54 protein-coding genes (1 of these 54 running past the window's edge) are annotated in these 56,507 nt (G+C 70.6%); 42 read left to right on the forward strand and 12 right to left on the reverse strand.

The window, feature by feature from the left end:
- Positions 1-48 precede the first annotated feature (48 nt).
- Positions 49-999 carry a helix-turn-helix domain-containing protein gene (locus tag QIT00_RS28490; protein WP_282538296.1) on the reverse strand — a complete coding sequence of 317 codons (951 nt, stop codon included), beginning with the start codon at positions 997-999 and terminating at the stop codon, positions 49-51.
- A gap of 88 nt (positions 1,000-1,087) precedes the next feature.
- On the opposite strand from QIT00_RS28490, the gene QIT00_RS28495 reads away from it, so the two are divergent.
- Positions 1,088-1,660 (forward strand): TIGR03086 family metal-binding protein, encoded by a 573-nt coding sequence (locus tag QIT00_RS28495; RefSeq protein WP_282538297.1) that lies wholly within the window; start codon positions 1,088-1,090, stop codon positions 1,658-1,660.
- A 581-nt stretch (positions 1,661-2,241) separates the two neighbouring features.
- Here the strand turns inward: QIT00_RS28495 and QIT00_RS28500 are convergent.
- Positions 2,242-3,345 (reverse strand): magnesium and cobalt transport protein CorA, encoded by a 1,104-nt coding sequence (locus QIT00_RS28500; RefSeq protein ID WP_282538356.1) that lies wholly within the window; start codon positions 3,343-3,345, stop codon positions 2,242-2,244.
- Positions 3,346-3,821: 476 nt separating this feature from the next.
- On the opposite strand from QIT00_RS28500, the gene QIT00_RS28505 reads away from it, so the two are divergent.
- The 3 genes from QIT00_RS28505 to QIT00_RS28515 all read left to right on the forward strand — a co-directional run bounded on the left by QIT00_RS28505 (position 3,822) and on the right by QIT00_RS28515 (position 5,763).
- Entirely contained in the window at positions 3,822-4,415 is a 594-nt protein-coding gene (locus tag QIT00_RS28505) for a hypothetical protein (RefSeq protein WP_282538298.1), read from the forward strand.
- Between the two features lie 95 nt (positions 4,416-4,510).
- Complete coding sequence (locus tag QIT00_RS28510) at positions 4,511-5,281, forward strand: SDR family NAD(P)-dependent oxidoreductase (protein ID WP_282538357.1); 771 nt, start codon at positions 4,511-4,513, stop codon at positions 5,279-5,281.
- Positions 5,282-5,403: 122 nt separating this feature from the next.
- The gene (locus QIT00_RS28515) at positions 5,404-5,763 is read left to right on the forward strand and encodes a MerR family transcriptional regulator (protein ID WP_282538299.1); all 360 of its coding nucleotides are present in this window, start codon (positions 5,404-5,406) and stop codon (positions 5,761-5,763) included.
- 140 nt (positions 5,764-5,903) lie between these two features.
- Here QIT00_RS28515 and QIT00_RS28520 read toward each other — a convergent pair whose 3' ends face one another.
- Positions 5,904-6,992: a MerR family transcriptional regulator gene (locus tag QIT00_RS28520; RefSeq protein WP_282538300.1), complete on the reverse strand. Its 1,089-nt coding sequence runs from the start codon at positions 6,990-6,992 to the stop codon at positions 5,904-5,906.
- Positions 6,993-7,120: 128 nt separating this feature from the next.
- Positions 7,121-7,753 (reverse strand): hypothetical protein, encoded by a 633-nt coding sequence (locus QIT00_RS28525; protein ID WP_282538301.1) that lies wholly within the window; start codon positions 7,751-7,753, stop codon positions 7,121-7,123.
- Between the two features lie 316 nt (positions 7,754-8,069).
- On the opposite strand from QIT00_RS28525, the gene hemL reads away from it, so the two are divergent.
- From hemL to QIT00_RS28565, 8 genes are all read left to right on the forward strand, one after another.
- Entirely contained in the window at positions 8,070-9,389 is a 1,320-nt protein-coding gene (gene hemL / locus QIT00_RS28530; RefSeq protein WP_282538358.1) for a glutamate-1-semialdehyde 2,1-aminomutase, read from the forward strand.
- Positions 9,386-10,078: a histidine phosphatase family protein gene (locus tag QIT00_RS28535; protein ID WP_282538302.1), complete on the forward strand. Its 693-nt coding sequence runs from the start codon at positions 9,386-9,388 to the stop codon at positions 10,076-10,078. Before hemL ends, QIT00_RS28535 begins: the two co-directional genes overlap by 4 nt.
- 235 nt (positions 10,079-10,313) lie before the next feature.
- On the forward strand, positions 10,314-11,534 hold the full coding sequence (locus QIT00_RS28540; RefSeq protein WP_282538303.1) for a polysaccharide deacetylase family protein: 1,221 nt from the start codon (positions 10,314-10,316) through the stop codon (positions 11,532-11,534).
- A gap of 164 nt (positions 11,535-11,698) precedes the next feature.
- Positions 11,699-12,268, forward strand: coding sequence for a TlpA family protein disulfide reductase (locus QIT00_RS28545; protein WP_282538304.1), 570 nt, complete (start codon positions 11,699-11,701; stop codon positions 12,266-12,268).
- Positions 12,269-12,278: 10 nt separating this feature from the next.
- Positions 12,279-13,124: a cytochrome c biogenesis CcdA family protein gene (locus QIT00_RS28550; RefSeq protein ID WP_282538305.1), complete on the forward strand. Its 846-nt coding sequence runs from the start codon at positions 12,279-12,281 to the stop codon at positions 13,122-13,124.
- A gap of 2 nt (positions 13,125-13,126) precedes the next feature.
- Positions 13,127-14,932 carry a cytochrome c biogenesis protein ResB gene (gene resB / locus QIT00_RS28555; RefSeq protein WP_282538306.1) on the forward strand — a complete coding sequence of 602 codons (1,806 nt, stop codon included), beginning with the start codon at positions 13,127-13,129 and terminating at the stop codon, positions 14,930-14,932.
- Positions 14,929-16,011 (forward strand): c-type cytochrome biogenesis protein CcsB, encoded by a 1,083-nt coding sequence (gene ccsB, locus QIT00_RS28560; RefSeq protein WP_282538307.1) that lies wholly within the window; start codon positions 14,929-14,931, stop codon positions 16,009-16,011. The genes resB and ccsB overlap by 4 nt, the downstream gene beginning before the upstream one ends.
- Before the next feature lie 44 nt (positions 16,012-16,055).
- Entirely contained in the window at positions 16,056-16,559 is a 504-nt protein-coding gene (locus QIT00_RS28565) for an SRPBCC domain-containing protein (RefSeq protein WP_282538308.1), read from the forward strand.
- Between the two features lie 133 nt (positions 16,560-16,692).
- Here the strand turns inward: QIT00_RS28565 and QIT00_RS28570 are convergent, their stop codons facing one another.
- Complete coding sequence (locus tag QIT00_RS28570) at positions 16,693-17,004, reverse strand: PLD nuclease N-terminal domain-containing protein (RefSeq protein WP_282538309.1); 312 nt, start codon at positions 17,002-17,004, stop codon at positions 16,693-16,695.
- Positions 17,005-17,092: 88 nt separating this feature from the next.
- Between QIT00_RS28570 and QIT00_RS28575 the strand changes: the two genes are divergently transcribed.
- Positions 17,093-18,553, forward strand: a complete 1,461-nt coding sequence (locus QIT00_RS28575; RefSeq protein ID WP_282538310.1) for a menaquinone biosynthesis decarboxylase — start codon at positions 17,093-17,095, stop codon at positions 18,551-18,553.
- Positions 18,550-19,452 (forward strand): menaquinone biosynthesis prenyltransferase MqnP, encoded by a 903-nt coding sequence (mqnP, locus tag QIT00_RS28580; protein WP_282538311.1) that lies wholly within the window; start codon positions 18,550-18,552, stop codon positions 19,450-19,452. The genes QIT00_RS28575 and mqnP overlap by 4 nt, the downstream gene beginning before the upstream one ends.
- A 243-nt stretch (positions 19,453-19,695) precedes the next feature.
- Here the strand turns inward: mqnP and QIT00_RS28585 are convergent, their stop codons facing one another.
- Positions 19,696-20,331: a rhomboid family intramembrane serine protease gene (locus QIT00_RS28585; RefSeq protein ID WP_282538312.1), complete on the reverse strand. Its 636-nt coding sequence runs from the start codon at positions 20,329-20,331 to the stop codon at positions 19,696-19,698.
- Between the two features lie 141 nt (positions 20,332-20,472).
- On the opposite strand from QIT00_RS28585, the gene QIT00_RS28590 reads away from it, so the two are divergent.
- From QIT00_RS28590 to QIT00_RS28625, 8 genes are all read left to right on the forward strand, one after another.
- Positions 20,473-21,159, forward strand: coding sequence for a UbiX family flavin prenyltransferase (locus tag QIT00_RS28590; RefSeq protein ID WP_282538313.1), 687 nt, complete (start codon positions 20,473-20,475; stop codon positions 21,157-21,159).
- Between the two features lie 153 nt (positions 21,160-21,312).
- Positions 21,313-21,768, forward strand: coding sequence for an Lrp/AsnC family transcriptional regulator (locus tag QIT00_RS28595; protein WP_282538359.1), 456 nt, complete (start codon positions 21,313-21,315; stop codon positions 21,766-21,768).
- 41 nt (positions 21,769-21,809) lie between these two features.
- A complete protein-coding gene (mqnE, locus tag QIT00_RS28600; RefSeq protein ID WP_282538314.1) occupies positions 21,810-22,973 on the forward strand; it encodes an aminofutalosine synthase MqnE in 1,164 nt (387 codons plus the stop codon).
- Positions 22,974-22,985: 12 nt separating this feature from the next.
- Positions 22,986-23,519, forward strand: a complete 534-nt coding sequence (locus QIT00_RS28605) for a GNAT family N-acetyltransferase (RefSeq protein ID WP_282538315.1) — start codon at positions 22,986-22,988, stop codon at positions 23,517-23,519.
- Positions 23,520-23,695: 176 nt separating this feature from the next.
- Positions 23,696-23,953, forward strand: a complete 258-nt coding sequence (locus QIT00_RS28610; protein ID WP_408909875.1) for a DUF4229 domain-containing protein — start codon at positions 23,696-23,698, stop codon at positions 23,951-23,953.
- A gap of 179 nt (positions 23,954-24,132) precedes the next feature.
- Positions 24,133-24,258 carry a hypothetical protein gene (locus tag QIT00_RS28615; protein ID WP_282538317.1) on the forward strand — a complete coding sequence of 42 codons (126 nt, stop codon included), beginning with the start codon at positions 24,133-24,135 and terminating at the stop codon, positions 24,256-24,258.
- 115 nt (positions 24,259-24,373) lie between these two features.
- On the forward strand, positions 24,374-25,717 hold the full coding sequence (locus QIT00_RS28620; protein WP_408909873.1) for a dicarboxylate/amino acid:cation symporter: 1,344 nt from the start codon (positions 24,374-24,376) through the stop codon (positions 25,715-25,717).
- Positions 25,718-26,171: 454 nt separating this feature from the next.
- Positions 26,172-26,813, forward strand: a complete 642-nt coding sequence (locus QIT00_RS28625) for a TetR/AcrR family transcriptional regulator (protein WP_282538319.1) — start codon at positions 26,172-26,174, stop codon at positions 26,811-26,813.
- A gap of 14 nt (positions 26,814-26,827) precedes the next feature.
- Here the strand turns inward: QIT00_RS28625 and QIT00_RS28630 are convergent, their stop codons facing one another.
- On the reverse strand, positions 26,828-27,682 hold the full coding sequence (locus QIT00_RS28630) for a MaoC family dehydratase (RefSeq protein ID WP_282538320.1): 855 nt from the start codon (positions 27,680-27,682) through the stop codon (positions 26,828-26,830).
- Positions 27,683-27,684: 2 nt separating this feature from the next.
- Positions 27,685-29,007 (reverse strand): 3-oxoacyl-ACP reductase, encoded by a 1,323-nt coding sequence (locus QIT00_RS28635; protein ID WP_282538321.1) that lies wholly within the window; start codon positions 29,005-29,007, stop codon positions 27,685-27,687.
- Positions 29,008-29,077: 70 nt separating this feature from the next.
- Here QIT00_RS28635 and QIT00_RS28640 point away from each other — a divergent pair, with 70 nt between their 5' ends.
- From QIT00_RS28640 to QIT00_RS28650, 3 genes are all read left to right on the forward strand, one after another.
- Positions 29,078-30,376 carry an acetyl-CoA C-acetyltransferase gene (locus tag QIT00_RS28640; RefSeq protein WP_282538322.1) on the forward strand — a complete coding sequence of 433 codons (1,299 nt, stop codon included), beginning with the start codon at positions 29,078-29,080 and terminating at the stop codon, positions 30,374-30,376.
- Positions 30,377-30,409: 33 nt separating this feature from the next.
- Positions 30,410-32,314 (forward strand): AMP-dependent synthetase/ligase, encoded by a 1,905-nt coding sequence (locus QIT00_RS28645; RefSeq protein ID WP_282538323.1) that lies wholly within the window; start codon positions 30,410-30,412, stop codon positions 32,312-32,314.
- Positions 32,315-32,538: 224 nt separating this feature from the next.
- Positions 32,539-34,065 (forward strand): alpha/beta hydrolase, encoded by a 1,527-nt coding sequence (locus QIT00_RS28650; protein WP_282538324.1) that lies wholly within the window; start codon positions 32,539-32,541, stop codon positions 34,063-34,065.
- 81 nt (positions 34,066-34,146) lie between these two features.
- Here the strand turns inward: QIT00_RS28650 and QIT00_RS28655 are convergent, their stop codons facing one another.
- Both QIT00_RS28655 and QIT00_RS28660 read right to left on the reverse strand, forming a co-directional pair.
- Complete coding sequence (locus QIT00_RS28655) at positions 34,147-34,839, reverse strand: trypsin-like serine peptidase (protein WP_282538325.1); 693 nt, start codon at positions 34,837-34,839, stop codon at positions 34,147-34,149.
- Between the two features lie 349 nt (positions 34,840-35,188).
- Complete coding sequence (locus QIT00_RS28660) at positions 35,189-35,392, reverse strand: cold-shock protein (RefSeq protein WP_016645643.1); 204 nt, start codon at positions 35,390-35,392, stop codon at positions 35,189-35,191.
- Positions 35,393-35,717: 325 nt separating this feature from the next.
- Between QIT00_RS28660 and QIT00_RS28665 the strand changes: the two genes are divergently transcribed.
- From QIT00_RS28665 to QIT00_RS28690, 6 genes are all read left to right on the forward strand, one after another.
- Positions 35,718-36,569, forward strand: a complete 852-nt coding sequence (locus QIT00_RS28665; RefSeq protein WP_282538326.1) for a menaquinone biosynthetic enzyme MqnA/MqnD family protein — start codon at positions 35,718-35,720, stop codon at positions 36,567-36,569.
- A 96-nt stretch (positions 36,570-36,665) separates the two neighbouring features.
- Positions 36,666-38,432, forward strand: a complete 1,767-nt coding sequence (locus QIT00_RS28670; protein WP_282538327.1) for a serine/threonine-protein kinase — start codon at positions 36,666-36,668, stop codon at positions 38,430-38,432.
- Positions 38,433-38,543: 111 nt separating this feature from the next.
- Positions 38,544-39,743, forward strand: a complete 1,200-nt coding sequence (gene mqnC, locus QIT00_RS28675) for a cyclic dehypoxanthinyl futalosine synthase (RefSeq protein WP_282538328.1) — start codon at positions 38,544-38,546, stop codon at positions 39,741-39,743.
- 7 nt (positions 39,744-39,750) lie between these two features.
- Complete coding sequence (locus tag QIT00_RS28680; RefSeq protein WP_282538329.1) at positions 39,751-40,350, forward strand: imidazolonepropionase-like domain-containing protein; 600 nt, start codon at positions 39,751-39,753, stop codon at positions 40,348-40,350.
- Positions 40,351-40,596: 246 nt separating this feature from the next.
- Positions 40,597-41,292 carry a demethylmenaquinone methyltransferase gene (locus QIT00_RS28685; protein WP_282538330.1) on the forward strand — a complete coding sequence of 232 codons (696 nt, stop codon included), beginning with the start codon at positions 40,597-40,599 and terminating at the stop codon, positions 41,290-41,292.
- 32 nt (positions 41,293-41,324) lie between these two features.
- Complete coding sequence (locus QIT00_RS28690; protein WP_282538331.1) at positions 41,325-42,245, forward strand: glutaminase; 921 nt, start codon at positions 41,325-41,327, stop codon at positions 42,243-42,245.
- A gap of 18 nt (positions 42,246-42,263) precedes the next feature.
- Here the strand turns inward: QIT00_RS28690 and QIT00_RS28695 are convergent, their stop codons facing one another.
- Positions 42,264-42,806, reverse strand: a complete 543-nt coding sequence (locus QIT00_RS28695; RefSeq protein ID WP_282538332.1) for a GNAT family N-acetyltransferase — start codon at positions 42,804-42,806, stop codon at positions 42,264-42,266.
- 75 nt (positions 42,807-42,881) lie between these two features.
- On the opposite strand from QIT00_RS28695, the gene QIT00_RS28700 reads away from it, so the two are divergent.
- Positions 42,882-44,228 carry a geranylgeranyl reductase family protein gene (locus tag QIT00_RS28700; RefSeq protein ID WP_282538360.1) on the forward strand — a complete coding sequence of 449 codons (1,347 nt, stop codon included), beginning with the start codon at positions 42,882-42,884 and terminating at the stop codon, positions 44,226-44,228.
- An 82-nt stretch (positions 44,229-44,310) separates the two neighbouring features.
- Here the strand turns inward: QIT00_RS28700 and QIT00_RS28705 are convergent, their stop codons facing one another.
- The gene (locus QIT00_RS28705) at positions 44,311-45,111 is read right to left on the reverse strand and encodes a C40 family peptidase (protein WP_282538333.1); all 801 of its coding nucleotides are present in this window, start codon (positions 45,109-45,111) and stop codon (positions 44,311-44,313) included.
- A 1,011-nt stretch (positions 45,112-46,122) separates the two neighbouring features.
- On the opposite strand from QIT00_RS28705, the gene QIT00_RS28710 reads away from it, so the two are divergent.
- From QIT00_RS28710 to QIT00_RS28755, 10 genes are all read left to right on the forward strand, one after another.
- The gene (locus QIT00_RS28710) at positions 46,123-46,482 is read left to right on the forward strand and encodes an NADH-quinone oxidoreductase subunit A (RefSeq protein WP_003974383.1); all 360 of its coding nucleotides are present in this window, start codon (positions 46,123-46,125) and stop codon (positions 46,480-46,482) included.
- A gap of 11 nt (positions 46,483-46,493) precedes the next feature.
- On the forward strand, positions 46,494-47,048 hold the full coding sequence (locus QIT00_RS28715; RefSeq protein ID WP_006133126.1) for a NuoB/complex I 20 kDa subunit family protein: 555 nt from the start codon (positions 46,494-46,496) through the stop codon (positions 47,046-47,048).
- A gap of 122 nt (positions 47,049-47,170) precedes the next feature.
- Positions 47,171-47,887: an NADH-quinone oxidoreductase subunit C gene (locus QIT00_RS28720; protein ID WP_282538361.1), complete on the forward strand. Its 717-nt coding sequence runs from the start codon at positions 47,171-47,173 to the stop codon at positions 47,885-47,887.
- Positions 47,887-49,221 (forward strand): NADH-quinone oxidoreductase subunit D, encoded by a 1,335-nt coding sequence (locus QIT00_RS28725; protein ID WP_282538334.1) that lies wholly within the window; start codon positions 47,887-47,889, stop codon positions 49,219-49,221. Before QIT00_RS28720 ends, QIT00_RS28725 begins: the two co-directional genes overlap by 1 nt.
- Before the next feature lie 17 nt (positions 49,222-49,238).
- Complete coding sequence (gene nuoE, locus QIT00_RS28730) at positions 49,239-50,060, forward strand: NADH-quinone oxidoreductase subunit NuoE (RefSeq protein WP_282538362.1); 822 nt, start codon at positions 49,239-49,241, stop codon at positions 50,058-50,060.
- Positions 50,060-51,442 (forward strand): NADH-quinone oxidoreductase subunit NuoF, encoded by a 1,383-nt coding sequence (gene nuoF / locus QIT00_RS28735; RefSeq protein ID WP_282538335.1) that lies wholly within the window; start codon positions 50,060-50,062, stop codon positions 51,440-51,442. Before nuoE ends, nuoF begins: the two co-directional genes overlap by 1 nt.
- On the forward strand, positions 51,439-53,967 hold the full coding sequence (locus QIT00_RS28740) for an NADH-quinone oxidoreductase subunit G (RefSeq protein WP_282538336.1): 2,529 nt from the start codon (positions 51,439-51,441) through the stop codon (positions 53,965-53,967). The genes nuoF and QIT00_RS28740 overlap by 4 nt, the downstream gene beginning before the upstream one ends.
- Positions 53,968-53,993: 26 nt before the next feature.
- Positions 53,994-55,352 carry an NADH-quinone oxidoreductase subunit NuoH gene (gene nuoH, locus QIT00_RS28745; protein ID WP_282538363.1) on the forward strand — a complete coding sequence of 453 codons (1,359 nt, stop codon included), beginning with the start codon at positions 53,994-53,996 and terminating at the stop codon, positions 55,350-55,352.
- Positions 55,353-55,452: 100 nt separating this feature from the next.
- On the forward strand, positions 55,453-56,049 hold the full coding sequence (nuoI, locus tag QIT00_RS28750; protein ID WP_408909876.1) for an NADH-quinone oxidoreductase subunit NuoI: 597 nt from the start codon (positions 55,453-55,455) through the stop codon (positions 56,047-56,049).
- A protein-coding gene (locus QIT00_RS28755; protein ID WP_282538337.1) for an NADH-quinone oxidoreductase subunit J crosses the window boundary here: on the forward strand, positions 56,046-56,507 show its 5' portion. The gene runs 393 nt beyond the window's last position; only the first 462 of its 855 coding nucleotides appear in the window; the start codon lies at positions 56,046-56,048; its stop codon lies off the right edge, out of view. Before nuoI ends, QIT00_RS28755 begins: the two co-directional genes overlap by 4 nt.

Raw genomic sequence — 56,507 nt, forward strand, 5'->3', positions numbered from 1 at the left:
GCGGGCGGAACTCCCTGGCGCTCAGGGGCGTTCTGGTCCCGCGACCCCTCAGGCTCCGGCCGCGTAGGCAGTCGGCGGTACCCCGACTGTCGACGTGAAGTCCCGTACGAGATGGGCCTGGTCGGCATAGCCCAGGTCGGCTGCGACGGCCGCCCAGTCGACAGCCGTGCCGGACTCGGCCACGTCCAGGGCGTCGTGGATGCGGTAGCGGAGGATGACCCACTTGGGGCCGACGCCGACGTACGCGGAGAAGAGCCGCTGCAGGCTGCGCGTCGACAGGCCTTCCGTGCGGGCGAGTTGATCGACGCGGCGCATGGAGCGGTCGGTGCGGACGCGGTCGACGAGGGCCATGGCGAGGTCGGCCTGTGGGTCGGGCTGTGGTCCGAGGGACAGCAGGAAGGCGTCGAGTGCCGCCACGCGGGCGTCCTCGTCGTCCGGGGCGAGTACGGCCTGTGCCGCACCGTCGACGGCACCGGCGGGGAACACCTCGTCCAGCGGCAGCTGCCGCCCCGTCCAGTCGCTCACGGGGCGTGCGGGGGCGAACGGGCGGAAGCCGCCGGGGCGGAACTGCACTCCGCAGGCCCGGCCCACGCCTTCGAGCTTCTTGGTGAACAGCTCGAGGCCGATGCCCGCGACCTCGCCGAAGCCATCGGCGGGGGACGTTCCTGGGGCATCTGAGGCACCTGGGGCACCTGGGGCACCTGGGGCACCTGCGTCGTCGTGGCCGTCAGGACCGTCGGGGCAGTCGGAGCCGTCGGGCCCATCGAGGTCGCCGGAGCCGGCGGGGGCTTCGGAGCGCTGGAACTGGAAGACGACGTTCACGGAGGGATGGGGGACGACGTGGGAGGCGTACGGCTTGGGCAGGTCCCAGTCGATCAGCCAGTAGTGCTCGAGATAGGGGCGCAGCGGTTCGGCCGGCTCGCGACGGCGGAACCGGACGTGGGAGAAGAGCTCGGCGGCATCGACGATGCCCTTCGTGTCACGGCGCGGGGCTGCCATGAACGGAGTCTAGGACGGGGGTGGAACCAGGGGTCGGCTGTCGCGTTTGTTCAAGGCGCACGCACCGGTCGGCGCCTACGTTCGAGGCATGACGAAGAGCATCAGCGAGCTCCTGGACACGGCAGGCGTGCAGGCTGTGGCCGTGGTCCGGGGTATCGAGGACGGGCAGCTCGGACAGCGCACGCCATGTTCCGAGTACGACGTACGTGCCCTGGTGAACCACCTCGCGCAGGTGGTCGTGCAGTTCCAGGCCCTCGCGGCGAAGCGGGACTCGGAGTTCGGGGAGACGCCCGACATGGTCGGCGGGGGCGCCGACTGGCGGGAGCGGTTCGCCGAGGAGACCCGTCGGCTCGTCGAGGCCTGGGGCGAGCCCGGAGCGGACGAGGGTACGACCGGGGCGATGAAGTTCCCGGCCCGCACTGTCGGCCACATGGTGCTCGGCGATCTCGCCGTGCACGCCTGGGACCTGGCCCGCGCGACAGGCCAGGCGTACGCGATCGAGCCGGTGGTCCTCACCGAACTCGCCTCCGCGTACGAGGGCCTCGCCCCGACGGCACGGCAGGCGGGTGTACTCGGCGAGCCCGTGGCCGTACCGCCGGATGCGTCGGAGCAGGACCGCCTCCTCGGCACACTGGGGCGCGACCCGCGATGGCGACCGTGAGGGGGTGAAGGGGCGCCTGTCCGGGCGGGGCGGCCGGATGGGTCACCTAGGTCCGGCGGGTGGACAGTTTGCCGGGTGCTGGGGGAGGGCGGTTGTGCAGCCGTGGGAGGGGCCCTGCGGCGGGCGGCTCGTACCTGCGGCGGGCGGCTCGTGCCTGCTGTGGTCGGTGGCTGCGCCTGTGGTCGGGGCTGCACCTGCGGTCGGTGGATGCAGCCGCGCCGTCGGCTGGACCTGCAGCCGTTGCTCGGCCCCGCAGCGATGGCTGGCCCGCAGTCGGCCGGACCCGTGGCTGGTGGAGGGCTTCAGCAGTAGCCGCAGCCGAGCCGCAGTCGTGGCAGTAGCCGCAGCCGAGCCGCAGCCGTCGCAGTAGCCGCAGCCGAGAGACAGCGGACGGTGGCTCGGGCCGACAGTCCGGATCGGTGGCCCGGATCGGTGGCGCCTGTCGACAGGCCAGGTGGGTGGCCCGAAACGAGAGTCAATCGACAGCCCGGGGCGGCCGCCCCGGGCCGGGAGCAGAGAACCGTAGTGGAGATCGGTAGACGGGCTGGAAGCCCGTAGTGGGCGGGCTCGTTCGCTCGCCGTTACAGCCAGCCTTTGCGGCGGAGCATTCGATGGAGCAGGAAGCAAGCGAGGACGGTGACGATGACGAGAACGGGATAGCCGTAGGGGGAGTCGAGGCCGGGCATGTGCTCGAAGTTCATGCCGTAGACGCCGCAGACCATGGTGGGTACGGCGATGATCGCGGCCCAGGACGTGATCTTGCGCATGTCCTCGTTCTGCTCGACCGTGACCTGCGCCAGGTGGGCCTGGAGGATCGAGTCGAGGAGGGCGTCGAAGGACGCTATGTGCTCGCTCGTGCCGGCCAGGTGGTCGGCGACGTCGCGGAAGTACGGCTGGATGTCGGGATCGATCAGCGTGTTCGTGCGCGTGGCGAGGATGTGGAGGGGGCGGCTGAGTGGGGAGACGGCCCGTTTCAGTTCCAGGAGTTCGCGTTTGAGCTGGTAGATCCGCCCGGCGTCGGCCCGCCCGCCCGAGCGGTCCGGCTGGGCCGCGAAGACCTGGGACTCCACGGCGTCGATGTCTGCCTGCACGGCGTCGGCGACGGTCAGGTACTCGTCCACGACATGGTCGGCGATCGCGTGCAGCACGGCCGACGGGCCCTTGGCCAGCTGCTCCGGGTCGGCCTCCAGGGCTTCGCGGACCGGGCCGAGCGAGCCGTGGCGGCCGTGCCGGACCGTGATGACGAAGTCCCGGCCGGTGAAGACCATGATCTCGCCGGTGTCCACCACCTCGCTGCTGGAGGTCAGCTCGTCGTGGTCCACGTAGCAGACGGACTTGAAGACGGCGAACAGCATGTCGTCGTACGACTCGACCTTGGGGCGCTGGTGGGCGTGGACGGCGTCCTCGATGGCCAGCGGGTGGAGGCCGAACGGCTGGGCGAGCTCGGCGAGTTCGTCGGGGGTGGGCTCGTGCAGCCCGATCCAGACGAAGCCCTCGCCCTCCTTGCGTACGCGGGCCAGCGCCTGGGCGGCCGAGACGTCGGCGCGGCCGTCGGCGCGGCGCTTGCCGTCCTGGTAGACGACGCAATTCACCACGGCACTGCCGAGCGGAGAGCGCGCCGGGTGGCTGAGGTCCACCGTGCGGCGCTTGGCGCGGCCGACCATGCGGCGCAGCTTGCGGATCATGGGCACGTCCGGTCTCCCTCCGGGCTCGACGTGCCAGTGTGCCACTGCGGGTGGTGGGCGTCCCAGGGCCGGACCAGCCGGACCACGCCCCCCGCGAAGCCCGGACCACGCCCCCCCCCACGAAGCCCGCCCCCCGCGAAGCCCGGACCACGCCCCGCGAAGCCCGCCCCCCGCGAAGCCCGGGCCCGCCCCCTCCGCGAAGGCGGGACCGCGCTCCCCGTAGCCCGGACCACGCCCCGCGAAACCCCGACCACGCCCCGCGAAACCCCGACCACGCCTCGCGAAGCCCCGACCACGCCCCGCGAAGCCCGGGCCCGCGCCCCACGAAGGCCGGACCACGCCGCCGCCCCCACCGCCCCCAACCACCCCGACGAACCGTCCCGTCTCGCCCAGAACGGGCAAGGCCTCCGTATCCGCCTTAGAGTCGACTCTCGTAGGGGTCAGCTGCCTCGGGGAGTCGAAGGAGTCATCGCCTCATGAGCAGCAGCGGCATACCGGTCGACGCGGCGTGCGACGCGCGTCTCGGTCCCAAGTACGCCGGTCTCGACGTCAAGGACGCCCGGCGCCGCCGCCTCCGTGCGATCGTCAGGATGCATGCTCGGCGTGTGGAGACGGCTCTCGACAAGCTGCGGTCCAGGGCGGCGCGCGCCCTCACGCCCGACCCGGACGGTGCGCTCGCCCGCCGGGCCGCGGTCCGGGAGGCCGAGCAGGAGGTGCGCGAACTCGACGCCGACGGACGGATCTTCACCAGAAGGGACACCGGGGCGCAGATCAGGACCCGGGACACCCTGGCGGTTGCGGATCCGGTGCTGCTCGCAGGGCGGGCCGACGACCGGTACGAGGTGGAGTGTCTGACGCACCGCGGCGACCCGCTGTTCTTTGACGACGCGAACGCCGCCGCGCGCGCCGCCCGGCGCTCGGACGTGTGGTGCGAGGGCTGTCGGCAGCTCGAACAGGTTCTGCGGCCGGTGCGCGGCCGCCCCCGCATCCGTACGCGTACGGCCACCAAGGCAAGGGCACGCGCCCGCGCCCGCACCCGCGACCGGAATGGGGTCAACAGGCGGGCTTGACCTTGCCGCTGGCGTCAGGGTCGGACGATCACGCCATGACCACCGACCTCGCTACCGGCGTGACCACCGACATTGCTACCGGCGTGACCACCGACATGGCTACCGGCATGACTACCGACGAACGCACCCCCCGAGTCGTCTGTGTGACCGGTGCGGGTACCGGCATCGGCCGGGCCACCGCTCGGGCCTTCGCGGCCGAAGGGGCGCGGGTCCTGGCGGTGGGGCGGAGGCCGGAGCCCTTGCGGGAAGCGGCCTCCAGCCAGCCGGAGCGGATCACTCCGCTCGTCGCGGACGTCGCTGCGGACGGCGGTCCCGAGCGGATCGTCGAGGCGGTGGAGCGTACGTACGGACGCCTGGACGTGCTCGTCAACAACGCCGCGATCGTGCGCGGCGGGGCGCTCGGCGCCGTCACGCGCGGCGGGGTCGACGAGCAGCTGGCCACCAACCTGGTCGCTCCGACCATGCTCGCGCAGGCCGCGCTGCCGCTGCTCACGGAGGCGCGCGGGGTGATCGCCAATGTCAGTACGTCGGTCGGGCAGCGCGCGTTTCCGGGCAGTGCGGTGTACGCGGCCACGAAAGCGGCCCTCGACCTGCTCACTCGCAGCTGGGCCGTGGAGCTGGCGCCGCGCGGGGTGCGGGTGGTCGCGGTCGCGCCCGGGGCGGTGGAGACGCCGATCGGGGACCACCAGGGCCTGTCGCCGGAGCGGATCGCGGAACTCCGTGCCTGGCAGCTGGCGCACACACCGCTCGGCCGGATCGGCAGGCCCGAGGAGGTGGCCTGGGCGATCACCCGGCTCGCGGCGCCCGAGGCGTCGTACGTGACGGGTGTGGTTCTGCCGGTCGACGGGGGAGCGGTGGTGGCCTGACCGCTCCTCCCCACCAGGAGCCCGCGCCCCGCGCCCCCACCCCGCACCATGATGAGATCGGGGACGGGGGATCGAGTAACGGGACACGGGACACGGGCCCCGGGTGAGGGAGGGCGACCCCAGTGCGGATAGGGGAGTTGGCGGCGCGCACCGGTACGACGGCGCGCGCCTTGCGCCACTACGAGCAGTCCGGGCTGATCTCCTCGGAGCGAGCCCCGAACGGCTACCGCGACTACGACGAGGGCGCGCTCGTCCGGGTCCGCAACATCCGGCACCTGCTCGCGGCGGGGCTCACCCTCGACGACGTACGGGTGTTCGCGCCCTGCCTCGACGGGGACGTGACCTCGGCGCCGCCCGCGCCGCAGGGCCTGGCGGTGGCGCGGGAACGCCTCGCCGTGCTCGACCGCCGCATCGCGGCCCAGACGGCCCTGCGGGACCGGCTGGCGGCGGCGCTCGACGAGTCGACGCGTTCGGCCGACTGAGCCGCGGGCTCCTACCGGGGCCTCCAACCGGGGCCTCCTGCCAGAGGCTCCTACCGCGGGCTCCTACGGGGGCACCTACCGCGGGCTCCTACGGGAGCACCTACCGCGGGCTCCTACCGCGGCCTCCTCCCGGAACCTCCTCACCCCACATCCGCGACGACACAGCTCACGTTGTCCGGCCCGCCGAACTCCCGAGCCAGGTCCACGAGTTCACGTACGACGTCCTCCGGATCGGGGGTCCCGGCGAGCATTTCGCCGATGCGCTCATTCGGGACGACCGCGCTCAGGCCGTCGGAGCAGAGCAGGTAGCGGTCCCCGGCGGCGGCGTCGTGCAGCCGGAGGTCCGGGCCGTCGTCGCCGGGCCGGGCGCCCGAAAGGGCCCGCAGCAACAGCGCACGCTGCGGATGCGAGGCGGCCTCGTCGGCGCTGAGGCGGCCCTCGTCGAGCAGGGCCTGGACCTGCGTGTGGTCGTGCGTGATCTGGAACAGCTCGCCGTCACGCAGCAGATACGCGCGCGAGTCGCCGATGTGGACGAGCGCCAGCTGGGAGCCGGTCCAGAGCATCGCGGTGAGCGTCGTACCCACGGTGGCGGGCGCGGGGTCGGCGGTGGCGACATCGCGTACGGCGCTGCCTGCGCGTTCGGCGGCGTCCTCAAGGGAGTTGAGGAGGTCGCCCGCCGGAACCGGTTCGGTCTCCAGGCGCTCGAACACGTCGATTGCCGCCGCGCTGGCCGGGCCGCCGGAACGCCCGAATCCGTCGGCGACGGCCAGGACCCGCGATCCGGCGAAGGCCGCGTCCTGGTTGCTCTCGCGGACCAGGCCCTGATCGGAGAGCGCGGCGTAGCGGATGTTCAGCGGGGCCGACGGTGTGCCGGTCGATGGGGAAGCCATGGCGGGGTCCTTCCGCGTCAGATGGTCCACGAGGAAGGCGGCGAGGTCTCGCCTGGCGGCGGTGTCCGACTCGACCCGGGCCCAGTAGGAACGGACTTCCTGAGCCGCGGCGTCCGGCTCAAGGCCGCACACCGTACGGATCCGGGCCAGTGGCATGCCGATCCGCCGCAGCCACGCCACGAGGCGGGCCTGCTCCAACTGGTCCGGTGCGTAACGGCGGTAGCCGGTCACCGGGTCGACGTGTGCGGGCTTGAGCAGCCCCAACTCGTCGTACAGCCGCAGGGCCTTGGGCGAGAGCCGCGCCGCCCGGGCGAAAGCACCGATACCGAGCAAGCTCATCCCCGTACCTCCCTCGACCGGACGGTTCGGCCGCCCGGCCCTGCCGATGCTGCGGCTTTCCCCAAGGGGAAGGTCAACAGCGCACAGGGGGGAGGGTTGGCGTCAGCGCACAGGGGGGAGGGTTCGCGTCAGGGCCACACCAGGCAGTACGGCTGATGCCCCGCCTCATGCAGCCGATGGCTGAAGTCCTGCCATTCGTGCAGCAGTTGATAGACGTTGAACGCGTCGCGCGGTCCGCCGCGGTCCGGGACCGTGGACCAGATGAACGCGGCCGCGCCGACCGACTCCTCGCCGATGCCGCGGAGCGGGTCGACGACCGTCATCGGGAGTTTCACCACGGCGTAGTCGGGGTGCAGGACGACGAGTTCGAGCGGGGGCACCTTGTGCAGGGGTATGCCCTCGATGCCGGTGAGGACCATCGCGGCCATCGTCTCCGGCTTGATCTTCGTGAACATCCCGCCCATGCCGAGCTCGTCACCGCCGAGCTCTTCCGGCCGCATCGAGATGGGCACCCGGGCAGCGGTCGCACCGTCCGGAGCGCCGAAGTATTTGTAGGTCACCCCCACCCGGCCACTCCTGCTCCCCGTGCTCGAAGGGATCCCCGTCGTGGCGTCGCGCCGGTCGGCCGCGCCCGCTGCCGTGTCCGCGGCCGCCGTGTCCGCCGCCTCCGCGGTCTCAGGTTCCCTACGGTGCCTCCCCCGGCGGGCACGCCGGGGACCGAGGTCGTCGGTCCCCTCGCCCAGTCCGCCACCGCGATGCATATCTCCACCCGACTGCTTTTTAGGTAACACAGCCACGCCGCGCAACCCGATCATCGTGTCAGTTGACCTCCCCCGTGACCGTACGCCGAAACGTGGGTGTGAACAGCCGTGCTGAAACACCTGTCCACAGGATGTCCGAGGGCTCTGACACCATGGCTTGTGTGAGCTTTCCCTATGTCCACCCAGTCTCGCAGACGCGAGGGGGCTGACGCCTGGCCGTTATCACCAGGCATCCCCACCGACTCCCGCCGACCCCCGCCGACCCCCGCCGACCCCCGTCGACTTCCGTCGTCGTCCACTCACCGACGCATCGCAGATCAGGACCAACGTGCCGTATTCATACGAAGCCCCCGTTTCGCAGACGCTTTTCGACCGAGCGGCCGTCGTGACGCCCGGCGGCGTGAACTCTCCCGTGCGCGCGTTCCGCGCCGTCGGGGGCACGCCGCGCTTCATGGTGTCCGGCACCGGCCCCTATCTCACCGACGCCGACGGCCGTGAGTACGTCGACCTGGTGTGCTCCTGGGGACCGATGATCCTCGGCCACTCGCACCCCGAGGTGATCTCCGCCGTGCAGGACGCGGTCGCCCGCGGCACCTCGTTCGGTACGCCGGGGGAGGGCGAGGTCGCGCTCGCCGAGGAGATCGTGGACCGGATCGCCCCCGTCGAGCAGGTCCGCCTGGTGTCGTCGGGCACCGAGGCGACGATGTCCGCGATCCGCCTCGCCCGCGGCTTCACCGGCCGCGCCAAGGTGGTCAAGTTCGCGGGCTGCTACCACGGCCATGTGGACGCGCTGCTCGCCGCGGCCGGCTCCGGCGTGGCCACGTTCGGCCTGCCGGACACGCCGGGCGTCACCGGCGCGCAGGCGGGCGACACGATCGTGCTGCCGTACAACGACCTGGAGGCCGTGCGGGCCGCCTTCGCCGCGCACCCCGGCGAGATCGCCTGCGTGATCACCGAGGCCTCCCCCGGCAACATGGGCGTGGTCCCGCCGCGCGACGGCTTCAACGCCGGCCTGAAGCAGCTCTGCCAGGACAACGGCGCGCTGTACATCTCGGACGAGGTCATGACCGGCTTCCGTACGTCGAAGGCCGGCTGGTTCGGCGTCGACGGCGTCGTGCCGGACCTGCTGACCTTCGGCAAGGTCATGGGCGGCGGCTTCCCGGCGGCGGCGTTCGGCGGCCGCGCGGACGTGATGGCGCACCTCGCCCCGGCGGGCCCGGTCTACCAGGCGGGCACGCTCTCCGGTAACCCGATCGCCACGGCCGCGGGCCTGGCCCAGCTCCGCCTCCTGGACGACGCGGCGTACGACAAGGTCAACGCGGTCTCGAAGGAGCTCCAGGGCCTGGTCACCGAGGAGCTCACCAAGGAGGGCGTGGCGCACCGGCTGCAGACCGCCTCCAACATGTTCTCGGTGTTCTTCACGGCGAACGAGGTGCGGAACTACGAGGACGCGAAGGCGCAGGAGTCCTTCCGCTTCACCGCGTTCTTCCACGCGATGCTGGCCGCCGGTGTGTATCTCCCGCCGTCCGCCTTTGAGTCCTGGTTCGTCTCGACGGCGCACGACGAGCGTGCGGTCCAGCGCATCGCCGACGCCTTGCCGGCCGCCGCCCGGGCCGCGGCGGAGGCCACGGCATGAGCGCGCGGGACGAGCTCACGGTGGTGCACGTGATGCGCCACGGCGAGGTGCACAACCCGGAGGGCATCCTCTACGGCCGCCTGCCCGAGTACCACCTTTCCGAGCTCGGCCGGCAGATGGCCGACCGGGTCGCCGAGCACCTGGCCGGGCGGGACGTCACGCATGTCGTGTCCTCGCCCCTTGAGCGGGCGCAGGAGTCGGGCGGCCCGATCGCCAAGGTGCACGGTCTGGATCTGGCCACGGACGAGCGCCTGATCGAGGCGGCCAACGTCTTCCAGGGCAAGACCTTCGGCGTGGGCGACGGCGCCCTGAAGCGCCCGGAGAACTGGCGGCACCTGGTCAACCCGTTCAAGCCGTCCTGGGGCGAGCCGTACATCGAGCAGGTCGTCCGGATGATGGGCGCGCTCGACGCGGCGAAGGACGCGGCCCGGGGGCACGAGGCGGTGTGTGTGAGCCACCAGCTGCCGATCTGGATCGTGCGCAGCTTCGTGGAGAAGCGCCGCCTGTGGCACGACCCGCGCAAGCGGCAGTGCACGCTCGCCTCGCTGACGTCGTTCACGTACCGCGGCGACAAGATCGTGTCGGTGGGGTACTCCGAGCCGGCCCGTGACCTCGTCCCCGCGCATCTGCTCGCGGGCGCCAAGCCGGGCAAGGGCGTCAAGGGCAAGGACAAGGCGTTCGGGGCGTAGGGGTATATCTCCGCTATCCAGATGTAACGGACAAATGCGTACGAAATAGAGTCAACGCGCAGTAAAGGTCAGGGGCTTGAGGCCGGGTACTCACCGAGTGCCCGGCCTTTGCCTTGCCGTATCAGCAGAAGATTTACGCCACTTGGCGCAACCCCTATGCCTCTGTCGCTATCTACCGGTGTGCCCACATTCGTGGGGGACCAACGGGGATCAGTACGGAGAATCGGGGACGGATATGCGCGACTACAGCCGAAGGGGACTGCTGGGACTGGGAGTTGGCCTCGGGGCGGCCGCCGCGGGGCTCGCCGGATGCGGAACCGGCACGAACGACGCGAAGCCGGCGGGCCGGGCCAGGGGGAAGGACACCCCCCTAGAGGGGCGCGCGATAGGCGACGGTTCCACGTCCTTCACGGGAAAGCAGCCGCACCAGCCGGACAAGCCCGTTCCGCTCGCGCCCGGTGAGACCCCGCCGCAGTTCGTGATCTTCTCCTGGGACGGCGCGGGCGAGGTGGGCAACGGCCTGTTCCCGCGCTTCCTGAAGCTCGCCGAGGAGTACGGCGCGCACATGACGTTCTTCCTCTCGGGCCTCTACCTGCTGCCCGAGGCGAAGAAGCGCCTCTACCGCCCGCCGAACAACACCGTCGGCGCCTCCGACATCGGCTACCTCACCGACGACCACATCAAGCAGACCCTGAAGTACGTGCGCCAGGCCTGGCTCGACGGCCACGAGATAGGCACCCACTTCAACGGCCACTTCTGCGCGGGCACCGGCTCGGTCGCCCACTGGACGCCCCGGCAGTGGCGCGACGAGATCGACCAGGCCAGGTCCTTCGTCAAGGAGTGGCGTACGAACACGGGGTGGACCGACCTGCCCTCGCTGCCCTTCGACTACGACAAGGAACTCGTCGGCGGCCGCACCCCCTGCCTGCTCGGCCAGGAGAACCTGCTGCCCGTCGCCCGCGAACTGGGCTGGCGCTACGACGCCTCCTCGCCCGGCGGCCATCAGCGCTGGCCCGTGAAGAAGCAGGGCATATGGGATCTTCCGCTGCAGGCGATGCCGTTCCCGGGCCACAGCTTCGAAGTCCTGTCGATGGACTACAACATCCTCGCCAACCAGTCCCAGAACTCCACGAAGGCCCCGCCCCGCAACTACCCGGCCTGGCGCAAGCAGGCCACGGAGTCCTACCTCGCCGGTTTCAACCGGGCATACGAGACAAACCGAGCGCCCTTCTTCATCGGCAACCACTTCGAGCAGTGGAACGGCGGCATCTACATGGACGCCGTCGAGGAGACACTGAAGACGGTCGCGGAGAAGAAGGACGTACGCCTGGTCTCCTTCCGGCAGTTCGTCGACTGGCTCGACGTGCAGGACCCGAAGGTCCTGGAGCAGCTGCAGTCCCTGCCGGTCGGCCAGGCCCCGACGGGCGGCTGGAAGGGGCTCGCGAACGCCGCCTGAACTGGCCGTTCGTCTGCGTTCTCGTACGCGCCGGGGGGTGCCCAAGATCCTCGAAACGGTCATGCGAAACTTTTCACATGAGTCCTCGCCGTCCCGCCCTCCGACGTGCCTCCCTCCTTTCCCGCCCGTCGCCCGACCACCGCCCCTCAAGGAATCGCGGGACGATGCACCTTCTTGTTGGGGCCGCGGTCGCCGCCCTCACCCTGAGCGCCTGCGGCGACGGCGGCACCCAGGGCGGCTCCGGGAACACCAACTTCGTCACCGGCAAGAACGGCATCGCCAACGTCGACAAGTCCGAGCGCGTAGCCGCCCCGAAGCTCGAAGGCAAGGGACTCGACGGCAAGCCGCTCAGCCTCGACGACTACAAGGGCAAGATCGTCGTCCTCAACGTCTGGGGCTCCTGGTGCGGACCCTGCCGCGTCGAGACGCCGTACCTCGTGAAGGTCGCCGAGGAGCTCAAGCCGAAGGGCGTCGAGTTCGTCGGCATCAACACCCGTGACTTCAACAAGGGCCCGGCGGTCAAGTTCGAGGAGGAGCACGGCGTCGAGTACCCGAGCTTCTACGACCCCTCCGGGAAGCTCATCCTGCGCTTCCCGAAGGGCAGCCTCGCCCCGCAGCAGATCCCGTCCACGATCGTCATCGACAAGGACGGCAAGATGGCGGCACGTGCTCTGCAGGCCGTCAACGACAAGCAGTTGCACCAGATGATCGACCCGCTGCTCGCGGAGAAGTGAGCGAGACGTGATGCACGCGCACGCCCTCGCCGCGAGCCTCGACGGCGCTCAGGGGTCCGCCCTCGCCGCGAGCCTCGACGGCGCCCACGGGCCCGCCCTCACCGCCCTCGCCGCGGCTCCCAACGAGACCGTCCTGACCGGCGCCCTCGTCCTGGCCCTGCCGATCGCCCTCCTCGCGGGCCTCGTCTCCTTCTTCTCGCCCTGCGTCCTGCCGCTCGTCCCCGGCTACCTCTCGTACGTCACGGGCGTCTCCGGCACCGACCTCGCCGAGGCCAAGCGGGGCCGGATGGCCGCCGGGGCCGGGCTGTTCGTGCTCGGCTTCACCGCGGTCTTCGTCTCCGGGGGCGCGCTCTTCGGCGGCATCGGGTACACGCTCCAGGAGCACCGCGAGGTCATCTCCAAGGTGCTCGGCGCGCTGACCATCGTGCTCGGGCTCTTCTTCATGGGCGCCATGCCGTTCCTGACGCAGCGCGAATTCCGCTTCCACAAGCGGCCGGTGTCCGGCCTGATCGGCGCGCCCATGCTCGGCGTGCTCTTCGGCATCGGCTGGACACCCTGCATCGGCCCGACCCTCACCGCCGTCACCACGCTCTCGTTGCAGGAGGCCAGCGCGGGCCGGGGCGCCATACTGACCCTGGCCTACTGCCTCGGCCTCGGCGTGCCGTTCATCCTGGCGGCGATCGCGTTCCGGCGGGCGCTCGGCGCGTTCGACTGGATCAAGCGGCACTACGTCTGGGTGATGCGGATCGGCGGCGGCATGCTCGTCGCCACCGGCCTGCTGCTCGTCACCGGCGTCTGGGACCACCTGGTGTCCCAGATGCAGTCCTGGACTTCCGGCTTCACCGTGGGGATCTGATCGTGAGCAAGACCGACACCGCAGCCGACGGCACCGAGCCCGCCCCGGCGGCCGAGGCCACCCGCGAGGGCGAGGCCACTCGCGAGGGCGAGGCCACCCGCGCGGGCGAGGCCACTCGCGCGGGCGAGGACTCGGACCTCGGCAGCGCCGGATCGCAGCTCAGCACCGCGCCCCAGGAGGACGCGGGTGGCGACGCCCCGAACCTGCCCGCGCTCGGCGTGATCGGCTGGGCCCGCTGGTTCTGGCGGCAGCTCACCTCGATGCGGGTCGCCCTGATCCTGCTCTTCATGCTGTCGCTCGGCGCGATCCCCGGCTCGCTGATCCCGCAGAACAGCGTCGACGAGCTCAAGGTGCAGGACTTCAAGGAAGCGCACACCACGCTCACGCCGATCTACGAGAAGCTCCAACTCTTCGACGTCTACAGCTCGGTGTGGTTCTCCGCGATCTACATCCTGCTGTTCATCTCCCTGATCGGCTGCATCGTCCCGCGCACCTGGCAGTTCGTCGGCCAGCTCCGCGGCCGCCCCCCGCGCGCCCCGCGCCGCCTCGACCGGCTGCCCGCGTACACGACGTGGCGCACCGGTGCCGAGCCCGAGCAGGTGCGCGAGGAGGCCCTGGCGCTGCTGAAGAAGCGCCGCTTCCGCGCCGACCTCGCCGGGGACGCCGTCGCCGCCGAGAAGGGCTATCTGCGCGAGGCCGGCAACCTGCTCTTCCACATCTCGCTGATCGTGCTGCTGATCGCCTTCGCCGTCGGCACGCTCTTCAAGTCCGAGGGCGGCAAGCTGATCACCGAGGGCGACGGATTCGCCAACACCCTTACGCAGTACGACGACTTCAAGTCCGGCAACCTCTTCGACAACGACAGCCTGGAACCGTTCAGCTTCACGCTCGACAGCTTCGAAGACACGTACGAGAAGAGCGGTCCCGAGAAGGGCACGCCGCGCATCTACAAGGCGCACGTCACCTACTCCGAGGGCGCCGACGGGCCGGAGAAGAAGAAGGCCGTCGAGGTCAACTCGCCGCTGGAGGTGAACGGCGCGAAGGTCCACCTCATCGGCCACGGCTACGCGCCCGTCGTCACCGTCAAGGACGGCCGCGGCGAGACCGTCTACCACGGTGCCGTGCCGATGCTGCCGATCGACTCCAACGTCACGTCGACCGGCGCCATCAAGGTCGCCGACGGCTACCGCGACAAGAACGGCAAGAAGGAGCAGCTCGGCTTCAACGCCTTCTTCGTGCCGACCTTCGCGGGCGCGGGCAAGGGCGAGATGTTCTCCCAGTTCCCGGCGCCCGATTACCCGGTGCTCGCGCTCTCCGCGTACCACGGCAGCCTCGGCGTGGACTCCGGGCTTCCGCAGAACGTGTACCAGCTGGACACCAAGAAGCTGAAGGAGTTCAAGGACGAGGACGGCCGGCTGTTCAAGCAGCGCATCCGGCCGGGCGAGACCATGACGCTCCCGAACGGCGCCGGCTCGATCACCTTCGAGAAGGACCTCAAGGAGTGGGCGTCCTTCCAGATCTCCCAGCAGCCCGGCAACGGCTGGGCGCTGATCGGCGCAGGTGCCGCCCTCGTCGGCCTGATCGGCTCGCTGTTCATCCAGCGCCGCCGCGTCTGGGTCCGTGCGGTGCGGCACGCCGACGGCACCACCGTCGTCGAGATGGCGGGCCTCGGCCGCAGCGAGTCCCCCAAGCTGCCCGAGGAGCTCGGCGACCTGGCCGGGCTGCTCTACGAACAGGCCCCGGGCGTACCCGAACCCGACCCGTCCGACCCCTCTGAAGCTGTTCCTGCCGAAGGGACCGAGAAGTGAATCTCGCCGCCGCCACCAACGAGAACCTGGCGAACATCAGCAACGTCCTGATTTATTCGTCGATGGCCGTCTACACCCTGGCCTTCCTCGCGCACATCGCCGAATGGACCTTCGGCAGCCGCAGCAAGGTCGGGCGCACCGCCGCCGCGCTCACCACGGAGAGCACCAGCGCCGCCGCCGTGCCCGCCGTCACCGTCAAGAAGGCCGGGGGCACGGCCGTACTGGAGCGCCCCAAGGTCGTCACGCGCACCGCGTCCGGCACCCGTGACGTGCCGGACGGCCCCGGCGCGCACGGCGGCACCGAGAAGGGCGACATGTACGGCCGGATCGCCGTGTCGCTCACGGTGCTCGGCTTCCTGGTCGAGGCGGGCGGTGTCGCGACCCGCGCGCTCTCCGTCATGCGCGCCCCCTGGGGCAACATGTACGAGTTCTCGATCACCTTCTCCACGGTGGCCGTCGGCGCGTACCTGCTGCTCCTCGCGCTGAAGAAGAACGTCCGCTGGATCGGCCTGATCCTGGTCACCACGGTCCTGCTCGACCTGGGCATCGCCACCAAGTGGCTCTACACCGACAGCGACCAGCTGGTCCCGGCCCTCGACTCGTACTGGCTGTGGATCCACGTCTCCACCGCCATCTTCTGCGGCGCGGTCTTCTACCTCGGCGCGGTCGGCACGCTGCTCTACCTGTTCCGCGACTCGTACGAGAGCAAGCTCCAGGGCGGCGGCACCCCCGGCACCTTCGCGAGCTCGGTCCTCTCCCGGCTGCCCTCGGCGGCGTCCCTGGACAAGTTCTCGTACCGCGTCAACGCCGCGGTCTTCCCGCTGTGGACGTTCACGATCATCGCGGGCGCGATCTGGGCGGGCGACGCCTGGGGCCGCTACTGGGGCTGGGACCCCAAGGAGGTCTGGTCGTTCGTCACGTGGATCGTGTACGCCTGCTACCTGCACGCCCGCGCGACGGCCGGCTGGAAGGGCCGCAAGGCCGCATACCTGGCCCTCTTCGCCTTCGCGACCTGGCTGTGGAACTACTACGGCGTCAACATCTTCATCACCGGCAAGCACTCCTACGCCGGCGTCTGACCTGCACGGGTGCGGATGTTCCGCAACCGGGCCAGGCTGGTGCCATGACCGCGACGATCGGACAGGGCACCAGCCGGACCGAGAACGGAATCCAGCACCTCCACTTCGAGCTGCACCTTCCGCATCCCGTCGAGCACGTCTGGCTCGCGGTGGCCAGTGCGCCGGGGCTGCGGCAGTGGCTCGCCGCCGCCGATGTCCTCGAACCGAGGCTCGGCGGCGCGGTGTCGCTGCGCTGGCTGAACCAGGAGGGCGCCGGGCACGCGGGCCGGGTCACGGCCTGGGACGTGGAGCGGATCGCGGAGTACACCCTGGACTCGCCGCACGGGCGGATGCGGTTCCATCTGGAGCCGGACGGTACGCGGGGGACGACCGTCCGCTTCACGAACGAGTTCCGCGGGGATGACGCGTCGCGCCTGGACCGCCTGGCGGGGTGGCACGATCACTTCGAGTATCTGGCGGAGGCGTTGGCGGGGCGTCCGGCGGAGTGGTCGCGCTGGACGCCTGACCGGTGGCGCAGGTTCCGGGATCTGTACGCGTCGCGCGGCTAGGGCTTTTTCTCCCCGCCCCGCCCCTTCCCGAAGTCCTGCCGGACGGGCCTCCTCAAACGCCGAGGGGCTGATTTTCAGCCCCTCCGGCGTTTGAGGAGCGGGGGTCCGGGGGCTGGCCCCCGAAGCGCCGTAGCTACTTGGACGGGCCCGACGAGCCGTCGTCCTCCTCCTCGTCCTCGCGCGGAGCGTCCTTCAGCGTCTGCAAGAACTCCGGGTTGTCGTCCGGCGCGATCCAGCCGCCGCGTGCCCGGGACGGGCGGCGCGCCGTGCGGTCGCGGCCGACGATCAGCCAGGAGATCGAGCCGACCAGCGGAAAGAGCAGCACGAGGATCGCCCAGAGCGGCTTGGGGACGTAGCGGACCTCCTGCTCATCGGTGGTGATGCAGTCGATGAACGCGTAGATGCTGAGTGCCAGCGGCACCAGGATCAGCAGCACCCGGAACATGAAGCCGTCCCCCTGCGTGTGGAGTGCCGGGGCCGGGTGACGGCCCCCGTGACAGGTCAAGCGTAGCGAGTAGCCGATACTGGTCCCTATGGCTTACGACGATCTTCGCTCCCTGCTCCGGGCGCTGGAGCGCGAGGGCGACCTGAAGCGCATCAAGGCCGAAGTCGACCCGTATCTGGAGGTCGGTGAGATCGTCGACCGGGTGAACAAGGCCGGCGGTCCCGCCCTGCTCTTCGAGAACGTGAAGGGCGCCTCGATGCCCCTCGCGATGAACGTGTACGGCACCGACCGCCGCCTGTTGAAGGCCCTCGGCCTCAAGTCGTACGCGGACATCAGCGACAAGATCGGCGGCCTGCTCAAGCCCGAGCTGCCGCAGGGGTTCGTCGGCATCCGCGAGGCCTTCGGCAAGCTCGGCGCGATGACCCACGTACCGCCGAAGAAGGTGAAGTCGGAGAACGCCCCCGTGCAGGAGGTCGTGCTCACCGGCGACGACGTGGACCTGGAGCAGCTGCCCGCGCTGTTCACCTGGCCCGAGGACGGCGGCTCGTTCTTCAACCTGGGCCTCACTCACACCAAGCACCCGGAGACGGGCGTGCGCAACCTCGGCCTGTACCGGCTGCAGCGCCACGACAAGCGCACGATCGGCATGCACTGGCAGATCCACAAGGACAGCCGCAACCACTACCAAGTCGCCGCCCAGCGGGGCGAGAAGCTGCCCATCGCGATCGCCTTCGGCTGCCCGCCGGCCGTGACGTACGCGTCCTCGGCGCCGCTCCCCGGTGACATGGACGAGTACATGCTGGCCGGGTTCATCCAGGGCAAGCGCGTCGAGATGGTCGACTGCAAGACGGTGCCGCTGCAGGTGCCGGCCAACGCCGAGGTCGTCATCGAGGGCTGGCTGGAGCCCGGTGAGATGCTGCCGGAGGGGCCGTTCGGCGACCACACCGGGTTCTACACGCCGCAGGAGCCGTTCCCCGCCCTCAAGATCGACTGCGTGACGATGCGGAAGCGCCCGCTCCTCCAGTCGATCGTGGTCGGCCGCCCGCCCACGGAGGACGGCCCGCTCGGCCGCGCCACGGAACGCTTCTTCCTCCCGCTCCTCAAGGTGATCGTCCCGGACATCGTGGACTACCACCTGCCGGAGTCCGGCGGCTTCCACAACTGCGCGATCGTCTCGATCGACAAGAAGTACCCGAAGCACGCGCAGAAGGTCATGCACGCCATCTGGGGCGCGCACATGATGTCCCTGACCAAGCTGATCGTCGTCGTGGACAAGGACTGCGACGTGCACGATCTGCACGAGGTCTCCTGGCGGGCGCTCGGCAACACCGACTACGCCCGCGACCTCACGGTCGTGGAGGGCCCGGTCGACCACCTCGACCACGCTTCGTACCAGCAGTTCTGGGGCGGCAAGGCGGGCATCGACGCCACGAAGAAGCTGCCCGAGGAGGGCTATACGCGCGACGGCGGATGGCCGGACATGGTCGAGTCCGACCCGCGCACGGCGGCCCTCGTGGACCGCCGCTGGAAGGAGTACGGACTCAAGTGAGCAGTGCCGCAGCAGCCGTCCCGCAGCCGGGGCGCACGAGGGCCTTCCTGCGTCTGGTCATGATCGAGCACTCGGTGTTCGCGCTGCCCTTCGCGTACATCGCCTCGCTGACCGCGATGTTCCAGCTCGACCGGAGCATCCACTGGGGCCGGCTGCTCCTGGTGACGATCGCGATGGTCGGCCTGCGTACGTTCGCGATGGCGGCGAACCGGATCATCGACCGCGAGATCGACGCCCGCAATCCGCGCACCGCCCACCGTGAGCTCGTCACCGGCGCGGTCTCGGTGAAGTCGGCGTGGACGGGTGCGCTGATCGCCCTGGTCGTGTTCCTGGGCGCCGCGGCCCTGCTCAACCCTCTGTGCCTGGCCCTGGCCCCCGTCGCGGTGATCCCGATGGTGGTCTATCCGTACGGCAAGAGGTTCACGAACTTCCCGCAGGCGATCCTCGGCCTGGCGCAGGCGATGGGCCCGGTCGGCGCGTGGCTCGCGATCACGGGTTCGTGGTCCTGGGACGCGGTGATCCTAGGCCTCGCCGTCGGCGTCTGGATCGGCGGGTTCGACCTGATCTACGCCTGCCAGGACGTGGAGACGGACCGCGAGGCCGGCGTGCTGTCGGTGCCGGCGCGCTTCGGCATCCCGGCGGCGATCCGGGGGGCGCGCGGGTGTCACCTGGTGACGACGGGCCTGTTCGCCTGGTACGCGCTGTCCACGGGGGCGGGCGTGTTCTTCTGGCTCGGCCTGGTGATCGTCGCGGTGGCGTTCCTGTACGAGCACACGATCGTGCGGCCCCATGATCTGTCCCGCCTGAACCGGGCGTTCTTCCAGGTCAACGGGTTCATCGGGATCGCCCTGTTCGTGTGCGCGCTGATCGATCTGGTGGTGCGGGGGCTGGGGGTCTAGGCCAGCTTTTTTTCTCCCCATCCCGCCCCTTCCTGAAAGCTTGCAGCGGCTTCGGGGCTCCGCCCCGGACCCCGTATCGCGCTGAGGCGCTCGTCCTCAAACGCCGGACGGGCTGGATTCAGCCCCGAAGGGGCGGGTTTTTGAGGGGCGCGGGGAACTGCGCGACCAGCCACGACGGCGCTGCAGCCGAACGACAAGCGCCGCAGGCTTTCGGGAAGGGGCGGGGCGGGGAAAAGCGCCGCCTCAAGGCCCCGTGTACGTCGGGACGGAAGCTGGCGTATCCGGCCGCCTACGGCGGAAAACGATCGCCGCCAGCACCCCACCGACCAGCCCGAACAGATGCCCCTGCCAACTGACCCCCGCAGCCGTCGGCAGGACCCCCCAGAGGATCGAGCCGTACACCGCGAGGACAAGCACGCCGATCAGGACGTCGACCGCGCGGCGGTCCACGAAGCCGCGGACCAGGAGATAGCCGAAGAGGCCGAAGACGACACCGGACGCGCCGGCCGTCAGCGAGTGCGCGGGCGCGAAGAACCAGACGCCGAGGCCGCTGAACACCACGATCAGCGCGACGACGGCGCCGAAGCGGCGAAGACCGGAGAGCGCGGCCAGGAAGCCGAGCACGAGCAGCGGCACGCTGTTCGTCGCGACGTGGTCGAAGCCGAAGTGCAGGAACGCGGCCGGGACCACGTCCCACAGCTCGCCCGGGACGCGCGGCGTGATGCCGTACGCGTCGAGGGCGTGGCCGCTCGCCACGTCGATCACTTCGAGCACCCACAGCAGGGCGACCCAGGCCACCATCACGAAGGCGGCCGTCATGGCCCGCCGCCTGCCGGCCGACGGGCTCGAACGCTGCGGTGCGGGGTGTGCGTACGCCATGGGAATCGCCTCCTGGAACCGCCTGCTGCGAACCGCCTGCTGCGAACTGCCAGCTGTGAACCGCCTGCTGCGAACCGCCTCCTGTCCGCTCAACGCCCGGTGGGGTCTGCCCGGTTCCGGCCCTGCGGATAGGCTCGTGGCGTGCAGCCCGTACCCGAACACACCTCGCAGCGCCGACCCTGGGTGGTCGGTGTCTCCGGCGCGTCCGGCACGCCGTACGCCGCGGCCGTGCTGCGCGCTCTGCTCGCCGCGGGCGAGAGCGTGGACCTGGTCGTCAGCCGTGCCTCTCGGCTGACGCTGCTCGACGAGACGGGCATCTCGTTCCGCGACGCCCACTGGCAGGACGATCTCCGGGAGTGGCTGGCGCGCGGGGCGGACGGCAAGCCGGACGCGTACGCGCCGCTCGATGTGACGGACGTGCGGTACTGGGCGGCGGGCGACCTCGCCGCGGGCCCCTCGTCCGGCTCGTACCCGACGCGCGGGATGCTGATCGTGCCCGCGTCCACGGCCTGCGTGGCCGGGGTCGCGCTCGGGCTCTCGAAGGACCTGCTGCAGCGGACGGCGAGCGTGACGCTCAAGGAGGGGCGGAAGCTGGTCGTCGCCGTGCGGGAGACCCCGCTGAACGGCCAGACGCTCAAGGCTCTCGTGGCGCTCGACGAGGCGGGCGCGACCGTACTGCCCGCCTCACCGGCGTTCTACGCGGGGGCGACGCACATCCAGGACCTGGTGGACTTCGTCGCCGGGCGGGTCCTTGACGCGGCGGGGGTGCCGCACGGCCTGTACCGCCGCTGGGAAGGAGAGCTCGGTGGCGGCTCTCGGGAGGCCTAGGGCCGCCCGCCCTTCTCCTGGAATCTGAAAGATCTCCGGTGATCCGGTAAAAGAATCACAGGGGTGCGACCCTGTGTGCCTTAGATTGAGACACAAGGCACCGATACAGACGCAGACTCGTGGCATCGCTGAACAATGGAAGGCACCAGGCATATGGACGCGGTGGACAGGCAGCTCATCCAGGCCCTGAGGGAGAACGGCAGGGCCTCGTACGCCGAACTCGGCCGGCTCGTCGGCCTCTCCGGCCCCTCCGTCACCGACCGCATCAACCGCCTGGAGGCGGCGGGCGTGATCACGGGCTATCGCGCGACCGTCGACTCGGCCGCCCTCGGCCTGGGCGTGACCGCCCTGGTCGGCATCTCCCTGTCCGACGCCACGGACCACGAGGACGTGGCGCACCGCCTCAAGGACCTCAGCGAGATCGAGGACTGCTGGTTCATCGCGGGTGACGACTCGTACATGCTCAAGGTGCGCGTCGACGACGTGGACGGGCTGGAGAAGACCATCCGCCGGCTGAGCGGCACGAAGGGCGTCTCGCGCACCCGTACCACGATCGTGCTCTCCACCAAGTGGGAGAACCGGGTCGGGGAACTGCCCGAAGAGGTCTAGCAGTACGGTTGGCCGGAGTTGTCGTAGGGAGAGGTAAGGGCATGGACGCGGGACTCAAGCGGGACCTTGAGCAGAAGGTGCTGGCCGGTGAGCGGCTGTCCCGCGAGGACGGGATCGCTCTCTACGACTCCGACGACCTGGCCTGGCTCGGCAGCCTCGCCCACGAGGTGCGCACCCGCAAGAACGGCGAGGTGGTGCACTTCAACGTCAACCGGCACCTCAACATGACGAACGTGTGCACCGCGTCCTGCGCGTACTGCTCGTTCCAGCGCAAGCCGGGCGAGAAGGACGCGTACACGATGCGCATCGAGGAGGCGGTGAAGCTCGCCAAGGAGATGGAGGGCGAGAGCCTCACCGAGCTGCACATCGTCAACGGCCTGCACCCCAACCTGCCGTGGCGCTACTACCCGCGCTCGCTCAGCGAGTTGAAGAAGGCGCTGCCGAACGTCTCGCTGAAGGCCTTCACCGCCACCGAGATCCACCACTTCGAGACCATCTCCGGCATGCCCGCCTCCGAGATCCTCGACGAGCTGATCGACGCCGGTCTCGAATCGCTGACCGGCGGCGGCGCGGAGATCTTCGACTGGGAGGTCCGGCAGCACATCGTGGACCACGCCACCCACTGGGAGGACTGGTCGCGCATCCACCGGCTCGCGCACGAGAAGGGTCTGAAGACCCCGAGCACGATGCTGTACGGGCACATCGAGGAGCCCCGGCACCGGGTCGACCACGTGCTGCGGCTGCGTGAACTGCAGGACGAGACCGGCGGGTTCCAGGTCTTCATCCCGCTGCGCTACCAGCACGACTTCGTCGACATGCAGGACGGCAAGGTCCGCAACCGGCTGCAGGCGCGCACGCAGATGGCGACCGGCGCCGAGGCCCTGAAGACCTTCGCGGTCTCCCGCCTGCTCTTCGACAACGTCCCGCACGTCAAGGTCTTCTGGGTGATGCACGGCGTCCAGACCGCCCAACTCGCCCTGCAGCACGGCGCGGACGACATGGACGGCTCGGTCGTCGAGTACAAGATCACGCACGACGCCGACAACTACGGCACGCCCAACAAGCTCACCCGCGAGGACCTGCTCGACCTGATCCGCGACGCCGGCTTCCGCCCGGTCGAGCGGAACACCCGGTACGAGATCATCCGCGAGTACGAAGGCCCGGACCCGGAGCGCCGCGAGGCCCCGCAGCCGATGCGCTTCTGAGGCGGGCGCGTCATGCCACTGCGCTTCGTGTTCGAACCCCGGGTCGGTCCCGACCTCGGCCGGGACATCGTCCGGCTGTGGGCGGACGTCACCAACGCGGGCGGCGCCGTCGGCTTCGTCCCGCCGGTCACCGCGGAGTCCGTCCGGCCCGAGTGGCTGAAGCACCTGGAGTCGATGGCCGACGGCCGCACCCGGCTGCTCGTGGGGTATGACGACGACAACGCGGGCGCCGTCGCCGCGACGGCCTTCCTCGCCCTCAACTCGCACCGCCTGATGCGCCACTGGCTCTGGCTCTACACCGTGATGCTGCACCCCGCCCACCAGGGCAGGGGGTACGGCCGGGGCCTGATGGCCGCGGCCGCTGACGCGGCCCGCTCGCTCGACGGGATCGAGGGCATCCGCCTCACCTGCCGCGGCGGCGAGGGCCTGGAGCGGTTCTACGAGTCCTGCGGCTACAAGGAGGTCGGCCGGGTGCCGTCCGCGATCCGCGTCGCCCCGCACGATCTCCGGGACGACGTCACGATGTGGCTCCCGCTGCAGCACTGAGCCCGCTGCACTGAGCCCGCTGCACTGAGCCCGCTGCACTGAGCCCGCCGAGATTGAGCCCGCTGGGCTGATCCATTTGCGGGCGTGCTTCACTTGTCGGACACCCCGCAGACGTACGAGCAGAGAGAAGGCGAGCCGTGGCACCGAAGCCGAGCGCCACCGTCCGGTACACCGCGATGCGGCTTGGCATCTTCGCCGCCTGCTTCTTCGCGATCTGGGGACTCGTCTACCTCGGCGTGCTGCCGCGGGGTCTCGGCGACTCGAACCTGCTGTGGGTGCTCGTGCTCGCCATCGTCGTCTCCGCGCCGCTCAGCTTCGTACTGCTGCGCGGGCAGCGCGAGGAGATGTCCGTCCAGATCGTCGGCTCGGTCGACCGCGCGAAGACCAAGCTCGCGGAGAACCGAAGCATGGAGGACGGCGTGCGGGAGCTGTAGCGCGTACGTCGTCGAGAGCTGTAACTCTCGTCACAGACACGACGGCACCCCGGTGACCGAGCAGCCGCTCGGAGGCCGGGGTGCCTGCGTTTTCCCGCCTAATCCGGGGCGGATGGCTGGAAATCCTCCCCAAAGACACCCTTTGATGTTCTCAAAGTTCAAGTGTTAACGTGTTCGACATGAAGACAGCAGTCGCGCCCCGCACCGCCGTGAGCGATCCGCTCATGGCCACGAGCGTTCCGCTCGTCGCGCGCCTGCATGTCGACCTCTGCCGCTGCATGTCCGCGGCCTGTTGCCGCGTCTGAGCGACATCAATGCAGTGGCGCCGCGCAGTCCCTTCCGCGGCAGCCGCTCCACGCAAGTCACGCCATGCCGCACGCATGAGCACGTACGTCCCTGACCACGCGTCTTCACCGGAGTGTGTCCGTGTCCGCGAATTCCCCCGCCGCCACCGAGAAGCCGTCCGGCTTCCGCATACCCAAGGTCCCCTTCTGGGCCCAGATCGTCGCCGGTCTGGTCCTCGGTGTCCTGCTCGGCTGGCTGGCCCGGAGCCAGGACGTCTCCTGGCTCGTCACCACCCTCGACAAGGTCGGCACGATCTTCATCCAGCTGCTGAAGCTGGCCGTCGCGCCGCTCGTCTTCTTCGCCATCCTGGTGTCGATCACCAACCTGCGTAAGGTCAACAACGCCGCGCGACTGGCGACGCGCACCCTGCTCTGGTTCATGATCACCTCGCTGATCGCGGTGGTCATCGGCCTCGCCATCGGTCTGCTGACCAACCCCGGCGCCGGTACCGGCCTCACCCCCAAGGACGGCGCGAAGCCGGACAGCGCGGGCACCTGGCTGGACTTCCTCACCGGCATCATCCCGGCGAACGTGATCACGCCGTTCACAGAGCTGAACGTCCTGCAGATCGTCTTCATGGCCGCCGTCGCCGGTATCGCCATCCTGAAGATCGGCGAGAAGGCCAAGCCGATCCTGGACCTCAGTGAGTCGGTCCTGACGCTGCTGCAGAAGGCCCTGTGGTGGGTCATCAAGCTCTCCCCGATCGGCACCGTCGGCCTCATCGGCCACGCCATCGCCACGTACGGCTGGGACCTGATCGGCAAGTACGCGACCTTCACCGCGGACATCTACATCGGCTGCGCCCTGGTCCTCTTCGGCGTCTACCCGCTGCTGCTCGCGACCGTGGCCAAGGTCAACCCGCTGAAGTTCTTCAAGGGCGCCTGGCCCGCGATCCAGCTGGCCTTCGTCTCCCGCTCCTCGGTCGGCACCATGCCGATCACCCAGAAGGTCACCGAGCGCCTCGGCGTCCCGAAGGACTACACCTCCTTCGCCGTCCCGTTCGGCGCGACGACCAAGATGGACGGCTGCGCCGCGATCTACCCGGCGATCGCCGCGATCTTCGTCGCGCAGATCTTCGACGTGCAGATGGGCATCAAGGAGTACATCCTGATCGCCTTCGTCTCCGTCATCGGCTCCGCCGCCACCGCCGGTCTGACGGGCGCCACGGTCATGCTGACGCTGACCCTGTCGACGCTCGGCCTGCCGATGGAGGGCGTGGGCCTGCTCCTCGCCATCGACCCGATCCTCGACATGATGCGCACCGCCACCAACGTGGCCGGCCAGTCGGTCATCCCGATCCTGGTCGCGGCCCGGGAGAACATCCTGGACCGCAAGGCGTACGACAGCGCGTCGTCGTCGCTTACCGACGAGTCGGCCGACTCGGCGGAGGACTCGCGCGCGGTGCCGGTGCCTGCGTAACGCGGATGTCGCCACTGGCGTTGCCGCGCCCCGGACCAGGGAGACTGGTCCGGGGCGCGGTTCGTTTCGCCGTGGGGCGGCTGCCGGTTCTGACGTGCCGGTCCGCGGTGGCTGGTCGCGCAGTTCCCCGCGCCCCTTTGAGGGTCGGCCAGGCCGAGCTCCACCGCCTCGTTCGTCGGCCGAGCCCTTCCCGCCGTTGGGGGGGGGGCTCCTGGTGGTGTGCCGCGGGTCGTTCGTGGCTGGTCGCGCCCACGCGGCGGAGCCGCACCATGTCACGGCCCCGCGCCCCTGGCGCGGTCCGGCTGCACGCGCCCGGCGGCTACCCCGTGCCCGTCTGCCCGCCCGACAACGTGCCGCCGTGGTGGCCGGATCTGGTTCCGTTGTGATCGAGGGGAGTCTCCCCGGCGCCGTAGGCTTACCGCGGAGTAATCGTGAATCGGGGAGGGCGACCGGCGTGGGTGCTGTGAAGGGCAAGCGGATGCCGCGGGCCGTACGGGAACAGCAGATGATGGACGCCGCCGTGCGGACCTTCGCCCAGCGCGGGTACCGGGCCGCGTCCATGGACGAGATCGCGGAGCTCGCCGGGGTGTCCAAACCGCTGGTCTACCTGTATCTGAACTCCAAGGAAGAGCTCTTCACCGCGTGCATCCGCCGGGAGGCGGCGGCGCTCGTCGAGGCGGTGCGGTCGGCGATCACGCCCGGCGAGCCCGCCGACGCCCAACTCTGGTCCGGGCTGCGGGGGTTCTTCACGCACACCGCCGAACACCCGGACGGCTGGGCGGTCCTGCACGCGCAGGCCCGCACCCAGGGCGAGCCGTTCGCGCGCGAGGTCGCCGTGATGCGCGAGGAGATCGTGGCGTTCGTGACGCTGCTGATCGCGGAGGCCGCCCGGGAGGCGCACCGCGACCCGTCGCTGCCCGAACGCGAGGTGGCCGGCCTGGCGGAGGCCCTGGTGGGAGCGGCGGAGGCCCTCGCGGTCTGGGCGAACACCGCGGAGGGCGTCACCGCGAAGCAGGCCGCGACCACGCTGATGAACTTCGCCTGGGCGGGGTTGGGGAACCTGATGCGGGGCGAGCCCTGGTCCCCGCCCCGCTGATCGGGCAGCCTGCCCTACGGCGAGACGGCCCCGCTCAGGTGCACCTTCTCGCCGGCCCCCCGCAGCTCGAACCGCTCACCCTCCACCCCGTACGCCACCCGCCCCGGCAGCAGTACCGGAGCCCTGAACTCGGCGCGCAGCCGGACCGACCCCTCCACGCCGTACTCGGAGAGGCACCGCGCGACCGTCCACATCCCATGGGCGATGGCCCGCGGAAACCCGAACAGCTTCGCCGTGAGCGGGTGCAGGTGGATGGGGTTGCGGTCGCCGGAAGCCGCCCCGTAGCGCCGCCCGAGATCCCCGGGCAGGTCCCACTCGGCGCGTACGGGCAACGGCGCGTCGTCGCCCGAGCGCTCCGGGACCGGACCCTCGTACGACGTGGAGTGACGCGCGAGGTACGTACTGCGGGACTCCCAGACCAGCTCCCCGGCGAGCCGCGCCTCGGTGACGAGGAGAGCCTCCGTGCCGCGTCGGTGCGGGCTCAACTTCTCGGCGTACACCGTGAGTTCGGGGCGTTCGGAAGAGGGCACGGGCCGGTGCTGGTCGACCGCGAACGTCGTATGGACGAGACCGAGCAGCGGCAGCGGAAACTCACGGGCCGCCATCAGCCGCATGGCCAGCGGAAAGCCCAGGATGTGCGGATACGTCACCGGGAGCCCGGCGCTCGGCGCAGTGGATCCGGACTCCGGGAAACCGCACACCGCCCGGTACGCGGCCAGTCGGCCCGGGTCGACCGCCGCATCCCGCAGGACCAGCCGCGTCGGCGGGGCGACGGCACCCTGAGCGACCCGCTTCAGGGGGGACCGCAGCGCGCCCCGTGCGAGCAGCGGCGCGAGGCTCGGTGCGGAGTCGAGTCGTACGACCGTCATCGTCAGGCCCCCAGCAGGCTCTGGCCGCAGACGCGGACGACCTGGCCGTTGACCGAGCCGGAGCCCGGGTCGGCGAACCAGGCGGTGGTCTCCGCGACGTCGACCGGAAGGCCGCCCTGCGCGAGGGAGTTCATGCGGCGGCCCGCCTCGCGGATGAAGAGCGGAACGGCGGCGGTCATCCTGGTCTCGATGAAGCCGGGCGCGACCGCGTTCACGGTGACGCCGTGCTCGGCGAGCGCGCGCGGCGCGAGCGAGCGGACCAGGCCGATGATCCCGGCCTTGCTGGCCGCGTAGTTGGTCTGGCCGACGTTCCCCGCGATCCCCGCGATGGACGCCGTGGCGACGATCGCCCCGCCGCGGTTCAGGGTGCCGGACGAGAGCAGCGCGTCCGTCGTACGCAGCACGGCCCCGAGGTTGACGTCCAGGACCGGACTCCAGCGCTCGGCGGGCATGTTGGCGAGCCTGCGGTCCCGCGTGATGCCCGCGTTGTGGACCAGCACGTCCAGGCCGGTCGCACCCTCGGGGAGTGCCGCGGTGATCCGCTCGCCCGCGTCGTCGGCGGTGATGTCGAGCGGCAGCGCGGTCCCGCCGAGCCGCTCGGCGAGCTGCGCCAACTCGTCCTGGGCGGACGGAATGTCGAGGACGACGACATGCGCGCCGTCCCGCGCGAGCGTCTCCGCGACCGAGGCGCCGATGCCCCGCGCCGCGCCCGTGACCAGAGCGGTGCGCCCGTCGAGGGGCCGGGCCGGGTCGGTGGCGGGCTCCCCCGCCGTCTCGCCGACCTCGATCACCTGGCCGCTGACGTAGGCGGACTTGGGCGAGAGCAGGAACCGCAGCGTCGACTCGGCCGCCACCGCGGAGTCCGTACGGACGAGACGGACCAGCGTGACCGTACGGCCGCGGCCCGCCTCCTTGCCGAGGGAGCGCACGAACCCTTCGAGGCCCTGCTGGACGGCGGCCTGGTGGTGGTCCGTGGCCGAGGGTGCCGAGCCGAGCACGACGATCCGGCCGCCCGGCGCGACGGAGCGCACCACGGGGTGCAGGGCGGCGTGCACCTCGGCGAGTGCGCCGACGTCGGCGACGCCGGTGGCGTCGAGTACGACGGCGGCGGGGCGCTCGGTGCCGGGTTCGAGGCCGGTGCGGGCCAGCGCCTCGTCCAGGCCCTTGAGCGCGGAGAGACCGGCGGTCAGCCGCAGCAACGGGCCGTCAAGGGACGGGTGTTCGGCCGACCAGCGGCGCAGCGGGGCGGGCTGCGGGAGCCCGAGTCTGCGGGTCAGGAAGCGGCCGGGCGCGGTTCCGGTGAAGTTCAGATAGCGGTCGGCCATTGTCCAACTCCCAGCTCGGTCGTAAATTTACTTCTGAGTAAGGTTACTCAAGGGTCAGGAGCTGGTCGAGATGAGCACCGAAGAAGCCGCCGGGAACAAGGGCCGGATCCGCCGCGTCGCGGTCATCGGCGGGAGCCGTATCCCGTTCGCCCGTTCCGACGGTCCGTACGCCACCGCGTCCAACCAGGAGATGCTCACGGCCGCGCTCGACGGCCTCGTCGACCGCTTCGGGCTGCACGGCAGCCGCGTAGGCGAGTTCGTCGCGGGCGCCGTCCTCAAGCACAGCCGCGACTTCAACCTCGCGCGCGAGACGGTCCTCGGCTCCGGACTCGACCCGCGCACCCCCGCGTACGACATCCAACAGGCCTGCGGCACCGGCCTGCAGGCCGTGATCGCCGCCGCCAACAAGATCGCGCTCGGCCAGCTCGACAGCGCGATCGCGGGCGGCGCCGACACCGCGAGCGACGCCCCGCTCGGCGTCAACGACAAGCTGCGCAAGATCCTCCTGGAGGCGCGCCGGGCGAGGACGGTCGGCGCCCGGGCCAAGGCCCTCGCGAAGATCCGCCCCGGCCACCTCGTCCCGGACATCCCGCGCAACGCCGAGCCGCGTACGCGCCGGTCGATGGGCGAGCACGCGGCCGTGACGGCGCGGGAGTGGGGCGTGCGCCGCGAGGACCAGGACGCGCTCGCCGCCACCAGCCACCAGCGGCTCGCCGCGGCCTACGACCGGGGCTTCCTCGACGCCCTCGTCGTGCCCTTCCGCGGCCTGGAGCGGGACCAGAACCTGCGCCCCGACTCCACGGTGGAGAAACTCGCCGGGCTGGGGCCGGTGTTCGGCACCGACGGCCCCGACCCGACCATGACGGCGGGCAATTCGACCCCGCTCACCGACGGCGCCGCGACCGTGCTGCTCGCCGACGAGGAGTGGGCGGCCGCGCGCGGCCTCACCCCGCTCGCGTACCTCACGGCGTACGAGACGGCCGCCGTCGACTTCGTGGGCGGCGACGTGACCGGCGACGGCGGCGACGGGCTCCTCATGGCCCCGGCGTACGCGGTGCCGCGGATGCTGGAGCGGGCCGGGCTCGGCCTGGCCGACTTCGACCTGGTCGAGGTGCACGAGGCCTTCGCCTCGCAGGTCCTCGCCACGCTCGCCGCCTGGGAGAAGGCGGGCCTCGGCCCGGTCGACCGGGACCGCCTCAACGTCGCCGGCTCGTCCCTCGCGACCGGCCACCCCTTCGCCGCGACCGGCGCCAGGATCGTCGCCACCCTTGCCGAACTCCTCGCCGAACGGGACGCTCCCGCACGGGGGTTGATCTCCATCTGCGCGGCCGGCGGACAGGGCGTGACCGCGATCCTCGAACGCGCCTGACGGCCCCCGAACCACTCACCCTCAAGGAGTCGCGTGCCCCGCAAGACCCCGGCCCCCGCGCCGCCCCCGCTCGTCGAGCCGCACAAGACCGTCACGGACGGCGTCGTACGCGAGGTGTCCGTGCCGCCCCTCGCGCCCGCGGTGACCGTGGGCTCGCTCGCGGACATCCCGTACGACAACGCCGAACAGGCGCCCGCCGAGGCCGTGTTGAGCCGCAAGGAGGCCGACGGCACGTGGCGGGAGGTGACCGCGCGGGAGTTCGCCGACGAGGTCCGGGTGCTCGCCAAGGGGCTGATCGCGCACGGCCTGCGCCCCGGCGACCGGCTCGCGATCATGGCGCGGACGACGTACGAGTGGACGCTCCTCGACTTCGCCGCCTGGTCGGCGGGCCTGGTCACCGTCCCCGTCTACCCGACCTCGTCCGCCTTCCAGACCCGCTGGATCCTCCAGGACTCCGGGGCGGTCGCCCTCGCCGTGGAGACCGCTGGGCAGGCCGCCGCGCTCGGCCCCGAGCGCGACCGCCTGCCGGACCTCGCCCACGTGTGGACCTTCGCCGACCTGCCCGCCGTGGCCGAGGCGGGCGACGGCCTCGACGACGCCGAGGCGGACAAGCGGCGCGCGGCCCTCACCCCCGACTCCCTCGCCACCCTCATCTACACCTCCGGCACCACCGGCCGCCCCAAGGGCTGCGTCCTCACGCACGGCCACTTCTTCGCCGAGGTCGACAACGCCATCGAGCTCCTGCACCCCGTCTTCAAGTCGATCAGCAAGGACCCGGCCTCCACCCTTCTCTTCCTTCCCCTCTCGCACGTCTTCGGCCGGATGGTCGCCATCGGCTGCCTGCGCGCCCGCGTACGGCTCGGGCACGCGCCCAGCATCCAGACCGAGGACCTCCTGGCCGACCTGGCCGGGTTCCGCCCCACCTTTCTCCTCGCCATCCCGTACGTCCTGGAGAAGGTCTTCAACACCGGCCGGGCCACCGCCGAGAAGATGGGCAGGGCGGCCTCCTTCGACCGCGCGGCGCACATCGCCCGACGCTACGGCGAGGCGGTCGAGGCCGCCGAACACGGCACCGGCCCCGGCCCCACCCTCGGCCTCAAGGCGGCCCGCGCGCTCTACGACCCGCTGGTCTACCGGCGCATCCGCGCGGCCCTCGGCGGCAAGGTGCGGTACGCGATCTGCGGCGGCTCCCCGCTCGGCCGACGGCTCGCGGCGTTCTACGCGGGCGCCGGGATCCAGATCTACGAGGGGTACGGCCTCACGGAGACCACCGCCGCCGCCACGGTCACCCCACCGTTGCGGCCCCGCCTCGGCACCGTGGGCTGGCCGCTGCCCGGCACGGCGGTGCGGATCGCGGACGACGGCGAGGTGCTCCTCTCCGGCGGCCAGGTCTTCCACGGCTACTGGGACGGGCAGTCGGGCACGACCGCTCCCGCGTACGAGAAGTGGTTCGGCACCGGGGACGTGGGCGCCCTCGACGCCGACGGCTACCTCTCCATCACCGGCCGGAAGAAGGACATCCTCATCACCACGGGCGGCAAGAACGTCGCACCCGCGCCCCTGGAGGACTGGCTGCGCGCGCACCCGCTGGTCGGCCAGTGCATCGTCCTCGGCGACAACCGTTCGTACGTGGCCGCGCTGCTCACCCTCGAACCGGACGGCATCGCGCACTGGCGCCGGATGAAGAAGAAGCAGGACGTGCCGATGGCCGAGCTCGTCCAGGACCCGGAGCTCCTGGAGACCCTCCAGAAGGCGGTCGACGAGGCCAACAAACTGGTCTCCCGCGCGGAATCCATCCGCCGCTTCAGGGTCCTCCCGGTCGACTTCACGGAGGCAGCGGGCCACCTCACTCCGTCCCTGAAGCTGAAACGCGTGGCGATCGAGAGGGACTTCGCGGACGAGATCGAGGCGCTGTACGCGCAGCGCAGGGAGGCCTGACAGGAGCGCCCCGTCAGGGGCGCGGGGAACTGCGCGACCAGCCACGACGGCGCTGCAGCCGGAAACGGAGCGGGGGTCCGGGGCGCAGCCCCGAAGCTGCTGCAAGCTTTCGGGAAGGGGCGGGGCGGGGAGTAAACCGGGGTCCGGGGCGGAGCCCCGGGGAGGCGGGGCAGGCGGGCCCGACCTATCGTGACGCGAGAGGCACCCGCACGGAGGGCCACCACATGCTCACACGCAGTGTGATAGCCGCAACCGCCGCACTCGCCCTGCTCGGCACCACCGCCCAGGCGACCGCGGCGGACGACCGCGTCCCCGACCTGACCCGCTTCTACCACCAGAAGGTCACCTGGGGCGCCTGCAAGAACCTGGACGGAGCCCCCGACGACATGCAGTGCGGCAAGGTAACCGTCCCCCTCGACTACGCCCACCCGGAAAAAGGCACCGTCGACCTTGCGATGAACCGCATCCCCGCCTCCGGCGACAGACGCGGCTCACTGCTGGTGAACTTCGGCGGCCCGGGCGGCCCGGGAGTGGCCGGACTCGTCGGCTCGGCCCAGCAGTTCGAGGACCTGGCCAAGGGCTACGACATCGTCGGCTTCGACCCGCGCGGCGTCGGCACCAGCTCCCCGGTGACCTGCGGCGACGGCAGCGACATGCCGGACGAACCGCTCGCCGACGACGCGAGCACCGTCCTGGAGCAGGCGGCGAAGCAATGGCAGGTGTGCCGCAAGCACTCGGGCCCGGTCGCGGACCACATCGGCACCATCAACGTCTCCCGCGACCTGGACGTCATGCGCGACGCCCTCGGCGACGACAAGCTCAACTTCTTCGGCTTCTCGTACGGAACCCGCCTCGGCGCCGTCTACACCGGCCAGTTCCCGCACAAGGTGGGCCGCATGGTCCTCGACGGTGTCGACACCCTCACCGAGCCGATGGTCGAGCAGACGCGGGTGGCCGTCGAGGGCCAGCAGACCGCGCTCGACAACTTCGTCACCTGGTGCGCCCAGAACGCCGGCTGCGTCCTGGGCGACAACGCGCGGGACGCCAAGCAGAACATGACCGACCTCGTGTCCCAGCTGAACGAGCGCCCCATCCCGCTCGGCGACGACGTGGAGTACGGCGGCGACGACCTGGTCAACGCCCTCGGCACGGCCCTCTACCACCGCGATGCCTGGCCCTACCTGTCCCAGGCCCTCGCCAACGTGGTCGCCGACCGCGACCCGCGGGCGCTGCTCCGCCTCACCGGCGTACCGATCCCGCCCCCGGACGAGTACGCGGGGCGCGCGATCGTCTCCCAGGAGGACGTACCGCCGGACAACTTCGGCGTCGCGCTCACCATGGTGAACTGCGCCGACGACCCGGACCGGCTCACCGCCGCCCAGCTCTCCGACGAGAAGATGATCAAGAGCCTGGTGGACGACTACACCGAGGCGTCCCCGATCTTCGGCCCCGCCCGCCTCGAACAGGTCCTGCTCTGCGCAGGCCAACCCAAGGGCACCGACTTCATCCGCAAGATCCACGACGTCGACACCCCGCGCTTCCTGCTCGTCGGCACCCGCGGCGACCCGGCCACCCCGTACCGGTGGGCCGTCGAGACCGCCCAGCGCCTCGGCGAGCAGGCCGTCCTCCTGGACAACCACGGCGACGGGCACACCGGCTACTTCTCGTCCAAGTGCGTGGCCCAGAAGGCCGACGACTACCTGCTGTACGGCGAGTTGGGCCGCGGCGGCCTCTACTGCGGCGAGGAGTAGGCCTCAGCCACTGCGGCGAGGAGTAGGCCTCAACCACTGCGGCGAGGAGTAGGCCTCAGCCACTGCGGCGAGGAGCAGGCCTCAACGCGGGCGGGTCGCCTCCCGGTACAGCGCGGCGGCCCGCTCGTCGAGGAGCACGCTGTACGACACGTCGGGGCTGTCCCCGCCGCCGTGGTGGCCGCCGAGCACTCCGGTGATCCGCCCGTCGCCGTCGACCCAGGGGCTGCCGCTGGTGCCGGACGAGAAGTCCGGGCAGGCGATGCGCTGCTGGGTGTGGTGGAACGCGGTCGGCGTGGCCGTGCAGGTGCGGGGCGCCTCCTCGGCGGAGGGGTAGCCGGTGAGGGTGACCTCGCGGCCCGTACGTCCGTCGGTGGCGAGGGTGTTGGCGCCGGTGACGTCCTCGACGGCGCGGCCCTCGCGCGGGCGGACGGTGGCGAAGGCCAGGTCGTGGTCCTCGTCCTCGCCGTCGGTCCAGGCCGCGTCGGCGAAGACCCGGTCCACCTTCCAGTGGCCGTACGGGGCGTCGCCGTCGCGGTAGCCGGGCGCGAAGGACACCGCGTCGCCCTCGGCGAGGCAGTGCCCGGCCGTGACGATCAGGTTCCGGCCAGGGCTGTGCACGACCGACGCGGTACAGAAGTGCCCGTCGTCACCGAAGAGCGCGCCGACCTCGGCGGACTCGGCGTGCAGGGCACGGGGCAGGGCGTTGGCGTCCTGCAGGACGACACAGGACACCAGGGCGCTCGCCGCGAGCACCGCCCGCAGCCGCTGCGGCATGAACGACTCCCCTCGCCGGATTGCCGGGAAGCATGCACGAGAAGTCTGTGAGCGGGAAAGGCACCGCCGGGAATCCATGCGACCGAAGATGGTCAATTGTTGAACTTCTTCGGGGTGAGTGGGTGCCGCTGGACGGGTTTCCCGGCGTGCGGGTAGGGCGCCCGTGAGTGAGACGCGGGTATTCCCTTTCCGCACCCGTCCATGGGAACAGCTCCGCTCCCGTCCATGGGAACAGCGAAAGCCGCCGCGGGCAAAAGGCAGGAGCCCCGCTCCGCCGCACGAAGCGGGGGCGAGGCTCCTTGGGTACTGCTATCCGTACCGGATCAGAACCGAGAGGTTCCTGGCCTGATTAGGCCGGGGTGACGTTCTCGGCCTGCGGGCCCTTGGGGCCCTGCGTGACGTCGAACGTCACGGCCTGGTTCTCCTCGAGGGAGCGGAAGCCAGACGCGTTGATCGCGGAGTAGTGGACGAAGACATCCGGGCCGCCGCCTTCCTGGGCGATGAAGCCAAAGCCCTTTTCAGCGTTGAACCACTTCACGGTTCCGGTAGCCATAAAGCCCTCCTATGGGCCAAAGAGTGTCCCTGCTCCAGAACCCCACGCGTGTCAAGCACAACCGCAAAAGTCTGAAAACGACGAGAGCCCGCGGTCACATGCTCCGCAGGCTCTGTACTGCAAGGGAAACTAAACTGCAACTTGCGGCGAGCCTAGCACGCAGGCGGCCGTAAGCGATAGAGGGCAAGATCACGTCACCCGGATGTCTGAGAAACGGCACGAACTCGTTGACATCCGTGCATCCGGCGGACGCCGGGCCGTCTCGTCGAGGACGCGTGGCGGCCCCAGGCGAGGCTCCGTATCGCGCGGGGGCTAGCCTCGCGATGTGGACAATTCTCCTCGCAACCGCCCGCGCGTCGGGCACATCCAGTTCCTGAACTGCCTGCCCCTGTACTGGGGTCTCGCGCGGACGGGAACCCTGCTCGACCTGGAGCTCACGAAGGACACCCCGGAGAAGCTCAGCGAGCGGCTCGTACGCGGTGATCTGGACATCGCCCCGATCACCCTCGTGGAATTCCTCAAGAACTCCGAGCAGCTCGTGGCCATGCCGGACATCGCCGTGGGCTGCGACGGACCCGTGATGTCCTGCGTGATCGTGTCGCAGCTGCCGCTCGACCGGCTCGACGGGGCCCGGGTCGCGCTCGGCTCCACGTCCCGCACCTCCGTACGGCTGGCACAGCTGCTGCTCGCCGAGAGCGTCGGCGTCACGCCCGACTACTACACGTGCCCGCCCGACCTCGGCCTGATGATGCGCGAGGCGGACGCCGCCGTGCTCATCGGGGACGCGGCGCTGCGCGCCAACCTGCACGACGGGCCGCGCCTCGGCCTCCAGGTCCACGACCTCGGGCGGATGTGGAAGGACTGGACGGGCCTGCCGTTCGTCTTCGCCGTCTGGGCCGCCCGGCGCGACTACCTTGAGCGCGAGCCCGAGGTGGTGCACAAGGTGCACGAGGCGTTCCTCGCCTCCCGGGACGTCTCCCTGGAGGAGGTCACCAAGGTCGCCGAGCAGGCCGCGCGCTGGGAGAGCTTCGACGCGGGCGTCCTGGAGCGCTACTTCACGACGCTCGACTTCCGCTTCGGCCCCGACCAGCTCGCCGGAGTGCGCGAGTTCGCCCGCCGGGTCGGTCCCAGCACCGGTTTCGACGCGGACGTACGGGTCGACCTGCTGCGGGCCTGATTCGCCCCGGTCCCGCCCCTGGTCCGCCCCGCACCCTCTCCCCGTAGGCTGCTGGGGGACGGGCGGGACAACGCGGGACAACGGGGGAGGGGCCTCATGCAGCCGCTGGATGCCGGAGAGCCGACCGTCGTCGGGCCGTACCGGCTGCTCGGCCGACTCGGCGCGGGGGGCATGGGCCGGGTCTACCTGGGGCGCAGCTCCGGCGGTCGCACCGTCGCCGTCAAGGTCGTCCATCCGCACTTCGCGCTCGACGAGGAGTTCCGCGCCCGCTTCCGGCGCGAGGTCGACGCCGCGCGCCGGGTCGGCGGAGCCTGGACGGCGCCCGTGCTCGACGCCGACCCGGAGGCCTCGGTGCCCTGGGTCGCCACCGGGTACGTCGCCGGACCGCCGCTGAACCGTGCCGTGGGCGAGCGCGGTGTGCTGCCCTCGCTGCCCGAGCAGGCGGTACGCGTCCTGGGCGCGGGCCTGGCCGAATCGCTCGCCGCGGTGCACGCCCTCGGCCTCGTCCACCGTGACGTGAAGCCGTCCAACGTGCTGCTCACCCTGGACGGCCCGCGCCTGATCGACTTCGGCATCGCCCGCGCGACCGACGGGACCGCCTCGCTGACCTCGACCGGCGTCTCCGTGGGCTCGCCCGGCTACATGGCGCCCGAGCAGATCCTCGGCAAGGGCGTCATCGGCGCCGCCGACGTCTTCTCGCTCGGCGCGGTCCTGGCGTACGCGGCGACGGGCGGCGCCCCCTTCGCCGGTGACTCTTCGGCCGCGCTGCTCTACAAGGTGGTCCACGAGGAGCCCGAACTCCACCTCCCGGAAGGGGAGTTGCGCGCGCTCGTCGCCGACTGCCTGGCCAAGGACCCGGCCGCCCGACCCGTGCCCGAGGAGATCGCCCGGCGGCTCGCGCCCGAGGGCGCCGCGGCCCTCGCGGTCTCCGGCTGGCTGCCCGGGCCGCTGGTCGAGCAGGTCAGCCGCAGCGCCGTCAGCCTCCTCGACCTGGAGGCCCACCCCGAACCGGCCTCGGGGCTCGTGGAGTTCAGCAGCCCCTCGGTGGGCCGGCCGCCCGCGCCCACCGACGCGGGCACCGGGCCCGGATCCACGAGCACCGGCTCGGTCGGCGGCCCCGCCTCCCGCCACTTCGACCCGCGCAGCGCCGAGCCCCCGCCGCCCGGCGTGCCCGGTTTCGGGCCGCCCGACCCGACGTACGCCGAGGACGCCGCCCGGCACGCCACCGCCACCTCGGCCTCCTCCTCCGGCGGGCCGGAAGGGGCCGGTGCCGTACCGCCGCAGCGCGGCCGTCTGGCCGTGACCGTGGACGCGGGCAGCGCGCCGGGCGAGGGCGGCCGGGGGCGGCGGATGAGCTGCACCGTGGCGCTCGCGGTCACGGGGGCGCTCGCCGCCGTCACCCTCGGCGGGGTGTTCATGTCCGGGATGCTGCCCGGCGGCGACGCTGACAACAGCGCGGGCAAGAAGCCACCGGCGGACAGCAGCCAGAAGCCCGGTCAGCCGCCCGGCCAGGCCATTCCGAAGCGCTATCTCGGCACCTGGGAGGGCAAGGCCGAGGCCCTGGACGGGGCGCTGCCGTCCGGCACGGTCCGGGTCGTCGTCGAACAGGCCCGTCCCGGCGAGGAGTTCGGCACCGCGAGCATGACGGACGAGCTGGGCCTGAGCACCTGCACGGACGTCCTGATCCTGAAGAAGGCCACGGAGAAGGAGATCGTCGCCACGGGCCGCGCCAAGGTGAAGGGCGACGCCCGCTGCACGGACAACGACCACACGGTCCGCCTCACCCCGGTCGGCGACGACCTGGAGTACACGTCGGAGAACCCGGCGGGCGGAAACCCGAAGGCACGGCTGTCCCGGCGCTAGAACCCGTCTCCGGCACGCACGCGGGGCCTCGCAGTGGGGGTGTCGTACCCCTGGCGTACGCTGGATCAGTCCGCGCGTAAGACCGCCTGAAACCGCCTGAAAGGGACCCCGGTGACCGAGAAGGCCTCCCTCCAGTCCATTCTCGACCGTGCCGCCGAGGGCGGGCGGATCACCCCGGAAGAGGCCCTCGACCTCTACCGCTCCGCGCCGCTGCACGCGCTCGGCCGCGCCGCCGACGCCGCGCGCAAGCTGAGGTACGCGGGCACGGAGCACATCGCGACGTACATCATCGAGCGCAACATCAACTACACGAACGTCTGCGTGACGGCGTGCAAGTTCTGCGCGTTCTACGCCGCCCCGAAGGACAAGAAGAAGGGCTGGACCCGCGACCTCGACGACATCCTGCGCCGCTGCGCGGAGACCGTCGAACTGGGCGGCACCCAGGTCATGTTCCAGGGCGGCCACCACCCGGACTTCGGCGTCGAGTACTACGAGGAGCACTTCTCGGCGATCAAGAAGGCCTACCCGCAGCTGGTCATCCACTCCCTCGGCGCCTCCGAGGTCGAGCACATGGCGCGGATCTCCGGGGTCAGCGCCGAGGACGCGATCCGGCGGATCCACGCGGCTGGTCTCGACTCCTTCGCGGGCGCCGGTGCCGAGTTGCTCCCGGCCCGGCCGCGCAAGGCGATCGCGCCGCTCAAGGAGTCCGGCGAGCGCTGGCTGGAGATCATGGAGCTCGCCCACAACCTCGGCGTGGAGTCCACCTCCACGATGCTGATGGGCACGGGCGAGACCAACGCCGAGCGCATCGAGCACCTGCGCATGATCCGCGACGTCCAGGACCGGACGGGCGGCTTCCGCGCCTTCATCCCGTACACGTACCAGCCCGAGAACAACCACCTCAAGGGCCGGACGCAGGCGACGATCTTCGAGTACCTGCGGATGATCGCCATCGCCCGCCTCTTCCTCGACAACGTCGCGCACATCCAGGGCTCCTGGCTGACCACCGGCAAGGAGATCGGCCAGCTCACCCTGCACTACGGCGCGGACGACCTCGGCTCGGTCATGCTGGAGGAGAACGTCGTCTCCTCGGCCGGCGCCAAGCACCGCTCCAACCTGCAGGAGATCATCGAGATGATCCGCACGGCGGACCGCGTCCCGGCCCAGCGCACGACGACGTACGAGCACATCGTGGTCCACGACGACCCGGCCAACGACCCGGTCGACGCGCGCGTCGCCTCGCACATCTCGTCCATCGCGATCGAGGGCGGCACGGCCCACCCCGAGCTCAAGCTGCTCTCCTCCAACTGAGCCGTACGTGCTGACACTTCACGTCGCCGAGGCGTCCCCGGAGGCGGCCGTCCTGGTCGACGGCGCGACGATCGCCGCACTCGGCCCGTACGAGGAGCTGGCCGCCGCCGACCCACAGGCGCGGGTGCGGCGGTGGCCCGGCATCCTCACGCCGGGCCTGCTCAACCCGTACGGCCCGGAGATCCTGGAGGGCACGTACCACCCCGATCCGCGCGAGGCCGACACCCTCGGCACCGCGCCGATCGGCGGCGAGCGGGCCCGCGCACTGTTCCGTGCCGAACCGGCCCGGCTCGGTGCGAGCGCGCGGCGCGGCGTGCAGCGGCTGTTCGCCCACGGCACGGTGGCGATCGCCGGTGAGCTGCGCTCGCGCACGGTCGTGGACGCGGTCCGCCGCGCGGGCCTCGCCGTGGGCCAGCGCCCGGACCGGCTGCCCGGTCCCGTGTCCCTGTCCCCGACCCCGCTGGTGCTGCTGCCACCGCTGACGGTGGGCGGCCCGGCCCGCTTCGCGATCTTCGACGTCCCGGACCGCGCGGAACTGGTCCGCCGGGGGGCGGGTACGTGCGTGGCGACGGTGGTCGGCGGACGGCTGGTCTACCGGGGGCGCTGAGCCGCTGTTTCGCCTTCATCTGCGGGTCCGTCGTGGCTGGTCGCGCAGTTCCCCGCGCCCCTGAGATGCGCACTCCGTGCGGCATCTCCCCCGGGGGAAGGCCGCGCGCAGCGCATGCCTTCAGGGGCGCGGGGAACTGCGCGACCAGCAACAACGGGCCAGCAGCCGCCGATGAAACCGCACTGGGCAGACGCCCCGGCGTAGGCGGCCACGAACCACGCCCCGCACCCTGCTTGAATGGGGTACGTGACCCGCGCAACTTTGGACAAGCAGCCGCACGAAGTCGCCGAGATGTTCGACGACGTCGCCGAGAAGTACGACCTCACCAACGACGTCCTCTCCCTCGGCCAGGCCCGGCTCTGGCGCAAGGAGGTCGCGAAGGCCGTGGACGCGCGGCCCGCGCAGAAGATCCTCGACCTCGCCGCCGGCACCGCCACCTCCTCGCAGCCGTTCGTGCGGGCCGGTGCGTACGTCGTGCCCTGCGACTTCTCCCTCGGCATGCTCAGCGTCGGCAAGCAGCGCCACCCGCACCTGCCGTTCACGGCGGGCGACGCGACCCGGCTGCCGTTCGCCGACGACTCCTTCGACGCGGTGACCATCTCCTTCGGGCTGCGCAACGTCCAGGAGACGGACCAGGCCCTGCGCGAGCTGTACCGCGTGACCAAGCCCGGCGGACGCGTCGTCATCTGCGAGTTCAGCCAGCCGACTTGGGCCCCGTTCCGCACCGTCTACACCGAGTACCTGATGCGCGCGCTGCCGCCCGTGGCCCGCACGGTCTCGTCCAACCCGGACGCGTACGTCTATCTCGCCGAGTCGATCCGCGACTGGCCGGACCAGCCCGCGCTCGCCTCGCGGCTGCAGTCGGCCGGCTGGTCCAAGGTCGCCTGGCGGAACCTCACCGGCGGCATCGTGGCCCTGCACCGGGGCTTCAAGCCGGCCTGAGCGCGGTGCCGGAGGAGTACCCGGAGGAGCACGTGGACTTCCCTCAGCTGAAGGCCGTCCTGGAGCAGATCGCCGACGAGGTGGGCGCGCTGCCCGGCCGGGGCCGCAGCGCCGACTACATCCCCGCGCTCGCCGGGGTCGACCCGAACCGCTTCGGGATGGCCTTCGCCGGCGTCGACGGCCGGGTGCACGGCGTGGGGGAGTGGCGGGTTCCGTTCTCCGTCCAGTCGATCACCAAGGTGTTCACGCTCGCCCTGGTCCTCGCCACGGACGGCGCCGGTCTCTGGGAGAGCGTCGGCCGCGAGCCCTCGGGCAACCCGTTCAACTCCCTCGTACAGCTGGAGTACGAGAACGGCATTCCACGCAATCCGTTCATCAACGCCGGTGCCCTCGTCGTCACCGACCGGCTGCAGTCCCTGACCGGCGACGCGGGCGAGGAGCTGCTCGCCTTCCTGCGCGCCGAGAGCGGCAACCCGGACATCGGGTTCGACCTGGAGGTGGCCTCCTCCGAGACCGCGCACGGCGACCGCAACGCGGCCCTCGCCCACTTCATGGCCTCGTACGGCAATATCCGCCAGCCCGTGCCGACCCTCCTGACGCACTACTTCCGGCAGTGCTCGATCGAGATGAGCTGCGCCGATCTCGCCCTGGCCACCGGCTTCCTGGCCCGGCACGGGGTGCGCGCCGACGGCGCCCGGCTCCTCACCCGCAGCGAGGCCAAGCAGATCAACGCGGTGATGATGACCTGCGGGACCTACGACGCTGCGGGCGAGTTCGCGTACCGCGTCGGGCTGCCCGGCAAGAGCGGCGTCGGCGGCGGGATCGTGGCCGTCGTACCGGGCCGGGGCACGCTGTGCGTGTGGAGCCCGGGGCTCGACGAGCGCGGCAACTCCGTTGCGGGCGTGGCCGCGCTCGACCGGTTCACGACGCTGACGGGACTGTCCGTGTTCTGACCGGCCCGTCCTGCGGTGTCAGAGCGCCAGCTTGAAGCAGTGCCCCTGGCGGCCCGACGGCGTCGTGTACGTCTCCGCGAGCTCCATGCCCAGGCGGCGGGTCACGGCGATCGAGCGCTCGTTCTCCGCGGCCACCATCGCCACCACCTCGCTCACCCCGGCCGCCCGGACCCGCTCCAGGGTCGTACGCGCCGCGGCCGTCGCGTACCCGCGCCCCCAGGCCTCGCGGGCCAGGCGCCAGCCGATCTCTATCGCGCCCGCGGGACCCCAGGCGTGCGGCCAGGGCTGGGCGCCGGTGAAGCCGAGCACCCGCCCCTCCTCGTCGAGCATCGTCCACAGGCAGAAGCCGAGCTCCGCGTCGTGCCGGCGCTGGCGGGCGGTCAGCTCCTCGTACACCGACGGCTCGGCCGCCTTGCCGCCGTGGAACTCCATGACCTCGGGGTGGTTGAACACCTGGTGCCAGGCGTACGCGTCCTCCTCGGTGGGGACGCGGAGCCTGACGGTGGGGGTGGGGGTGGGGGTGGGTGCGGGTGCGGCGGTGCTCGGCGTCGCTGACGTCATACGAGGCAGCCCTTCGGTCCGTGATCGATACGCCCCCATAGACTGCCCATGTCCAGTGCGCTTCGGCACGTGAGTATGCCGAGAGCCGAACTCCACACTCCGAAACCGGGGAGATCAGCCGTGACCGAGCCCCAGCCCCTCTCCGAACACAGTGCAGATGTGATCGTCGTCGGGGCCGGGCCAGCCGGCTCCACGACCGCGTACTACCTCGCGAAGGCCGGACTCGACGTCCTGCTCCTGGAGAAGACGGCGTTCCCGCGCGAGAAGGTCTGCGGTGACGGCCTCACCCCGCGCGCCACCAAGCAGCTCGTGTCGATGGGCATCGACATCTCGGAAGAGGCGGGCTGGCTGCGCAACAAGGGGCTGCGCATCATCGGCGGCGGCGTCCGGCTGCAGCTGGACTGGCCGGACCTCGCCTCGTACCCGGACTACGGCCTGGTGCGCAAGCGCGACGACTTCGACGAGCAGCTGGCCCGCCAGGCGCAGAAGGCGGGCGCGCGCCTCTACGAGCGGTGCAACGTCGGCGCCCCGATCGTGGACGACCGCACGGGCCGCATCACGGGTGTGCACGCCAAGCTGGGCGACGCCGACTCCAAGGACAAGCGCGAAGTCACCTTCCACGCCCCGCTCGTCGTCGCCGCCGACGGCAACTCGACCCGGCTCTCCCTCGCGATGGGCCTGCACCGCCGCGAGGACCGCCCGATGGGCGTCGCGGTCCGTACGTACTTCGAGTCCCCGCGCCACGACGACGACTACCTGGAGTCGTGGCTGGAGCTGTGGGACCGGCGCGGCCCGCAGGACCGGCTCCTTCCCGGCTACGGCTGGATCTTCGGCATGGGCGACGGCACGTCCAACGTCGGCCTCGGCATCCTCAACTCCTCCAAGGCGTTCCGGGAGTTGGACTGGCGGGAGATCCTCAAGGCCTGGTGCGCGTCGATGCCGGAGGACTGGGGGTACACCCCGGAGAACATGACGACGCCGATCCGCGGCGCCGCCCTGCCGATGGCCTTCAACCGCCAACCGCACTACACCAAGGGCCTTTTGCTCGTCGGTGACGCGGGCGGCCTGGTCAATCCGTTCAACGGCGAGGGCATCGCGTACGCCATGGAGTCGGGGCAGCTCGCGGCCGACGTGATCGTGCAGGCGCACGCCCGCCAGACCCCGGCACAGCGCGAACTTGCCCTGCACAACTACCCGAAGGTCCTCAAGGAGACCTACGGCGGGTACTACACGCTGGGCCGCGCCTTCGTGAAGCTCATCGGCAACCCGAAGGTCATGAAGATCGCCACGGAGCGCGGTCTGACGCACCCGGTCCTGATGAGGTTCACGCTGAAGATGCTCGCCAACCTCACCGACCCCACGGGCGGCGACGCGATGGACCGCGTCATCAACGGCCTCTCCAAGGTGGCGCCGAAGGCCTGAACCGCTCGCCCCGCGTACGTACGTCGAAAGGGCCGCCGCTCCTCGGTGGAGCGGCGGCCCTTTCGTGTGTCTCGGGGGACCGTCACATGACGCGGACCGCACCGTCGGCCGGGTAGCCCGACAGGTCCTGGATGACGACGCCCTTGCTGGGGTTCGCGGCGTCCAGGTACTGGCCGTTACCGATGTACACACCCGTGTGGTACGCGGAGCCCTTGCCGCCCCAGTACAGGATGTCGCCGACCTGGAGGTTGCCCGTGCCGACCTCGGTGCCGACCATCGACTGGTCCTGGGAGACGCGCGGCAGGTCGACACCGGCCTGCTTGAACGCGGCCTGCACCAGGCTGGAGCAGTCCCAGGCGTTGGGGCCGGTGGCACCCATGACGTAGGCGTCGCCGACCTGCGACTGCAGGAAGCCGATGACGGCGCCCATGCTGCCGCTGGCGGGAGCCACGGAGTCGGCGGTGTCGGAGACGGAGTCGCTGGTGGCGCTGAGCGTGCTGCGCTCGGCGGCGCGGGCGGCGCGCTCCTCGGCGGCGCGCTCCTTCGCCTCCTTCTCGGCCTTGGCCTTGGCGATCGCCTTCGCCTTGGCCTTCTTGGCCTCCTTGGCTGCCCTCTCGGCTGCGGCGTCCTGCTCGGCCTGGAGCTTGTAGGAGTCCGCGGCCTGCTGCGTGGCGTCCGCGCTCGCGGCCACCTTGGTCGCCAGCTCAGTGGTGAGCGTGGGCATCTCGATGGTCTCGGTCACGGGCTCGGACGCGTGCGCCGAACCGGCGGTGCCGGCCACCGCGAGGGTGCTGAGGACGCCACCGGCAACTCCGGCGCGCAGCTTGCTGGCTCGCTGCGGGCGGGGCTTCCGGTGGCTGGGTATGTGAGCGGTGTGGGACATGAGTACAACCGCTATCAGGGCCTTCGGGTTCCCTTCAAGAAACGTGTGGTGCGCCACAGTTACGTGCCCGCGACGTGAATCCCGGGCGTGTCGGCCTTTATTGACGCCGTAACGGGCAATGTGGACACCAGGGATCACGGCTGTGATCATTGGGTTTCTTGGTTACGTCCGTTTTGCCCCGCACTTACCACCGGATCCGGTGGTTGGCCAAGCCCGGTGTTCGCGACGATTCGGCAACGTGGCGCAGGTCACGGAAAGGTCTCCGAGGGAACGGGTAGTCGCGGGCGAACATCGGGGCTTTCCCTAGGGAGTTGACGGGGCGTTCGCTCCGTAATGCCCGGTGTAGTCCGCTATGTCATGTGAACGCGCCGCACCGGTCGTGACCGCGGGGTGCCCTGAATGTGCGCGTGAGGTGCGCGAAGTGCTGGGGCGGGCTGGGGGGTTGGGCTCGGCTCCCGGTCTCCGCCGACCGCTCGTGAACGTGTGCATGCATTCACGTTCGCTCCACACCCCGACCCCTTACGTACCCCTCCGGTCGGACTGCCGCTCGGTGCTCAACTCTTCCGCACGCTCCGCCCGCTCGGTCGGCCCGCCCGGTCCGCGAGCTCCGCCGTGATCGCCGGGGCCCCTCCTCGCACTGGAAGGCACGTCTCAATATCAGCCGTTTCCGTCCAGCGCCAATTTGCTTGCAATAGCCACCCCTTGATAGTGCCGCACCCCTCTCGACCAGGCACGACGAGTACAGATGTCACCTCTGGTGATCACTTCGGTGCTTCGCGTATGAAGATCACCGCTCATCCGACTTCATGATCCTTCATCAGGTGGTAGAGATCACAAAGGCGTTGGCGCACCCCGTGTCGCAGATCACAGACCGGCAGGCATAGGATGCGGGGCAGTTGGGCTTGTGAACTGCCTCACATAAGCACGATCTTCGTGATCTCTGTGGGGGTTCGCAGGTCCGGAGGTCCGTCCGCCGAAGCAGTCAATGTCGACTGAGAGGAGCGAGGAGCGGTGAACGCGTATGCGCCCATCCTCGTATTGGGAGCCCTAGGCGCCGGCTTTGCGATCTTCTCCGTGGTCATGGCCACGCTTATCGGTCCAAAGCGGTACAACCGAGCCAAGCTCGAGGCCTATGAATGCGGAATCGAGCCGACGCCGACGCCTGCCGGCGGAGGGCGTTTCCCGATCAAGTACTACCTGACGGCGATGCTCTTCATCATCTTCGATATCGAGATCGTCTTCCTCTACCCCTGGGCCGTCACCTTCGACGCCCTGGGGATTTTCGGGCTCGTGGAGATGCTGCTCTTCGTGCTCACCGTCTTCGTCGCGTACGCGTACGTATGGCGGCGCGGCGGCCTGGAATGGGACTGAGGGGCTGACCAATGGGACTCGAAGAGAAGCTGCCGAGCGGCTTTCTGCTGACCACCGTCGAACAGGCCGCGGGCTGGGTGCGCAAGTCATCTGTCTTCCCCGCCACCTTCGGCCTCGCCTGTTGCGCCATCGAGATGATGACCACCGGAGCGGGGCGGTACGACCTCGCCCGCTTCGGCATGGAGGTCTTCCGCGGCTCTCCGCGCCAGGCCGACCTGATGATCGTGGCCGGTCGCGTCAGCCAGAAGATGGCACCCGTCCTGCGGCAGGTCTATGACCAGATGCCGAATCCCAAGTGGGTCATTTCCATGGGGGTTTGTGCGTCGTCGGGCGGAATGTTCAACAACTACGCGATTGTCCAGGGCGTCGACCACGTCGTCCCCGTGGACATCTATCTGCCCGGCTGCCCGCCCCGGCCCGAGATGCTGATGGACGCGATCCTCAAGCTCCACCAGAAGATCCAGTCCTCCAAGCTCGGCGTGAATGCCGAGGAGGCGGCCCGCGAGGCGGAGGAAGCGGCGCTCAAGGCGCTCCCCACCATCGAGATGAAGGGGCTGCTGCGGTGAGCGAGAACAACAACGGCACCAACGGCAACAACGGCGCGAGCAACGGCAACGGCGCGAGCAACGGCAACAGCGCGAACGACGGCAGCGGCGCGAACGGCAACGGCGCGAACGACGGCAGTGGCGTGAACCCGGAGAAGGACCTCGGCACGCAGAACCTGCCGGGCCAGCGCGGCGACCACGGTGAGGAGATCCGCGTCCAGCGCGGCATGTTCGGCGCCAACAACGGCGGCGACACCTCCGGTTACGGCGGTCTGGTCCGCTCCGTACGCCTGCCCGGCGCCTCCTCCCGGCCCTACGGCGGCTGGTTCGACGAGGTCGCGGACGAGCTGGAGGGCGCGCTGGAGGAGCAGGACCTGCTGCCTGAGAGCGCCATCGAGAAGACCGTCGTCGACCGCGACGAGCTCACCTTCCACATCGCCCGCGAACACCTCCTCCGCGTCGCCCGCACCCTGCGCGACGACCCGGCGCTCCGCTTCGAGCTGTGCACCGGCGTCTCCGGCGTGCACTACCCGGAGGACAAGGGCCGCGAGCTGCACGCCGTCTACCACCTGCGCTCGCTCACCCACGGCCGCGTGATCCGGCTTGAGGTCAGCGCACCGGACGACGACCGGCACGTGCCGTCCCTGGTCGCGGTCTACCCGACCAACGACTGGCACGAGCGCGAGACCTACGACTTCTTCGGCCTGGTCTTCGACGGTCACCCGGCCCTCACCCGGATCATGATGCCGGACGACTGGCAGGGCTTCCCGCAGCGCAAGGACTACCCGCTCGGCGGCATCCCCGTCGAGTACAAGGGCGCCCAGATCCCGGCTCCCGAACAGCGGAGGTCGTACAGCTGATGTCAGCATCCAACGCAACGTCCCACGCGTCCGGTCGGGAGACGACCGAGGGCACCGTCTACACCGTCACCGGCGGCGACTGGGACGAGGTCGTCGAGCAGGCGGCGAAGTCCGACGACGAACGCATCATCGTCAACATGGGCCCGCAACACCCGTCCACGCACGGCGTGCTCCGCCTGATCCTGGAGATCGACGGCGAGACGGTCACCGAGGCCCGCTGCGGCATCGGCTATCTGCACACCGGCATCGAGAAGAACCTCGAATACCGGAACTGGACGCAGGGCACCACCTTCGTCACGCGCATGGACTACCTGACGCCGTTCTACAACGAGACGGCGTACTGCCTGGCCGTGGAGAAGCTGCTCGGCATCGAGGACGAGATCCCGGACCGGGCGACGATCATCCGCGTGCTCCTGATGGAGCTGAACCGGCTGTCCTCGCACCTCGTCGCCATCGCCACCGGCGGCATGGAGCTCGGCGCGACGACAATCATGATCTACGGCTTCCGGGACCGCGAACTGGTCCTGGACATCTTCGAGTTGATCACCGGCCTGCGGATGAACCACGCGTACATCCGCCCCGGCGGACTCGCCCAGGACCTGCCGCCCGGCGCGGTGGACCAGATCCGCGAGTTGGTGAAGAAGATGCGGAAGAACCTTTCCGAGTACGACAAGCTCGCCACCGGGAACCCCATCTTCAAGGGCCGCATGCAGGACGTCGGCTATCTCGACCTCGCGGGCTGCATGGCCCTCGGCGCCACCGGCCCGATCCTGCGCGCCGCGGGCCTGCCGCACGACCTGCGCAAGACCGACCCGTACTGCGGTTACGAGACGTACGACTTCGACGTCCCCACCGCCGACACCTGCGACTCCTACGGCCGCTTCCTGATCCGCCTGGAGGAGATGCGCCAGTCGCTGCGGATCGTCGAGCAGTGCCTGGACCGCCTGGAGCCGGGACCGGTCATGGTCGGCGACAAGAAGATCGCCTGGCCCGCCCAACTCGCCCTCGGCCCGGACGGCCTGGGCAACTCGCTCGACCACATCAAGAAGATCATGGGGACCTCGATGGAGGCCCTGATCCACCACTTCAAGCTGGTGACGGAGGGATTCCGGGTACCGCCGGGACAGGCGTACGCCGCGGTGGAGTCGCCCAAGGGCGAGCTCGGTGTGCACGTCGTCTCGGACGGCGGCACCCGCCCCTACCGGGTCCACTTCCGCGACCCGTCCTTCACCAACCTGCAGGCCATGGCGGCCATGTGCGAAGGCGGCCAGGTCGCCGACGTGATCGTCGCCGTCGCGTCCATCGACCCCGTGATGGGAGGCGTCGACCGGTGACAGACGTCAGCCTGGGGATGCCCCGACTCCCCGCCCCCGACTACCCGGCCGACGTACGCGCCCGGCTCGAAGCCGACGCGTGCGAGGTGATCGCCCGCTACCCGGACTCCCGCTCGGCGCTGCTGCCGCTGCTGCACCTCGTGCAGTCCGAGGAGGGCCACGTCACCCGCACCGGCATGCGGTTCTGCGCGGACGTCCTCGGCCTCACCACCGCCGAGGTCACCGCGGTCGCCACCTTCTACACGATGTACCGGCGCAAGCCGAGCGGCGACTACCAAGTGGGCGTCTGCACCAACACGTTGTGCGCGGTCATGGGTGGCGACGCCATCTTCGACGAGCTGAAGCAGCACCTCGGCGTCGGCAACGACGAGACGACCGACGACGGCAAGGTCACCCTCGAACACATCGAGTGCAACGCCGCCTGCGACTTCGCCCCCGTGGTGATGGTCAACTGGGAGTTCTTCGACAACCAGACGCCCGAGTCCGCCAAGCGGCTCGTGGACGACCTGCGCGCGGGCCGCGCCGTCGAGCCCACCCGCGGCGCTCCGATCTGCACCTTCAAGGAGACCGCCCGCATCCTCGCCGGGTTCCCGGACGAGCGCGAGGGCGCCGTCGAAGCAGGCGGAGCCGCGGGCCCCGCCTCGCTCATCGGTCTCCGCCTGGCCAAGGGCGAGGCCCTTCCCGCGCGCGTGGTCCACCCCCGCGGCGAGGCCCCGACGGGCGAGGCCCCGCAGGACGAGTCACCCGCCGAACACCTCAGCTCGCACGACGCACCGCAGCAGACGTCGGCCTCGGACCCGGACCACCCGGCCGGTCCCACCGCCGAGGAGGGGGAGTGATGACCGTGTCCACCGCCTACGGGGGCTCCCGGCCGGAGACCGGAGGAGACCACAGCCCCGAGAAGCTGCTCGCCCCCGTCCTCTCCGCGTTCTGGGACGACGACCGGCCCTGGTCCCTGGACACCTACCGCAGACACGAGGGGTACGAAGGCCTGCGCAAGGCCCTCGCCATGTCCCCGGACGACCTCATCGCGTACGTGAAGGAGTCCGGCCTGCGCGGCCGCGGCGGCGCAGGCTTCCCCACCGGGATGAAGTGGCAGTTCATCCCGCAGGGCGACGGAAAACCGCACTATCTAGTTGTCAACGCCGACGAATCGGAGCCGGGGACCTGCAAGGACATCCCGCTCCTCTACGCCAATCCGCACAGCCTCATCGAGGGCATGGTGATCGCCTGTTACGCGATCCGGTCGAACCACGCGTTCATCTACCTGCGGGGTGAAGTCGTCCCCGTGCTGCGCCGCTTGCACGAGGCCGTACGAGAGGCGTACGAGGCCGGTTATCTGGGGAACGACATCCTGGGCTCAGGACTCGATCTTGAACTCACTGTGCACGCCGGTGCCGGTGCGTACATCTGTGGCGAGGAAACCGCGCTGCTCGACTCTCTCGAAGGGCGGCGTGGCCAGCCCCGGCTGCGACCCCCCTTCCCCGCTGTCGCCGGTCTGTACGCCTGCCCCACTGTCGTGAACAACGTCGAGTCCATCGCGTCGGTTCCCGCGATCCTGAACAAGGGCAAGGACTGGTTCAGGTCGATGGGCAGCGAGAAGTCCCCGGGCTTCACGCTCTACTCGCTCAGCGGCCACGTCGCCTCACCCGGCCAGTACGAGGCCCCGCTCGGCATCACGCTGCGCCAGCTCCTCGACATGAGCGGCGGCATGCGGTCCGGTCACCGCCTCAAGTTCTGGACGCCGGGCGGCAGTTCGACCCCGCTGCTCACCGACGAGCACCTGGACGTACCGCTCGACTACGAGGGCGTCGGCGCCGCCGGATCGATGCTCGGCACCAAGGCCCTGCAGTGCTTCGACGAGACCACCTGCGTCGTACGGGCGGTCACGCGCTGGACCGAGTTCTACGCCCACGAGTCCTGCGGCAAGTGCACGCCCTGCCGCGAAGGGACGTACTGGCTGGTGCAGTTGCTCCGGGACATCGAGGACGGCAAGGGCACGATGTCCGACCTCGACAAGCTGAACGACATCGCCGACAACATCAACGGCAAGTCCTTCTGCGCCCTCGGCGACGGCGCCGCCTCGCCGATCTTCTCCTCCCTGAAGTACTTCCGCGAGGAGTACGAGGAGCACATCACCGGCAGGGGCTGCCCCTTCGATCCCGCCAAGTCGACTCTCTGGGCGGACCGGCCCACCGGACATTCCGAGGTGAACGCATGACGGTCACGACAAATGCTCCCTCCGGGGGCGGAGAGGCGGCTCCTCCGCCGGAGGACCTGGTCTCGCTGACCATCGACGGCGTCGACATCAGCGTCCCCAAGGGCACGCTCGTCATCCGCGCCGCCGAGCAGCTCGGCATCGAGATCCCGCGCTTCTGCGACCACCCGCTGCTCGACCCGGCCGGCGCCTGCCGCCAGTGCATCGTCGAGGTCGAGGGCCAGCGCAAGCCGATGGCGTCCTGCACCATCACCTGCACCGACGGCATGGTCGTCAAGACGCAGCTGACGTCGCAGGTCGCGGAGAAGGCGCAGCAGGGAGTGATGGAGCTCCTGCTCATCAACCACCCCCTCGACTGCCCGGTCTGCGACAAGGGCGGCGAGTGCCCGCTGCAGAACCAGGCCGTCTCGCACGGCCAGGCCGACTCCCGCTTCGAGGGCAAGAAGCGTACGTTCGAGAAGCCCGTTCCGATCTCCACGCAGGTGCTGCTCGACCGTGAGCGCTGCGTGCTGTGCGCGCGCTGCACCCGGTTCTCCAACCAGATCGCGGGCGACCCGATGATCGAGCTGCTCGAGCGGGGTGCGCTGCAGCAGGTCGGCACCGGCGAGGGCGACCCCTTCGAGTCGTACTTCTCCGGGAACACCATCCAGATCTGCCCGGTGGGCGCGCTCACCTCGGCCGCGTACCGCTTCCGCTCCCGGCCCTTCGACCTGGTCTCGTCGCCGTCCGTCTGCGAGCACTGCTCCGGCGGCTGCGCGACCCGTACCGACCACCGGCGCGGCAAGGTCATGCGGCGCCTGGCGGCGGACGACCCCGAGGTCAACGAGGAGTGGATCTGCGACAAGGGCCGCTTCGGCTTCCGCTACGCGCAGCAGCGCGACCGGCTCGCCACCCCGCTCGTCCGCAACGAGGACGGCGTGCTCGAACCGGCCAGCTGGCCCGAGGCGTTGGAGGCGGCGGCCGAGGGGCTTTCGGCCGCACGCGCGCGTGCGGGTGTGCTCGCGGGCGGGCGGCTCACCGTCGAGGACGCGTACGCGTACAGCAAGTTCGCGCGGGTGGCGCTCGGCAGCAACGACATCGACTTCCGCGCGCGCGTGCACTCCTCGGAGGAGGCCGATTTCCTGGCGGCACGGGTCGCCGGACGCGGCCGGGACCTTGGGGGCACCTCCCGGACGGAGTCTGGGGGAGGGGAGGGCGTCACGTACACCGCCCTTGAGAAGGCGCCTTCGGTGCTGCTCGCCGGGATCGAGGCCGAGGAGGAGGCGCCCGGCGTCTTCCTGCGCCTGCGCAAGGCCTGGCGCAAGCACGGGCAGCAGACCTTCGCGCTCGCCCCGTACGCCACCCGCGGCCTGGAGAAGGCGGGCGGCACGCTGCTTCCCGCGGCGCCCGGTACCGAGACCGAGTGGCTGGACGCGCTGGCGTCCGGTGTCGGGCTCGGCGAGGACGGTGCGCGGGTCGCCGAGGCGCTGCGGGCCGAGGGCGCGGTGATCGTCGTCGGCGAGCGGCTGGCCGCCGTGGCCGGTGGCCTGACCGCGGCGGTGCGCGTGGCGACCGCGACCGGCGCTCAGCTGGTGTGGATCCCGCGAAGGGCCGGTGAGCGCGGCGCCGTGGAGGTGGGCGCCCTGCCGACGCTGCTGCCCGGCGGCCGGCCCGCGACCGATCCACGCGCGCGTGACGAGGTCGCCGCGGTCTGGGGCGTGGGCGAACTGCCGCACCGCTACGGCCGCGACACCGGGCAGATGGTGGAGGCCGCGGCGAGCGGCGAGCTGCGCGCCCTGGTCGTCGCTGGTGTCGAGGTCGCGGACCTGCCGGACCCGGCACGCGCGCGTGCGGCGCTCGACGAGGCCTTCGTGGTCTCCCTCGAACTGCGGCCCGGCGAGGTCACCGAGCGGGCGGACGTCGTCCTTCCGGTCGCCGCCGCCGCCGAGAAGTCCGGCACGTTCCTCAACTGGGAGGGCCGGTCCCGGATGTTCGAGGCCGCCCTCAAGCCGGACCAGATGACCCGGCAGCTGCCGCCCACCGACGCGCGCGTGCTGCACATGCTGGCCGACGCGATGGACGTCCACCTGGGCCTGCCGGACCAGCGCACCGTCCGCCGCGAGCTGGAGCGGCTCGGCGCCTGGGACGGCCCGCGCGCCACCGAACCCCTGGAGACCGCGGGGCAGTTGCCGCGTCCCGGCGCCGGTGAGGCCGTGCTCGCCGGGCACCGGCTGCTGCTCGACCGGGGCCGCCTGCAAGAGGGGGACGAGGCGCTCGCGGGCACCCGGCACGCGGCCCTGGCCCGGCTCTCCGCGGCCACCGCCGCCGAGGCGGGCGTCAAGGACGGCGACGTCCTCGCGGTCACAGGACCCGAAGGCGACGTACAACTCCCGCTGAAGGTCACGGAGATGCCCGACCGGGTGGTCTGGCTGCCGCTCAACTCGGTGGGCGGCGGCGTCACGTCGGACACCGGCGCGCGTCCCGGAGAACTGGTCCGCATCGGCCCGGCCGTGGCCGCCGCCTCGGAGGCCAAGGAGGTGCAGGCATGAACCAGGCACTCGTCGAAGCGGCCGCCATGAGTCCGCTCGCCGCGGAAGACCTGTCCATGTTCGGGCGCGACCCCTGGTGGCTCGTCGCGATCAAGGCGGTGTTCTGCTTCGCGTTCCTGATGGTGACCGTGCTGTTCTCCATCGTGTGGGAGCGCAAGGTCGTCGCCTGGATGCAGCTGCGCGTCGGCCCCAACCGGCACGGCCCCTGGGGCATGCTCCAGTCCCTCGCTGACGGCATCAAACTGATGCTCAAGGAGGACGTGGTCGTCAAGCGCGCGGACAAGGTGGTGTACGTCCTCGCGCCGATCGTCGCCGCCATCCCGGCGTTCATGGCGATCGCGGTGATCCCCTTCGGGCCGGCCGACAACCAGGTCTCGATCTTCGGTCAGCGCACCACGATGCAGCTCACGGACCTGCCGATCGCGATGCTCTACATCCTCGCGGTCGCCTCCGTCGGCATCTACGGCATCGTCCTTGCGGGCTGGTCCTCCGGCTCGACGTACCCGCTGCTCGGCGGACTCCGCTCGTGCGCGCAGATGATCTCGTACGAGATCGCGATGGGCGCCGCGTTCGCCTCCGTCTTCCTCTACTCCGGCTCGATGTCGACCTCGGCGATCGTGGAGGCGCAGGGCGACCGGTGGTACATCCTGCTGCTGCCGGTGTCGTTCCTGCTGTACGTGGTCACGATGGTCGGCGAGACCAACCGCGCCCCGTTCGACATGCCGGAGTCCGAGGGCGACCTCGTCGGCGGCTTCAACACCGAGTACAGCTCCATCAAGTTCGCGCTGTTCATGCTCGCCGAGTACGTGAACATGGTGACGGTCTCGGCCGTCGCCACCACGCTGTTCCTCGGCGGCTGGCGCGCGCCCTGGCCGATCAGCACCTTCTGGGAGGGCGCCAACCAGGGCTGGTGGCCGATGCTCTGGTTCGTCCTCAAGGTCCAGTTGCTGCTGTTCTTCTTCATCTGGCTGCGCGGCACCCTGCCCCGCGTCCGCTACGACCAGCTGATGAAGCTCGGCTGGAAGGTGCTCATCCCGGTCTCGGTGGCCTGGCTGATGCTCGTGGCGACCGTACGCACGCTGCGGAACGAGAACGTCGCGTTCACCGGGATCGTGCTGTACGTCGGCGGCGGCGTCCTGGCCGTGCTGCTGATCTCCTTCGTCGTCGACATCTTCCGCGACAAGCGGGAGAAGGCCGAGGCGCGGGCCGAACCGCCCGAGCAGGAGCCCGCGTTCGATCCGATGGCCGGCGGCTATCCCGTGCCGCCGCTTCCGGGACAGACCCTGCCGCCCGTGCCGCGCCGACGCTCGCGCCAGGAGCGGGAGTTGATTGTCAGTGGCGGCGTCGATACTGCAAGTGACGGAAAGGAGGCTGACGGTGTCTGAGATCTCCAGGAACGACCATTCCGAGAAGTCCCCCGCCGCGTCCGGCGAGCCCGCCGGGTCGGGCGAGGGCAAGGACACGGCACAGGGGTTCCACAACCCCGTGGCCGGCTTCGGCGTGACCTTCAAGGCCATGTTCAAGAAGCGGCTGACCGAGCAGTACCCGGAGCAGAAGAAGGTCACAGCCCCGCGCTTCCACGGCCGTCACCAGCTCAACCGGCACCCGGACGGCCTGGAGAAGTGCGTCGGCTGCGAACTGTGCGCCTGGGCCTGCCCGGCGGACGCGATCTACGTCGAGGGCGCGGACAACACCGACGAGGAGCGCTACTCCCCGGGCGAGCGGTACGGGCGGGTGTACCAGATCAACTACGCCCGCTGCATCCTGTGCGGCCTGTGCATCGAGGCGTGCCCCACGCGCGCGTTGACGATGACGAACGATTTCGAGCTGGCCGACTCCAGCCGCGAGAAGCTCATCTTCACCAAGGAGCAGCTGCTCGCCGGCCTGGAGGAGGGCATGGTCGACAGCCCGCACGCGATCTACCCGGGCATGGACGAGCAGGACTACTACCGCGGCCTGGTCACCGAGGCGGCCCCCGGCACCGAGCCCCAGGTCGCCCACTCCAAGGGCGAGGTGGTGCAGGAGGCGGAGTCGACCTTCGGGCCCGAGGAGCCGGCGTCGAAGAAGGTGATCGGCCGATGAGCACGCTCGCCGCCTACGCCACCTCCTCCGGCGAGGCCCTCCAGTTCTGGGTCCTCGGCACTGTCGCGGTGATCGGCGCCCTGGCCACCGTCTTCATGAAGAAGGCCGTGCACAGCGCGCTCTGCCTGGCCGGCACCATGATCATTCTGGCGGTCTTCTATCTCGCCAACGGCGCCTATTTCCTGGGCATCGTGCAGGTCGTCGTCTATACCGGCGCGATCATGATGCTGTTCCTCTTCGTCGTCATGCTGGTCGGTGTCACGGCCGCGGACTCCCTGAAGGAGACCATCAAGGGCCAGCGCTGGCTGGCGGCCCTGTGCGGCCTCGGCTTCGCGGTCCTCCTGGTCGGCGGCATCGGGAACGCCTCCCTGAAGGAGTTCAACGGCCTGGCCCAGGCCAACTCCGCGGGGAACACCGAGGGGTTGGCCGCCCTGATCTTCACGAAGTACGTCTTCGCG

Source organism: Streptomyces luteolus, from assembly GCF_029968015.1.
Taxonomy (GTDB): domain Bacteria; phylum Actinomycetota; class Actinomycetes; order Streptomycetales; family Streptomycetaceae; genus Streptomyces; species Streptomyces luteolus.

What these genes read in the sequence shown, in the direction of transcription:
- QIT00_RS28490 (WP_282538296.1), bottom strand. Translation starts at nt 999, where the DNA reads ATGGCAGCCCCGCGCCGTGACACGAAGGGCATCGTCGATGCCGCCGAG.
- QIT00_RS28495 (WP_282538297.1), top strand. Translation starts at nt 1,088, where the DNA reads ATGACGAAGAGCATCAGCGAGCTCCTGGACACGGCAGGCGTGCAGGCT.
- QIT00_RS28500 (WP_282538356.1), bottom strand. Translation starts at nt 3,345, where the DNA reads ATGATCCGCAAGCTGCGCCGCATGGTCGGCCGCGCCAAGCGCCGCACG.
- QIT00_RS28505 (WP_282538298.1), top strand. Translation starts at nt 3,822, where the DNA reads ATGAGCAGCAGCGGCATACCGGTCGACGCGGCGTGCGACGCGCGTCTC.
- QIT00_RS28510 (WP_282538357.1), top strand. Translation starts at nt 4,511, where the DNA reads ATGGCTACCGGCATGACTACCGACGAACGCACCCCCCGAGTCGTCTGT.
- QIT00_RS28520 (WP_282538300.1), bottom strand. Translation starts at nt 6,992, where the DNA reads ATGAGCTTGCTCGGTATCGGTGCTTTCGCCCGGGCGGCGCGGCTCTCG.
- QIT00_RS28525 (WP_282538301.1), bottom strand. Translation starts at nt 7,753, where the DNA reads ATGCATCGCGGTGGCGGACTGGGCGAGGGGACCGACGACCTCGGTCCC.
- QIT00_RS28535 (WP_282538302.1), top strand. Translation starts at nt 9,386, where the DNA reads ATGAGCGCGCGGGACGAGCTCACGGTGGTGCACGTGATGCGCCACGGC.
- QIT00_RS28540 (WP_282538303.1), top strand. Translation starts at nt 10,314, where the DNA reads ATGCGCGACTACAGCCGAAGGGGACTGCTGGGACTGGGAGTTGGCCTC.
- QIT00_RS28545 (WP_282538304.1), top strand. Translation starts at nt 11,699, where the DNA reads ATGCACCTTCTTGTTGGGGCCGCGGTCGCCGCCCTCACCCTGAGCGCC.
- QIT00_RS28550 (WP_282538305.1), top strand. Translation starts at nt 12,279, where the DNA reads ATGCACGCGCACGCCCTCGCCGCGAGCCTCGACGGCGCTCAGGGGTCC.
- QIT00_RS28565 (WP_282538308.1), top strand. Translation starts at nt 16,056, where the DNA reads ATGACCGCGACGATCGGACAGGGCACCAGCCGGACCGAGAACGGAATC.
- QIT00_RS28570 (WP_282538309.1), bottom strand. Translation starts at nt 17,004, where the DNA reads ATGTTCCGGGTGCTGCTGATCCTGGTGCCGCTGGCACTCAGCATCTAC.
- QIT00_RS28575 (WP_282538310.1), top strand. Translation starts at nt 17,093, where the DNA reads ATGGCTTACGACGATCTTCGCTCCCTGCTCCGGGCGCTGGAGCGCGAG.
- QIT00_RS28585 (WP_282538312.1), bottom strand. Translation starts at nt 20,331, where the DNA reads ATGGCGTACGCACACCCCGCACCGCAGCGTTCGAGCCCGTCGGCCGGC.
- QIT00_RS28595 (WP_282538359.1), top strand. Translation starts at nt 21,313, where the DNA reads ATGGACGCGGTGGACAGGCAGCTCATCCAGGCCCTGAGGGAGAACGGC.
- mqnE (WP_282538314.1), top strand. Translation starts at nt 21,810, where the DNA reads ATGGACGCGGGACTCAAGCGGGACCTTGAGCAGAAGGTGCTGGCCGGT.
- QIT00_RS28605 (WP_282538315.1), top strand. Translation starts at nt 22,986, where the DNA reads ATGCCACTGCGCTTCGTGTTCGAACCCCGGGTCGGTCCCGACCTCGGC.
- QIT00_RS28610 (WP_408909875.1), top strand. Translation starts at nt 23,696, where the DNA reads ATGCGGCTTGGCATCTTCGCCGCCTGCTTCTTCGCGATCTGGGGACTC.
- QIT00_RS28615 (WP_282538317.1), top strand. Translation starts at nt 24,133, where the DNA reads ATGAAGACAGCAGTCGCGCCCCGCACCGCCGTGAGCGATCCGCTCATG.
- QIT00_RS28630 (WP_282538320.1), bottom strand. Translation starts at nt 27,682, where the DNA reads ATGACGGTCGTACGACTCGACTCCGCACCGAGCCTCGCGCCGCTGCTC.
- QIT00_RS28635 (WP_282538321.1), bottom strand. Translation starts at nt 29,007, where the DNA reads ATGGCCGACCGCTATCTGAACTTCACCGGAACCGCGCCCGGCCGCTTC.
- QIT00_RS28640 (WP_282538322.1), top strand. Translation starts at nt 29,078, where the DNA reads ATGAGCACCGAAGAAGCCGCCGGGAACAAGGGCCGGATCCGCCGCGTC.
- QIT00_RS28650 (WP_282538324.1), top strand. Translation starts at nt 32,539, where the DNA reads ATGCTCACACGCAGTGTGATAGCCGCAACCGCCGCACTCGCCCTGCTC.
- QIT00_RS28655 (WP_282538325.1), bottom strand. Translation starts at nt 34,839, where the DNA reads ATGCCGCAGCGGCTGCGGGCGGTGCTCGCGGCGAGCGCCCTGGTGTCC.
- QIT00_RS28660 (WP_016645643.1), bottom strand. Translation starts at nt 35,392, where the DNA reads ATGGCTACCGGAACCGTGAAGTGGTTCAACGCTGAAAAGGGCTTTGGC.
- QIT00_RS28670 (WP_282538327.1), top strand. Translation starts at nt 36,666, where the DNA reads ATGCAGCCGCTGGATGCCGGAGAGCCGACCGTCGTCGGGCCGTACCGG.
- QIT00_RS28695 (WP_282538332.1), bottom strand. Translation starts at nt 42,806, where the DNA reads ATGACGTCAGCGACGCCGAGCACCGCCGCACCCGCACCCACCCCCACC.
- QIT00_RS28700 (WP_282538360.1), top strand. Translation starts at nt 42,882, where the DNA reads ATGCCGAGAGCCGAACTCCACACTCCGAAACCGGGGAGATCAGCCGTG.
- QIT00_RS28705 (WP_282538333.1), bottom strand. Translation starts at nt 45,111, where the DNA reads ATGTCCCACACCGCTCACATACCCAGCCACCGGAAGCCCCGCCCGCAG.
- QIT00_RS28715 (WP_006133126.1), top strand. Translation starts at nt 46,494, where the DNA reads ATGGGACTCGAAGAGAAGCTGCCGAGCGGCTTTCTGCTGACCACCGTC.
- QIT00_RS28725 (WP_282538334.1), top strand. Translation starts at nt 47,887, where the DNA reads ATGTCAGCATCCAACGCAACGTCCCACGCGTCCGGTCGGGAGACGACC.
- nuoE (WP_282538362.1), top strand. Translation starts at nt 49,239, where the DNA reads ATGCCCCGACTCCCCGCCCCCGACTACCCGGCCGACGTACGCGCCCGG.
- nuoF (WP_282538335.1), top strand. Translation starts at nt 50,060, where the DNA reads ATGACCGTGTCCACCGCCTACGGGGGCTCCCGGCCGGAGACCGGAGGA.
- QIT00_RS28740 (WP_282538336.1), top strand. Translation starts at nt 51,439, where the DNA reads ATGACGGTCACGACAAATGCTCCCTCCGGGGGCGGAGAGGCGGCTCCT.
- nuoH (WP_282538363.1), top strand. Translation starts at nt 53,994, where the DNA reads ATGAGTCCGCTCGCCGCGGAAGACCTGTCCATGTTCGGGCGCGACCCC.